Raw genomic sequence first — 53,461 nt, 5'->3', positions numbered from 1 at the left:
GATCTTGCAGGATCTGCCTCCCGGCGGCGCCGGCCTTGCCATCAGGCATGCCGCGCTCGAATCGTGCCAAGCCGTCGGTCACGCCGCTTGCCCGGTGCTCGCCCTCGCCGGCGACCAGACGCTTGAAGGCTGTGTTCCGGCGCGGCGGAGGCGCCAATTGCGCCGCGCCCACAGGGCCGCGTCGAGACGCGGCAGTGTCTCCATCGAACCCGTGTCCGATCCGCAGACATTCCTCGACCACCTGATCCGCCTTCACCGCGCGCGCTGGGCCGGACACGGCGACGGCGTGCTGTCCGATTCCCGCGTGGAAGAATTCCACCGTCAGGCGCTGCCGCAAATGGCTGCCCAAGCGCTTGCCCGATGCTGGCTTATCACGATCGGTAACGCGATCGTGGGCGCCTATTACGGGTTCCATCATCGTGGCCGCGCTTGCGCTTATCTCGGTGGCTTCGATCCGGCCTATGCCGAGGAAAGTCCCGGCGCGCTGCTCATCGGCCAAGCGATAAGGCAGGCGATCTGCGAAGGCGCGGAAGAGTTCGATTTTCTGCGCGGGCAAGAGGCCTACAAGTACAGCTGGGGCGCCGTAGACCGGTGGACGATGCGCAAGATCTGGACGCGGAGCAAAGGGCGATGAGCGCGACGCAGCCAGGATCTCGGCGGTCGACATCAGCAAGGCGGGTGCTGGAGGACTGCATGGCAGACGGTGCCGGCGTCGAAGCCGTCATCGCCAGGCTGGCTCTCCGTTTCGAGACAGGAATCGAAGCCGCAGAACTGGCGAAGATTGCACAAAACACACATTCGGCCGATGCGCGAAAGACGGCAAAACTACGACGGATTGCCGACCTGCTTCAGCGCAGGCCCGAGATCTTCGCCACGCTGCGCAAAATAGGTGCTGCCGTTCGGCACGAGCGTGGCGAGGGCGAGACCGACGATGCGGTCGTCAAGCGGCTGGCGGCCGGGTTTGACGCGGCGGCGGCGATCTCCCCGGCGGCGAGCATCCAGCTGTCATCGCTGGGCAATGAGGAAAAGCTCTCTGCCGCTACGGCTGAGATCGTTGCATGGCTGGAGAGGCGAGGCTTTACCGGCACTGACCGCGACATACTGGATATCGGCTGTGGTATCGGTCGGTTCGAACAGGCGCTCTCCGCTCTGTCGCACCGGATCGTCGGCAGCGATATATCCCCAGCGATGATCTCGATCGCCCGCCGGCGATGCGCCGGGCTCGGCAATGTAGAATTCCGCCCTACGCGCGGTTTCGATCTTGCCGATTTTTGCGATGCCAGCTTCGACCGCGTGCTGGCCGTCGACAGCTTTCCCTATCTGGTGCTGGCCGGCCTTGCGGAGCGACATTTCGTGGAAATCGCGCGCGTGCTGAAGAGGCCGGGCATGGCCGCGCTTTTGAATTATTCATATCGCGGATCGCCGGCGCTGGATCGCGCCGATGTCCATAACTTCGCCAACGCAAATGGCATGCAAGTCCTCGTCGACGGCGAAAAGCCGTTCCGGCACTGGGACGGCGATGCCTTCCTGCTTACGATTTCCGGCGGAACATTGCGGCCCAACGATGGTTCGGATGCCGAACGGGAAAAGCCGCTATTCGACAGTATGAAGGAGGACAAGATGGCGTCCGGCAGCAAGAAGCACATCGGTCGCGGCAGTCACGGCAAAGGCGCTGGCGCTGGCGCGATGACCGATCTTCCCAAGGACAAGATCGGAGAGAACGCCGTTCTGTCCAACAGAGACAAGAAGCAGCACACCAAGGAGCGTGGGCTCGACGGCAATCGGGTCAAGTCCGAGCAGTACCAGGATCATTCAGCGGATCGGCGGCCTGAAGACTGATCGTTGCGGCAGCATGTGGCTTGCAGCCGGTGAGCAATTGAAAGGCGGCGAGAGCCCAACCGCTGACGAAGCTGTGCAAGGACCGATGCCGGTCGCATGGACGCCCTGCAAATTCTTGCAAACTCGCACTGTTGCCACCAGAGTGAGGTGAAGGAACCAACATTTGCCAAGAGAACGCGATGTCTCGCTCAAGGGAAGATTCCGGCAGCAGGCGTGCCGATCTGACGATAGATCGGGAAATCGCTTCCTTGCTTGCGGCCATCGAGCAGGAAAGGGTTCCTGACCGGCTGACCAAACTTGCGATCGAATTGCAGCATGCGCTTATCGAAAGGCGCTTGCGCGAAGCCAGTAACTAACGTGACGTGTATTAGCGGCGCCTCTCGGCTTCGAAGTCCAGTTGTCCTTCGGACAGATAGCTGCGCCTTTCCATCAGGGTTTGCGAGGAACTTTCGCCAAGGTATTCCAGCACGCCGGCGCGTGCCCTGTTGAGCCGGCTCTTCACGGTTCCCACCGCGCAACCGCATATTTCGGCCGTTTCCTCATAGCTGATGCCCAGAACGCCTATCAACATCAGAACCTCGCGCTGGTGCTCAGGAAGACTCTGGATGGCCTGGTGGACCTCCTTGCCCTGTACGGACCATTCCTGCGTCGCTTCCGAGATCGGCCGCAGCGAAGCGCAGTCGAGCAGGCCGGGCGCTTCCCTCACCGCGGCCCTGACACGCGTGTAGTAGGTGTTGCGCATGATCGTGAAGAGCCATGACTTCATGCGCGTTCCAGCTTCGAACTTGTCAATGTTGGCCAAGCCCTTGGTCAGCGTCTCCTGGACCAGGTCGTCGGCATCATCGGGAGTGCGGCAGAAGGTGCGGGCGAAAGCCCTCAAAGCGGGTATGAGGTCGACGATGGAAACTTCTTCGGTTTCGCGAGTCGCCAAGGCGTAGGCTGTAGGTGGCAATGGTCCAGCTCCCGTCCAGAATGAGTTCGTGAGCGCAGACCAGTTAAATGCATTGGGCGAAAGATCGTTCCGGCTGGCGAAAATCACCCGGATCGGGAACCGGAGCGGCTTGGCTGGGCAACCCAGCCGGCGGTGATATTTTTGACGGAACAACCACCGGTATCGCGGAGTTGGAATCCAGGCCGTCCGAAAATCCGGGGCGCCGCCATTGGCGTGTCGAAACGCGATTTTCGCAGCGAGCCTGGGCCGCCACCTTAAGGACAGTCCGCCACCTCAAAACAGGAGGAACCCATGACAGGAAACAAGCACGCCAAAGGCAAAACGCCGGCTGATAGCGACCTTGCCAACGATCCCGGCATCGGCAGTTCCAAGGGCACGATCAAGGAGGGCGACCGGCTCGATCAGGGCGACAACACGTTCGAAGGCGATGTCGAGAACGACACCACGCCTCAAGGCGGTATCAATCCCCGGCAAAAGATGCGGACCAACAAATGACGCCAGCATCGGCCGGCGCACGATCGAACAAACCCGCTGCAACCCGTGCAGCAATCCCGCGTTAAAGAGCATGGGCCTCGCGTCCGCCCAGCGTTGATGCGACAGGCTCTTTCGCGGAGACACAGATGACAAAAAAATCGTTTGGCCGCCCCGTTCCAATTCTCGTCGGCCTTGGTTTCCCTCGCCATGTCGAAAATATCTGGCAGGCCTATGACGTCTTGAACGAATGGCCGAGTCGCGGCCCGGCGCACAAGGCGGCGTTCGACGCCTGTCGCGCCGGGCTGGCTGACGAGGTCGATGCCGAGACCGTGCGCGCGGCGTTCGAAGCATTCGCCCGCAAGGCGGGCATTCTGGCGCACGATGTCGCCGCCGAAATACCAGCAGGCACCAATCCCACTGCGGTTCGCGACGTCGGCTAAAATGCCCAGCAGGCCATGTGACCCGCTGAGGCTAATTTATATCAAGGGTGGTTAAATCGGGAGGACCGCCATGCTGGAGATAAAGTTCGATGCTCCGGTTTGCATCTACTTCGGCAAACCGGGACGATCGCGAATGGTCAGCTCCGTTTTCGAGGCTTCTTACTGCCTCAAAAGCGAGAAATGGCCTGCCCGCAATGCCCCGTTGTCGCTGATGGCGGGAGATGCATTGGATGGCGCCCAGATCGGCCAGATTACGGCAGCGGAAGCCCGCGAAGCATTTATCGACGCGGCTTTGGAAGCGAAGATTCTTGTCGAAGGCGAGCCGCATGACACACATGCCCGGACAGCCTTCATGCCGGACGGCGGGTGAACCGGCAGGCTGCTTCCCCGCAGAGCCGTTTATCGCGAATGGCTGGCTTCCTCGGCCTTTTTCTCCTGCTGCTGTCTGAGGACCTCGTCGGTTCCGACCAGCTTCTTCGATCCGCCGGGGATCGCGGTGGAAACAACAGCCGGCGGGTCGCTTGCGGGGAAAGAATCCTCCAGACCCGCCTGCAGCTGGTCTTCCAGCGTCTGCGGCTCTTCCGAGCGGCCAGCGGTCCTTCGGGTGTCTACATTCTCCAGCGGCTGTGTCATGTCCGGTGAAGACCTGACTTCTCGAATCCAGCCATAGAGCTGTTCGATGGCAAATTCCTTCATTGTGTCGAAATCGGCCTTTTCGTCACGCGATGCCTCGATTTGGTCAACCATGGTCTTCTCGAACCGTTCGAGGCTCTCGCTTCCACACGCTCGGCAGAGACGCACCAGCGCCTCGCGCAGTATGAGCGGCGCAAAGTGCGCTGTCGCCTCGAGCCTGAGCTGCTGCAAACGCTCCGGAGTAGCGGCTTGGAACTTCGACATGTTCGACCTCTCGCCTTGTGGAGCATGTCAACGAAAATTGTCGGCGGATGTTCCATCGGTGGTGGCCGGTGCATCGCTTGATCCTCAGCGGTGCGCGCCACCACCGACTGCAATGCGGATACCGAGACCGACGACGAAGCAGCTGTGCCGGATGACCGTCCCGGCCGCCCGCTATGTAGAATCCATGCGGCTACTTCGGCCCGGATTCGCCAGATGCCTTGGTGCCATCGTTGGACCTGCCGGCATTTTGCATCATCTTGAGTGCTTCGTCCCTGGTCAGACCGCACCTGCGGGCAAAACAATCGATCTCATAGGCAACTCGGCCGACAGGTCGTGTTTGGCATGCATTTTTCGCTGGTGTTTGCGTGCGCCCATTCAGGCTCGGTCCCGGATCAGCCGGTTCCCAGCGCCTGGCCAATCCGTTTCGGCAAGTTTTCTCACGCGCCGTCTGGCCGGCCCACCCTGTCCTCGAGTTCGTTAAGGAACGCGAGCAGCGCGTCCTCAGGATCGTCTGCCTCTTCGGTCAGCATATCGATGCCCCAGTGGCCGAGGACAGCCTCCTGGACGATGCTCGGCTGCGACATGAAGATGAAGGATTTCGGGCGATTCTTGTCATAGCCGGAGCGGCGCCAGGTCTGCCAAAGCCGGTGCAGCAGCAGACGGATGTTCATGTCGGACATGCTGTAGCCGATGAACAGGATGGTGCGCCCGAGCGCGTCGGCCCGAAATTTCACGTCGAGCGGCGAATCGAACGACAGCCGGTCGAAATAGTCGGTCTCCGCCAGGACCAAAGATTTATCGTCGTCGAAATCGCCGTGGAATTTGATGATCTGCGTCACCTCGCCAGTGGCCTTGGGCAAATCCTTCGCATTGGCCACTTTCACAAAGGGCCGGCTATGGATCTCGAAGGCAACTTCGAGATTTCGGTCGTAGTTTGTCGTGTAGATGATCGGAAAATCGAGCGACACGATGAGCTTGTGGATCGCCGAGCCCTGCACTTTCTCCCGCGAGACGCTCCATTCACGATCCATCCAGCTGCGCAAGGGGCCGAGGCTCCCCTGCTTCAGCCGGTAGTATTCGGCAAGCGCCTGATAGCTGGCCTCCGGCGCACCGATCGTATCCTCGTCCAGACCGAGTTCTTTTTGCATGTGTTCGATGAGCTTTTGCCAGGACGGCAAGCCGACGCTCATCGACACCCCGGCTCCAACGAACAAGATCGCTCGCCGCTCTTTTACCGATTGAGCCAGTTGCTCGACTGCAGACAGCATTCGACACAACTGCGAAAAGCGCCGCTCCGTTCCAGCCGAACCCGGACCACCGGGAATAGATTTACTTCCGACTTGAGTGCTAACATTCGGATCGGCTGGCCCGAGCGCCCGGCCGCCGACTTTGGCCAACCGAATCCGACATTTATTTCGTTGCATTTGGCACTTCTGCGCCGCTCACGCGTTGGAGAGTGTTCAACAAACACGGCGCAGCTGCAGCTAATGGAGCTCTGCGCCAATGTCGGCAAACTCGACAGCCAATGAGGCAAGCGCGACTGGTGGCGGCGAAAAATAGGGTGCCTGGCAAAAGGGGAAAGAGGCCATTGGCTGCGATGCTGGGATGGACGCTGCTGGCAGGCTTCGCGCTGACTACCGCGGCGGTTGCTCAGTCAACGTCAAGCTTTGCGATAAATCCGCCTGCCGCAGCTGCTCCGCCCGACGACGGCCAATGGGCGATGCCGGCAAAGAACTACGCCTCGACCCGCTACAGCGAACTTGCGGAGATCACCAAAGACAACGTCAAAAACCTGCAAGTGGCCTTCACCTTCTCGACCGGCGTCAACAAGGGTCAGGAGGCTGCGCCCCTGGTCGTCGGCAACACGATGTACATCGTGACGCCCTTCCCCAACATCCTCTATGCGCTTGACCTTACCAAGCCCGGCGCGCCGATGAAGTGGAAATTCGAGCCCAACCCCGAGCCCGCCGCGCAGGGAGTTGCCTGTTGCGACGTGGTCAACCGCGGTGCAGCCTTCTTCGAAGGGCGCATCTATTTCAACACGCTCGATGGCCATGCCATCGCCGTCGATGCGGCCACCGGCAAACCGGTCTGGAACACCCATATCGGCAACATCAATATCGGCGAGACCATCACCATGGCGCCGCTGGTGGTGAAGGGCAAAGTGCTGGTCGGCAATTCCGGCGGCGAAATGGGCGTACGCGGCTGGATCAAGGCGCTCGACGCCGGCGACGGGCATGTCGTCTGGACGGCCTACAATACCGGCCCTGACGCCGAGGTGCTGATCGGCCCCGATTTCAAGCCGCATTACGACATGGACAAGGGCAAGGATCTCGGCGTGACGTCGTGGCCGCCCGACGCCTGGAAGATCGGCGGCGGCAATGTGTGGGGCTGGATCTCCTATGACCCGGACCTAAACCTGATCTTCCATGGCACCGGAAATCCCGGTCCGTGGAATCCGGATCTGCGGCCCGGCGACAACAAATGGACCGCCGGAATCTTTGCCCGCGATCCCGACACCGGCGCAGCCAAATGGTTCTATCAATGGACCCCGCACGATTTGCACGACTACGACGGCATCAACGAACAGGTGCTGCTCGACATGACCTGGCAGGGCAAGCCCCGCAAGGTGCTGGTCCGACCGGAACGCAACGGCTACGTCTATCTGTTGGATCGCACCACAGGCGAGGTCCTGTCGGCAGTCCCGTTCGGGCCAGTCAATTCCAGCACGGGCGTCGACCTCAAGACCGGCCGGCTGATTGTAAATCCGGACAAGAAGACCGGCACCGGCAAGGTCGTGCGCGACATCTGCCCGACCGCGTCCGGCCTCAAGGACTGGCAGCCTTCGGCGTTCTCGCCCAAGACCGGCCTGCTCTACATCCCGCACAACAATCTCTGCATGGACGAAGAGGGCGTCGAGGTAAATTACATCGCCGGCACGCCCTATGTCGGCATGAACGTGCGCATGATCCCCGGACCAGGCGGCAATCGCGGTGCTTTTACCGCCTGGGATGTCGCCGCCGCCAAGCCGGCGTGGAGCCTGAAGGAGAACTTTCCGGTGTGGAGCGGCGCCGTCGCCACCGCCGGCAACGTCGTGTTCTATGGCACTATGGAAGGCTGGTTCAAGGCGGTCAGCGCCAGGACCGGCGAACTGCTGTGGCAGTTCAAGACGTCGTCCGGCATCATCGGCCAGCCGATCACCTATCGCGGCCCGGACGGGCACCAATATGTCGCGATTCTTTCGGGCGTCGGCGGCTGGGCCGGCGCGATCGTATCCGGCGATCTCGATCCGCGCGACGCCACCGCCGCGCTCGGCTTCGTCAACGTCATGAAGGATCTGAAGGATGTAACCACGCCGGGAGGTACGCTGTATGTGTTCCGGCTCCCTTGAGACGACCGGCCGAGTTGCGCGCGCACGGAGAAAATCTTCCCGGCGGTTTGGCGCCGCGGTCGGCGCACTGGCGCTCTCGCTCGTCGCCGCCGTTGCCGATGCGCGCGAATTGAGGATCTGCGCCGATCCCAACAACATGCCGTTCTCCAATGCCGCCAGGCAGGGCTTTGAAAACAAGATCGCCGAACTCGTCGCGACGGAGCTTGGCGCAACGGTTTCCTACACATGGTGGGCACAGCGCCGTGGCTTCGTCCGCAACACGCTGAAGGCCGGCCTGTGCGATCTTGTGCCCGGCACGCCCGCCAATCTCGAGATGCTGCGCACCACCGCGCCCTACTACCGGTCTTCCTATGTCTTCGTGACACGCAGGGATGCGCCGGAAATCGCGTCCTTCAACGATCCTCGCCTGCGCGATCTGCACATCGGCGTCCAGCTGATCGGCGACGACGGCGCCAACTCGCCACCCGTCCTGGCGCTTGGCAGTCGCGGCATCGTCGGCCATCTCGTCGGTTTCCCCGTCTATGGCGACTATTCGGCGCCGAACCCGCCAGCGCGCATCATTGAGGCGGTCGCGAATGGCGACATCGATATGGCCGTCGTCTGGGGGCCGTTGGCCGGCTACTTCGGTGCCAGGCAAAAAGTACCGTTGCGGATTACGCCGGTTGCGCCGCGCATGGACGGTCCGCTGCTGCCGATGATCTACGACATCTCGATGGGCGTGCGCCACGACGACGATGCGCTGCGCAGCGAGGTAGACGCAGCGCTCGCCAAACACCGCGCCGAGATCGATGCAACCCTGGCGGCATATGACGTGCCTCGCCTCGACGTCGCCGGGGCGGCAGCGCGATGAACCGCGGCCTTCCATGCGTGCTGTCGGCGATGCTCGTTCTTGCCGCTTGCCAGCGTGAGGAACGCGACACGCGTCCACAGTCGGCGCTCGGCTCGGGCGATCAACCGGCAGCCGTCACGGCCCTCGAGCCGGGCGGCCAGCGGCCAACCTCGTCCAACAACAAGGCCGGAGTGTTCGAGGCCAACGCCTTCCACCTCAGCGAGGGCAAGCGTCTGTTCAACTGGTTCAACTGTTCCGGCTGCCATGCCAACGGCGGTGGCGGCATGGGCCCGGCGCTCATGGACCAGAAGTGGCTCTATGGCAGCTCGATCGAAAGCATCCACGCCACGATCAGGGACGGTCGGCCAAACGGCATGCCGAGCTTCCGCGACAAGATCCCGGACGACCAGATCTGGGAGCTTGCTGCCTTCGTCCGGGCACTGAGCGGCAACGCACCGTCCTCCGCCGCGCCGGGCCGCGACGACGACATGATGCCCCATCCATCCGAGAATCGCCTGCCGGACGCCGCGACGCTGGGGAAGTCGCCGTGAGCCGCGGTGTCTGGACGGTGTGCGGGTGCACGGCCTGCATCCTGCTCCTTGCAGGATGCAGCGGCTGGCAATCCGCGCTCGACCCAAAGGGCCCGGCCGCGGGCGAACTCGCATGGCTGATCTGGTTGTTCACCGCGCTGTGCACGGTGGTCTGGCTTCTGGTGATGGCCGTGCTGATCGTGCCATTGGCCCGGCGCGCGGCGCCGCTCGGCGACCCGCTTGTCCTCGACGCTGCGGCCGAGCGCAGCAAGATGCGAATTGTCGTCGCCGCACTCGCCGCTACCGCCCTGATCCTGGTCGGCCTGACGCTGCTGAGCTACTTCGCTAACCGGACGCTCGCCGCCATCGGCTCGGATGCGGCGCTGACGATCCGGGTGACCGGGCATCAATGGTGGTGGGAGGTGCGCTACGAAAACGACCAGCCGAACCGCATCCTGACGACCGCCAATGAAATCCACATCCCGGCGGGCGAGCCGGTGCGGCTTGTGGTGACCTCGACCGACGTTATCCATTCCTTCTGGGTGCCGAACCTCTCGGGCAAGTTGGACGTCATTCCAGGCCACGAGAACGTTCTCGATCTGAAGGCGGACAAGCCCGGCGTCTATCGCGGGCAATGCGCCGAGTTCTGTGGCGCGCAGCATGCCAATATGAGCACCTTCATCATCGCCGAACCTCGGCCCGTCTTCGATGCCTGGCTGAACGATCAGCTGCGGCCGGCGGCCGCCCCCGTGTCGGCCGAGGCCAAAACCGGCCACGACCTGTTCCTCAAACGGCCATGCGTGATGTGCCACAAGATCGGCGGCACCATCGCCGGCGGCACGGTCGCCCCAAACCTCACCCATATCGCAAGCCGGCAAACGCTCGCTGCCGGCACGCTGACAATGAGCCGCGGCAATCTCGCAGCCTGGATAGCCAATCCGCAGGGGATCAAGCCAGGCGCCCACATGCCCGTGGTGCGACTGGACGGGGACGAACTGAATGCGATCGTCGCCTATCTCGAGGGCCTGAAATGAGCAGCGCCGACGTGGCCCGTGAGCGTCGGCTCGCCGGCGAGCGAGCAGCGGCCGGCAAAGGAGACCTGGCCCCCGAGCGCGACGGTCCTCGCGATACCAGCCTCGACGACTCTAGCCTTGACCGCTGGCTGGCGCGGACATGGCAGACGGCGCCGGGCATCATCGGTGCGCTCTCGAGCGTCGACCACAAGATTGTCGCGCGGCGCTACCTGATCACCGCTTTCGCCTTCCTGTGCCTCGGTGGCCTCAGCGCCGTTGCCATGCGCATCCAACTGTCGGGGCCGGAGCGCGGGCTGATCGGGCCCGACCGCTACAACCAGCTGTTCACCATGCATGGCGTGACGATGATGTTCCTGTTTGCGGTGCCGATCGTCCAGGCGACCGGCATCTACCTCGTGCCGCTGATGGTCGGCACCCGCAACATCGCCTTTCCGCGCCTCAATGCATTCAGCTTCTGGATTTATCTCTCCGGTGGCCTCTTCGCCTGGGTGTCGTTTGCTCTCGACATGGCGCCCGACGTCGGCTGGTTCTCCTACGTGCCGCTGTCCGGTCCTGAATTCGGGCCAGGCAAGCGTTCCGACGTGTGGGCGCAGATGATCACCTATACCGAAGTGTCATCGTTGGCGGTCGCGGTTGCCACCATCGTCACCGTGCTGAAGCAGCGTGCGCCGGGCATGTCGCTGGACAAGATTCCGCTCTATGTCTGGGCGATGCTGGTCACCTCCTTCGTGATCGTGTTCGCCATGCCGGCGGTCATGATCACGTCGACGTTCCTGATTCTCGACCGGCTGGTCGGCACCCATATCTTCAATCCCGCCGAGGGCGGCGACGTATTGCTGTTCCAGCACCTGTTCTGGTTCTTCGGCCACCCCGAAGTCTACATCATATTCCTGCCGGCTACCGGCATGGTGTCCTCGATCATCGCCGCTTTCGCCCGGCGTCCGGTATTCGGCTATCTGGGCATGGTACTGGCCTTGATCGCAGTCGGCTTTCTGTCGTTCGGCCTGTGGGTTCACCACATGTTCGCAACCGGTCTGCCCAAGCTCGGCGCGAGCTTCTTCACCGCCTCGAGCATGCTGATCGCGATTCCGAACGGGTTGCAGATCTTCTGCTGGCTGGCGACATTGTGGGACGGACGCCCGATAATCAGAACGCCGCTGCTGTTCGTGTTCGGCTTCTTCTTCACGTTCGTCGCGGGCGGCCTGACTGGGGTGATGCTGGCGTCGGTGCCATTGGACCTGCAAGTGCACGACACCTATTTCGTGGTCGCCCATTTCCATTACGTGCTGATCGGCGGGTCGGTGTTCCCGCTGCTCGGCGCGACCTATTTCTGGTTCCCCAAGATCACCGGCCGGATGATGAGCGAACGTCTCGGACGCTGGCATTTCTGGCTTGCCTTCCTAGGCTTCAATGCGGCGTTCTTTCCGATGCACATTGTCGGCCTGTGGGGCATGCCGCGGCGGGTCTACACCTATCCGGTGGAACTCGGCTGGGGCAACATCAACCTGTTCATCACAGCCGGCGCGGTCATCCTGTTCCTAAGCTTCGTTCTGTTCACTATAAACCTGGTGTACAGCGCCTCGAGGGGCGCCCCGGCCGGGGACAATCCCTGGAATGCCGGCACGCTGGAATGGGCGACGAGCTCTCCACCGCCGAGCTATAATTTCGCTCGGATCCCGGTGGTTACCCACGCCGAGCCGCTCTGGGCCGAACGTGACACGCTGCCTGTCGCGACCGGGCTTCGCGTCGACGCGCGCGAACTTGTCATTTCGACCGTGGCAGAGGCGCATCCAGATGTGCGCGAGAAGTCGGCGACGCCGTCGATCTGGCCATTGTTCGCCGCGCTCGCCGTCGGCGCCACCTTTCTCTATTCGATCTTCAGCCCGTGGGCGGTGGTCTGGGGAGCCGGGCCGATCGCCATCACTTTGATCGGTTGGTTCTGGCCGAAAGGCGATCCGGAGGATGAGGAATGAAACAGCGTCCTGCCGCCGATCTTTCCAAACTCCCGACCTTCGGGATCGGACCGCGCAGCCCGACCTGGTGGGGCACTCTCGCCTTCATGGCGCTGGAGGGCACCGGCTTCGCGCTCGCCGCAGGCACCTATCTTTACCTCGCCTATCTGTCGCCCAAATGGCCATTGGGCGTGCCGCCGCCCAACCATTGGCCGGGCACCATCGTCACGCTGTTGCTGCTCGCCAGCGTGGTGCCCAATCACATACTGAACCGCTACACCGAAGCCTGTGCCATGGTGCCCGTGCGCATCGGCCTGATCGTCATGTCGCTGCTCGGTATCGCACCGCTTGTCGTGCGGTGGTTCGAATTTCCGGCCCTCAACATTTATTGGGATACCAATGCGTACGGCTCGATGCTGTGGGTCCTGCTCGGCCTTCACACAACGCACCTGATTACCGACGTCGGCGACACGCTGGTGCTGACGGTCCTGATGTTCACGCGCCATGGCTATAGCGGCCGGCGTTTCGGGGACGTTGGCGACAACGTCTTCTACTGGGATTTCGTGGTCGCGACCTGGATCCCGATCTATCTGTTGATCTACTGGATGCCGAGGCTTGACTGAGATGCGTGCGCTTCGCTTGGGCACATCATGGGGCGGGCTGTTGTCCGGGCCTTTGGCTTGGGCGGTGTCGACGCAGCTGAATTATGCGTTCGTGGAGTGGCAGTGCGCCCACGGTATTCCCGTCATACCGGTCATTGCGCTGGTGCTGACAGTGCTGGCGTTGCTCGGCGGCGGGCTTTCGTGGCGGGCGCGACAGCAAGGTGGCGCCGCCTTTAAACCGGATCGTACGCGCGGCACCGAGCATTTCGTCGCCAAGATCGGCATTCTCAGCGCGGTGCTGTTTGCGCTGGTAATCGTCATGCAAGGCGCGGCTTCGCTCATTGTTGACGGCTGCCTACGATGAGCTTCGACGCGCTCTTCTCGACCTCGATCTGCTACGGTGCCGGCGCCCCGCAGGCCGGCTGGACGCTGGCGTTGCCGATCACGCTGCCGCTAACCATGGTCGCACTGCTTTACGCGGCAGGCGCCTTTCGGCTGTGGCGGCGGAGTGCCCGCAGCCGCCCGTTGCGGTTGCGGCAAGCCCTGCTGTTTGCGACCGGCTGGGCCATTTTGGCGGCAGCACTGGTCAGTCCGCTCCATGCATTGGGTGAGCGCGTTTTCACCGCCCACATGATCGAGCACGAGCTGTTGATGGCGGTGGCGGCACCCCTGCTGGTCGCCTCCCGTCCGGCGGCGGCGATGATGTGGGCATTGCCGACCAAGCTGCGGCTGGCATTTGGCGCAGCCGGGCAGGCGAAGGTGCTTCGAACCGTTTGGGCCGCCGTCAGCCGCCCTCTAGCCGCGACCTTCCTGCACGGCGTCGCGATTTGGGCGTGGCACGTTCCGGCGCTGTTCGAGGCGGCGCTTGCACAGGGTGTCCTGCATTATGCGCAACATGCCAGCTTCTTTGGTACGGGGCTGCTGTTCTGGTGGGTGCTGCTGCCGCGTTCAGGCCGCGAACAAGCCTACGGCAGCGCAGTCATGCACCTCTTTTTCACCTCGCTGCACACCGGCCTGCTCGGGGTGCTGCTGCTGGTCTCGCCAAGGCTGTGGTACCCGGTAAACGCAGCCGGCGCGGAATTGTGGAGCCTTAGCCCGCTCGAGGACCAGCAGCTCGCCGGCTTGGTGATGTGGGTTCCGGCCGGCCTGATTTATGGCGGAGCCGCGTTGCTGCTGGCCGGTCTGTGGATTCGCTCAAGTGGACAGAGAAGATGGGAGGCGTCGCATGCGCTCCAGGCTGTCTAAGCTGGTCATTGGTACCGGGACGGCAATTGCCGTGCTGGCCGCAGCTTGGGCGGCGCTGACGTTGTGGCCGGAGCGCCTCGTCAGGGTCGCGCATAAGACGGACAATGCCCCTGGCAGCATCGGCGTGCGCGCAACATCGCGCTTCACTCCGTCCGGACCCATCCTCGGCGCCGCGGCAATTGTCGTGCTTGTTGCAGCCCTGGCCGGGATCGCGTTGTACTTTGAGCAAAGCCGTCGAGTGGAGCAGAAGGCCGACAATGCAACCGGCGGTGTTGGCGCCCGCGCCATACCAATCATCATGGCCAATGGCTGTGCCGGATGCCACACGATCACCGGCGTGCCCGGCGCGCAGGGACTGGTCGGTCCACGCCTCGACGCCAGCTTGGCCACCCGGGTCTATATCGGCGGCGTATTGTCCAACAACCCGCGAAACATGGTCCGTTGGATACGCGCCGCAAGAGAGATCAATCCGCACACGGCAATGCCTTCGACCAGAATTTCCGAGCAGGAGGCGCGGGATATCGCGGCCTATCTCTATTCGCTGAAATGAAAGTCATCGCTCATCCCGGCAGCTGCACGCGGCCTGTCTTCACCAGTCGATCGCAGGCCGAGTGATCATCAGCCAGAAAATCCCGAGTACCGCAGCGAAGGCGGGGAAGCCGAAGGCGAACCACAGCCAGAAGAGCCGATGATAGCGCGGCGGCAACGGCGCGCCTGCAGCGGCGGCTTGCGATGCCAGCTTGCGCATCTGCATTTGCATCCAGACGACCGGGAGCCAGAACATTCCGGTGAAGATATAGAGCGCGATCGAAAGTACGATCCAGCCCTCCGACAGCGAGTAGCCTGCCTGCCAGGCGAGCGCGGCTCCGGTCAAAGGCTGCGCGACCACGGCCGTCGCGGTGAAAAGGAAGTCGGCGACGACGACGATACGCGCCACGGCCGCAACCGTCGCGGCATTGCCGGTCCTGTGGGCGAGCAGCATGAAGAAAGCGATACCGGCGCCGGTACCAAGCAGCACGGATGCGCCGATGACATGCAGAAATTTCAGCAGGAAATAGAGCATCAACGCTCCTCCAGCACTGCCAAGGCCACAAAGTGCAGCACCAGGATCGGCAACACCTTGAGGAACGGCCCAAGCGGGTCGTTCCACAGATCGGGGCTCAGGAAGCTTCCGACGACAAGGTAGAAGAGCGAGAGCGCGATGCCGCCATAGAGGCCTTTTCGCGTCGCTGGCCGCCAGGCTAGGAGCGCGCCGACGGCGATGTCGGCAAGAGCACCGGCTATCACGGTCGGCGCCGACAAGATGCCAGCCCCCGTGCTTTGCATCAGCTCGATGCCACCGTTATAGCCGGTGGTCAGCGACACAATACCCGTCACGATCCAGAAGAAGGGCAGGACGACGAAGATCGCAGGCTTGATGAAATACAGCCGGGCAAACCATTTTTCCTGCACCGTTGCCGGATTGAGCGCGAGGAAGCCCGCCAGGGTTTGCGGGCGTATGCCGGTCGCGGCGGTCCAGTCCGAGGGATCTCCAACCGCTCCTCGGGCGATCTCTCTGGCCGCGTTGGTGCGCATCGGTGGACGCCAGCCGAACATCGCGGCAAGGTCGCCGAGGCGGTAGAGAAGCCTTGCAACAGCCGCCGGCAAGACAAACCTGGCTGCAGGAGCCCAGCCGAGCCATCGGCGATAGCTGCCGACGACCTCGTCCATGCTCAGCTGTTCGGGACCGACAAGTTCCAACACGACGCGAGACGGACTGTCGGGATCGAGAAGGAAGACGACTGTTGAGACCACATCGTCGAGTAGTACCACCTGGAGCCGGCCGGTGCCGGGCATGGACGGTAGCACCGGCAGCGAGGCGAGACCCCTAAACAATGCGCTGGCCCCAAACACCGGCCGGCCGAGCACCACGGACGGGCGCAGGATCACCCAATCCAGATCAAGCGCCATAAGCGCTTGGTCGCCGGCCAGTTTCGTCGCCGAGAATGCCGAAGGCTGCGCCCGATCGACGCCTATCGCCGAGAAGTGGATTACCCGGGCAACCCCTGCCCGCGCACAGGCGAGGAAGAGTGCTGCCGCCGCATCGCGATGGACTTCGCGCGTCTTTTCGCGAGGGCTGTCCTGCAGGACGCCGGCACAATTCACGACGGCGTCGACACCCCTGAGATGCGGTAGCCAGTCTTCGGGCTGCAGCGCCGCCGCCATGTCCAGCACCAGCAATTGATAATTGCCGGCCCGGTTTGCGCCGGGGCTGCGGACCAATCCGATCACCTCATGCCTTTCGGAAAGAAGGCGTGCCACGACGGAGGCACCGATCAGGCCGGTGGCGCCGGTAACCAGGACTTTCACTGGACCCCATTCTCCGACGGCGGGAAAGTATCGTTCATTCCGGTTTATCGCCCTCGATACTCCCCTTCATACCGGAAAGTTCTTCCGTCGTGCATAACAACCGCGGCCGCGCCGGGTCGGAGATGTCGAGCTTGTCCCAGGGAATGCGGTACACGCTGTCGCGACTGCGCAATCGAAAGACGTCGAGGACCGCAATGCCGATAGCCGAAGCGGACAGACGCTCGAAGGCCGCGTAGATGCCGACATGGTACTCGGTAACCACCAGGTCGTCGCCATCCGGTTCGGCGCGTATCTCCTCGATACGGCCGATGCTTTTGCCGTGCGAAAGCACATTCCTGCCAGCCAATTGCTCAAGATTGACGGTGGCCATCATCCAGCTCCCGGAATACGCCCAATGACATGATCGCGCAGCCAGTCCTGCCAGTCGAAAATCGCCGTTTCGCGGACGTCGATATCGAACTCGATGTCGACGCCGATGTCGCGCACCTTGTTCCAGGCGATGCGGTGCGGCTCGGCATGGCGCTTGCCGCCGAGCCTTGCCGCAACCCGCGCCATCCAGCGCCCGGGTCGCTCGCCAAACCGACGCCCCAGCGTGATCGAGCCGAGCTCGACCGCAACGATTTTAGGCGGCTCGCCTGGCCTGAGCTCGGCCACCAGCCCGTCGACCTTGCCGATCTTGACCTGCTCGCGGTCGACTACTTGCTTGTCCAGGATGTCGCGCAGCAACTTCATCACGTGCCTCCGAATATCTGCAAAGGAATGGTCACGATCGCGAGCACGAAACCGAGCGCGATGATGAAGATGACCGCGGCATTCGCTATCATGCCATTGCGGTGCTCGCCGACATAACGCTCGTCATTCAGCAGGAAGAGGAACGGCACCACGGTCAGCGGCAGGCTGGCGGCCGTCAGCGCCATGGAAAAGATGGTGAGCTTCAGCGGATCGAGGCCCAGTGCGATCGGAATGGCGGCGAGAACCAACAAGATCGTATAGACGGTGCTGAAACCCGGGTCGTCGCGCGGTTTCAGGTTCTCGCCCCAAGTCCAGCCGAAACCCTGCGCCACAAGGTAGGCTTGCTGCAGGCCGATTTCGAGCGCGGCACCGAAGCAGGCAATGCCTAGTGAAGCAACGAACAGGACAAATCCCCAGAAACCGAAGATCGGAATCAGCATCAGTGGCAGTTGGTGGTAGTCATCGACCTGCTCTATGCCGTGCGCGGCCAGCACGAGCGCCGCCACAATCAGCACACCGATAGCGATTGTGCCGCCAAAACTCATGCCCAGGCCGGCAATGGCCCGATTGGCTCCGAGATAGCTCTTGTCCCACTCGTCCTCGATCGCTCCCGACGAATAGAACATGAACAGATAGGGCGAGATCGACGCACCAAGAATGCTGACCGCCATGAACCAGTAGTTGGCCGCGTCGTGATCCGGCAGTGTGGGCACGGCCCCGGCCGCGACCTGCTCCCAATCGGGCTTCAGCATGACTGCGCCAACCACGAAGCACAGCGTGACCAGCCCGAGGATCGCGACGCCTTTTTCGATGAATCCGAACGTGCCTTTCCAAAGGAACAGCCATGCCAGAAAAGCGACCGGCAGCGCCCACCACTGAAAGCCGATGCCGGTGGCGAGCTCGAGCGCAATGGCAACACCGCCGATTTCGGCTGCCATGACCAGGAAGTTGACCAGCAAGGTCGCAAGCAACGGCCACAGAAAGGCGTTGAAGCCAAACCGTTCCCGGATCCCGTCGGCGATGGTGTGATGGCTAACTGCGGCGAAGCGTCCGGCCATTTCGACCAGGAAGATGATGCAGAACGTGCCCAGGACGACGGCCCATATCAGCTGAAACCTGAACGCCGCGCCGGCCTGAGCGGCGGTCGCCACTGATCCGACCTCAAGAAAGCCGCCAACGCTGGTGACGACGCCGAGCGATATTTCGAGCAGCTTCTTCATGATTTCGGCGCGAAATATTTCGCGTAGGACGTGCTCAGATCGGCGGCGGCGGCCCGCAGATCCTGCTGCGCGTGTTCCACTTCCGAGCGGTTGCCGTTCTGCACGGCCGTCGCCGCGCGAATTACCGCTGCCGAAAGCCGTCCAACCGCCATCGTCAGACCGGCTTGCCCGCTGGGCTCAGGCGACTTGGCGGACTGGATTTGCGCACCGGCATCGGCGAGCGCCTTGCCGGCCGATTGCAAAGTGCGCGACGTGTATTCCGACGGGGCTCCCCCAGCGATCCAGCTCTCCAGGACCAGCGATGCAGTCTGTGTGGCGGAAGCCGCGGTTTTCGACTGCTGCTCGACCTGGTCGGAAGGCGAGCATGCCGTCAATACAAATATTATCAGCAGCAAGCACGGGCGGTCTGGTCGAAGACCGACGGCTGTAACGGCATTTACAATACGTGCTTGTAGCGTTGCTGCCACACGATTGTTCTCCCCGCACCAAGCGACTTCGGCGCGAAGTTTGATCTAGAGCGCTGGGTGATCAGGTCAACTGAACCGCGATGAACGGCGCTGGCACCGCGGAACAAACCAGCGATCGCCGGATTAGGGGCTGAGGAGGCAAAGGCCATGGATAGGGAAGAGCGTATCAGGCAGCGAGCCCATGAGATCTGGGAGCGCGAAGGCCGTCCGCAAGGACGCGAGCGCGAGCACTGGGATCAGGCCGTGCAGGAGATCGAAGCTGAGGGTTCCGAGGCCGAACGCGGCCCGGTCGTGCCCGATCCAACGGTCGAGGCCGGCTCCGATCCGGAGGCACGCGGCAGCAAGCGGCGGCGAGGGACATGAGGCCGATGCCTCGTTTCGTCGCCTGGATCGTGGTCGTACTGGTCGTGCTGTTCGCCGCCTGGCTGATGATCGGGCGCGACAGAACCGGCGGCGGAGGTCAGCCCACGCCGCACGCAATTGATCAAAATGGATAGGAGCCGACATGACGGGAACCGATACTCATCCTGAACAAGACCCGGCGGAAGGATCGCGATCGGTAGTGGAAAATCAGCTCCGCAAGGAGCAAGGCGGCGAGGGTCAAGATCGCAAAGCCGAGCCAGCTTCCGACAAATCCGGCAGCAAGACCAAGACGCCTTCGGAAGCGCGCAAGAAAGGCTCAGGCTTGGATTGAGCCGGCCGAAAGCAGGCTCACACTGCCGTTTGCCGCGAAATAATAGGGATAGCGCTCCTGGACGATTTCGAGCACCTCGAAGATGCGGCGAAGATGCGTTCGCATCGCCTCTTCCGCCGCAAACGCGTCGGCCTGCTCAAGCGCATCGACAATCCGCCGATGCTGGCCGAGGACCACCGACATGCTGTCGAGGCGCGGAAAAGACAGGAAGCGGAAGCGGTCCATGTGCAGCTTCGCCGCGCTGATGTCGGCCCAGATTCCGGGAAACCCGGCATGACTGGCGATATGCTGGTGGAACAGCTCGTCCGACTTGAAGAAGCGCCTGTCGTCCGCGATGGAGGCGAACGTCTCCTGGACGGCCAGTTCGCCTTTTAGCACGGCAAGCAGGTCAGCACGGCGCGGGCTCTCGACCGCGCGCTTGATCAGGCCGACTTCGAGCGCTTCGCGCAGGAACTGCGATTTCTCGAGATCGGCAATCCGGAGCGGCGCCACCATGCTGCCGCGCTGCGGATAAATGTCGATCAAGCCAAGACCGGCCAGCCGGGCGAGCGCCTCCCTGACCGGCGTGCGGCTCACGCCGAGGGCTTCCGACATCGCCTTTTCAGAAATCAGCTCGTGCGGCTTCAGGCGGAAGGTCAGGATCTGGTCGAGCAGAACCTCGAACGTCCTCGCCGCGACCGATACGCCGGGGCCGGTTTCGCCCAACCGCCCCTCGGTGATGGTCCGCATTCCCAAAAGCCCTGCCATCGGCGACCCCTTATTGGCTCTGCAGCTTCAAGCCGTTCATGAAATGCCTGCGCAAGCAGCAGCGCCGACGTTATTCCTTGCGCGGAGAACCGCCGATGCGCGCCAGCAGGCCGCCATCGACGCGTACGACCTCGCCGGTGACGAAGGAGGCATCGTCGGACAGCAGGAAGGCGACGACTGCGGCAATCTCTTGCGGCCGGGCGGTACGGCCGAGCGGATGCATATTGTCGAGGATGCGCAGGATCTCGTCGGGCTTATCGTTGAGTTTCACCGCATCCCGCAGCATCGGCGTGTCGACCGCACCCGGAGCGACGGCATTGACGCGCACGCCGAGCGGCGCATAGTCGACGGCCATCGATTTGACCAGGCCGATCAGGCCGTGCTTGGCCGTGCTGTAGGCCAGAACCCCTTCCTGGCTGGCCAGACCCTGCACCGAGCTCATATGGACGATGGCGCCGCGGCTTTGCCGCAGCAGCGGCATCGCCGCGCGGGAGAGCAGGTAGGCAGCCTTGAGGTTGACGTTCATCACCTCGTCCCAAAGCGCCTCGTCCGTGGTCTCCACCGTTCCGTAACGCTGGATGCCGGCATTGTGGGAGAGCATGTCGAGCCCGCCGAACGCGGACCGGGCAAGCTCGACGGCGCGGCCACAGGCCTCAGTGTCGGCGGTCGAGCCAAGCACGGTGTGCACGGTCACGCCGCGCGCCGAAAGCTGCGCCGCTACCTCATCCAACTGATCGCCCGCCCGGTCGAACAGGATCAGGTCGACGCCTTGCTCGGCCAGTCTTTCGGCGACAGCACGGCCAATGCCCATGGCCGCCCCGGTGACCAGTGCGCGTTTTTTGAACTCAGCCATTTATCCTCCCTCGAACAGTTGCGCAGCGACTGCCATGGTAGTCGACGGGCGCCACTTGACGTGCTCTTTCCACCGAGCCGGCCCAAGCGTGTTCGGCATCATGTCGATCCTTGCATGAAAGCCAGCGTTTCCGCGCGCGTCGGTGCGCCAAGACGTCCGCCAAAGCGCAGGCATTTCAGGGCGGCGGCGGCGCTGGCCACTGCTATCGCCCGCTCTTCGTCCCAACCTTCGGCCAGGCCGAGAGCGAAGGTGCCGTGGAACACGTCGCCTGCCGCCAGAGTGTCGACGGCTTCGACCCGCGGCGACGGCAGATGACGGACGTCATTGCTGCCCGAGTAGCGGAACACGGTGCCGTTCGCCCCATCGGTGACCGCCACGAAGGCGCCGGTCCGTTCGCCGAGAATGGCGACGGCAGAACCGGCGGATATCTCCGGACCGCAAAGGATGCGTGCCGCCGGCAGCGAAGCAACGACATGCGAGGCGAGCGGCAGCAGCCGGTCGAGCACCGGTCGCGACGCGACATCGGCGTCAAGGATCGCCGGGATGCCGCACTCGCGAGCCTTCGCCAGCGCCAGGGCCGCGGCTCCGGGCCAGCGGACATCAACCAGCACGGCGTCGAAGCGGGAAAAATCCGCGGGCGGAAGACGGTCAGGATCGGCTTGCGTGACTGCATCGTAGAAGGGCACAATCATACGCTCGCCGGCGGCATCGACCAGGATGGTGGCAATGGCCGAGCGGCCACCTTCAACCCTGCGCACCAGCGAACAGTCGACCCGCTCCGCCTCCATCTGGCCGATGACATCGCGGCCGACAGCATCGTCGCCGACGCTTGCCCATAGCCAGACCTGCCCGCCCTGGCGGCTGGCCGACGCGGCCGCGCTTGCTGCCATGCCGGCCGCGATCTGCACGGCCTCGCTTGGCAGGAACTTGCCGGCGCCGGAGGGCAGGACATCGAGGCGCAAGATCGTGTCGTAGGTGAGCGCGCCGACGCAGAGCAGGCGGGGCGCCGTCATTGCAGCCGGTAGCCGCGCTGATGGGCAATCGCCGTCATCACGCCTCTCAATTCGGCAAGGCCGCGAAGACGGCCGATCACGGGGTAGCCGGGATGGGTGTGCCGCGCGGCGTCATCGATCAGCTCGTGGCCATGATCCGGGCGAAAGGGCAGCAGCGCCGCCGGTTCCCCGGCGTCGCGGCGGCGTTGCTGCTCGTCGAGCAAGATCGAAACCACCGACACCATGTCCACATCGCCGCTCAGATGCTCGGATTCCATGAACGAGCCGTCCGGGTCCTTGCTGACGTTGCGCAGATGCACGAAGTTGATCTTGTGCGCAAAGCGGCTGGCGATGGCGGGCACGTCATTGGCCGGGTTGGCGCCCAGCGACCCCGTGCACAAGGTAAGGCCGCTATGGGCCGATGGCACTGCGTCCAGGATAAAGGCGATGTCGTCCGCGTTCTTGACGATCCGGCACAGGCCGACGAGATCGCGCGGCGGATCGTCCGGGTGGATCGCCAACGTGACGCCCGCCTCTTCGGCCGCCGGCAGCACGTTTTCGAGAAAACGGACGACGTTCTCGCGCAGCCGGTCGTGCGACAGGCCCGATTGCTCGGCCACCACTTCGCGCAATTCCGCTATGTTATAGCGCTTGAAGGCGCCCGGCAGGCCGGCCATGATGTTGGCAAGCAGACGCTCTTTTGACGCATCCGGCGTCGCCTCGAACCATTCGCTTGCCCGCTGGAGAACATCGGACGCATAGTCGCGCTCAGATCCCTTGCGCTGCAGCATGTAGCAATCGAACGCGGCAAGCTCGTGCATGTTCATGCGGAGCGCCCGTCCGCCGCCCGGCAGCGGCGCAGCCAGGTCGGTCCGGGTCCAGTCGAGGATCAGCATGAAGTTATAGCAGACCGTGCGCACACCGCAGGCGCCGAGATTGCGTAAGGTCTGCCCGAAATTGTCGTAGAGCCGGTCGAGATCGCCGCGGCCGAGCTTGATGTCCTCGTGCACGGGCACACTCTCGACGACGCTCCATTTGAGGCCCATCGCCGGATCCGCCTCGATAAGCGCCTGGCGCTGCCTGATAGCGTGGATCGGCCAGACTTCGCCGTAAGGGATGTCGTGCAGTGCCGTCACGATACCGGTCGCGCCGGCCTGCCTGGCATGGGCAAGCGTTGCTGCGTCGCTCGGCCCAAACCATCGCCACGTCTGCTCCATTCGACCTCCAGCGACGGAATTTTCGATGAGCCCCCGGTGTATTGGATGCTACCATGGCAGTCAATTGCCGCAGTCCAGTGCCTGTGTCCGCGTTCGGGCGGCCGCCCCATGAGAGATTACAACGATACGTGGCGTTCAGATTGAACGGCTATCCAAGGTCCGAGTTTCGGCTGGCCCAAATCGCGCCGCGTTCGAACATCGTGCGCATTTGCGGCACGGCGAACTCGTCGGCGGTGTGCCCGAGCGCGCTGTAGAAGACGCGGCCCTTGCCGTAGCGGCGCTTCCAGACAACCGGCATGACGACGCCGGCGATGAAATCGAGATGCTCGCCGGTGAAAGTAGTCGTCGCCAGCACCTCGTTGGTCGGATCGACATGCATGTAATACTGCTCTGAACGGTAGGCGAAGTCGTCGATGCCCTGCATGACCGGATCGCCTGGCCTGGTGATGTCGACGTGATAGTCGATGATGTTGCCGGGATGGGCGACCCACTGGCCGCCGGTCATGAACTGGTATTCCGGCTCGTTGCGGAAGCTGTCGCACATCGTGCCGTGAAAGCCCGCAAGGCCGGTGCCGGCCCCGACGGCGCTGGTCAGGTTTTGCAGCTCCGGCTTTTCGATCGTCGACATGGTGATCACCGGGACAATGAGATCGAGCATGCCCAGCTGCGGATCGGCAAGCGCCGAAGTCCCCTGCTCCAGCTGCACGTCGAAGCCGTTGCCGGCCAGCATCTCCTTGACGATTTCGGCGCTCCGGGCCGGGGTGTGACCTTCCCAGCCGCCCCAGAAAATCAGTGCCGTCTTGCTCATCGCATTATTCCCTATTCCAGAATTCCGAAAGGCAGGTCGGCCTGCATCGGCGCCGGCCGGGCGCAGCCATATCTCAGGTCGATACGCTGGCCTATCTCTGCTGAAGAGATGATCGATTCCATGATTTCCAGGACATGGAGGGAAAGATCGAGGCTGGCGCGGTGTTGCCTGCCCGAGACGACCGCCTGCGCCATGTCGGCAAGGCCGAGGCCCCGGTAATTGCCGTCGCCATACGAATGGATCTGATCGGCCACCGTCCAGTCGCCCTTGCGCTGGCTGGTCCTGATGTCGCCCTGAAACTGGTTGGGATCGGAGACGATCATCGAGCCCTTGGTTCCGTAAAGTTCGATGTGATTGTGTTCATGCTTCCAGACGTCGAAGCTGGTGGTGATCGAGACCGCGGCGCCATTCTCGAATGCGAGCAGGCCGGAAATATGGGTCGGCACCTCGACCCGGATGGTTTCGCCCTGGCGCGGTCCAGAACCGATGGTGCGGGTGGCGTAGGAAGACTTCGCCTGCCCGGTCACGGATTTTACCGGACCCAGGAGATTGACCAGGCAGGTCAGATAGTACGGTCCCATGTCGAGCATTGGCCCACCGCCGGGCTGATAGTAGAAATCCGGATTGGGATGCCAGAGCTCGTGGCCGGGCACCTGCATGAAGGCAGAGCCGGCGACAATGGTCCCAGCCGTATCCTCATCGACCAGCCGCCGCGCCGTCTGGTGGGAGCCGCCAAGAAAGGTGTCGGGTGCGCAGCCGACGCGCACGCCCTGTTCGCGCGCCGCCGCGACCAGCCGCTCGGCGTCGCTGAGCGTCGTTGCCAGCGGCTTCTCGGAATAGACGTGCTTGCCTTGCCCGACAGCCTGCAGGCCGACCGGCACATGATGCTGCGGCGTCGTCAGATTGAGCACGATCTCGACGCGCGGATCGGCCAACAGCGCGTCGACCGGCATGGCAGCCAGGCCGTAGGCCGCTGCCTTCGCCTCGGCTGCCGCCCGGTTGATGTCGGCGACGCCGACAATGTCGAGCACCGGGAATTGTGGCGATGCCTTCAGATAGGCATCCGAAATGTTGCCGCAGCCGATAATGCCGACACCGATCCTCCGCATGGGCTTCTCCTCAAAAGGCGGCATTGATGAAACAGCAGAACTCGTTTGTCACCCCCCTTTCGGCCAGACGACGTTATCCCGTGACAAGGATATACCTCGAGAGCCTCAGAACCGCCGCCCGATCACAATCGCGCGCCTATGCGCGAGCCGCTTGCTTTCGAGGTCGAACGGCCGGTACTCAGCAACATTGCTTCATGTAGCTTGCTCGACATTTTTGATGCCGGCTTTAGAAGGACGCAAATGATCCGCCCACAAGGAACCATCGCACCGATCCTGACGCCGTTCGAAAACGACGGCCGGATCGCCCGCGATCTCTGGATATCCCACGCCAAATGGGTGCTGGATCAGGGAGCGCATTTCCTGTCGCCGTTCGGTACCACGGGCGAGGCCTTGTCCGTCTCGTTGCGCGAGCGCATGCAAGCGCTGGAGTGGCTGGTCGAGGCCGGCATTTCGCCAAGCCATCTGATGCCCGGCACCGGTGTCACAGCACTTGCCGAGACCGTCGAGCTGACGGCGCATGCCGTCGGGCTCGGCTGTGCCGGGGTGATGGTGCTGCCGTCGTTCTTCTATACGGCCGCCGGCGACAACGGACAGGCCCGCTACTATGGCGAGCTGATCGAACGGGTGGCGAACCCGGCGATGAGGATGATCCTCTACCACATCCCGCAGAATTCCGGCGTACCGGTGAGCCCGCCGCTGACCGCCCGCTTGAGCCAAGCGTTTCCGGATGTCGTGGTGGCTTACAAGGACAGCGCCGGCGATTGGAACAACACCGCGGCGGTCATTGCGGCAGCCCCAAGGGTCGCGGTGTTCCCGAGCTCGGAAGCACAGCTGACGAAAGGCCTCGCCAACGGTGCTGCGGGATGCATCTCGGCGACGGTCAATCTAAATGCCGCAGCGATCCGGGCCCTCTACGACGCAGCACTGGCGGGAGAGGACATTACTGACGCGGATGCCGCCATCAAGGCGTTCCGCAAAATCATCCAGGACGCCGGCCTCATCTCCGCGATGAAGGCAGTGCTGGCGGTACGGTCCGGCGACAGACGCTGGCTGAACCTGCGCGCGCCGCATGAGAACGCGACGCAAGCCACCGGCGAAGCTTTGCTCGCCGCTCTCGGCCCGCTAGCCGACCATATCGGCCGGAGCTGACTATCGGGCCGTGTTCAGGGCGGCAGCAGCGCGTATCAGCGCCTTGAACGCATTCTCATCTATATCTTCGCCCTCACGGATATCGATGGCGCGCCTGGTGTTGCCTTCGAGACTGGAGTTGAACAGGCCTGAAGGATCCGGCAGGGAGGCGCCCTTTGCGAAGGTCACCTTCACGACGTTCTTGTAGGTCTCGCCGGTGCAGATTATTCCGGCGTGCGACCACACCGGAACGCCTCGCCACTTCCACTCCTCGACCACTTCCGGGTCAGCCTGCTTGACGAGAGCGCGGATATGGGAAAGCGTCTTGCCTCGCCAATCGCCCAGCTCACTGATCCTCGCATCTATCAGCTGAGAGGGAGAGCTTTCTGCATTTCCTTCCATAGAGCCACTCTTCATCATCATTGTCGCTTTTCCTAGGGTTGTTGCCGCTCGCCCGTCACATGAATACCGCTAGTCGGCACCGGGTTTGCGGGAATGACTGGCATTCCACTCACATTCGCTCGCCAGGCAACTGGCTGGCTTGCTTTACCCAGTCGGTGAGTTGAGCTTCGTCGAGCTGGTCGTCCTCGCGGATGTCGAGGTAGCGCACGTCCTTGTGCTTGGACTCGCCTGGAGGGACAGGATGCAGCGACGTGCCGCGGAAGAAAGCCAGCTTGATGTACGTTGTGAAGCAATGGAAGTTGAGGAACCAGCCTTGACCCTCTACGCCATAGAAGGGCGAGTTCCATTTGACGGCCTTGCGCAGGTTGGGAACGTTGCGCTCGATGAGTGCGTCGAGGCGGCGGCCGACGTCGCGTTTCCAGCCCGGCATGGCCGCGATGTAGGCCTGCACAGGAGCGTCACCATCACCCTTCGGGATCTGCGGGTTGCCGCCTGCGAGGAGGACCGGCTTGGCGGCTGCAGGCTTGGCGGCGGGCTTCTTCGCGACCGCCGCTGACTTGATGGACGTCTTGTTGGCCATGCGTTCACTCCAATGCGCCGGTGCCCCCTGCGTTGCGCCACTTGGGCGCGTAAGGCAGCACGAACATGTACAGACCGGTAAGCAGGAGCAAGCCGAGTGGAAACAGCGGCAAGAGGTATACCCAGTAGGCGGGTTCCTTGCCTGCTCCCAGGCTGATGAAGATGGCGGCGACGACCGCCGCAAAGATAATCGACAGCCAGCGGTGGATCTGCCGAACCCATTTGTTCCAATCCATTGAGACCTCCTCTGAAGACGAACCGAAGCGGATCGGGCGGCCCGTTTGGCGACTCCCGCCGGGCAGCCACGCCACTGAACGCATGCTTTACCAGCGCGCCAGTTGGGTGATTTGAACGAGATTGCCGCAGTTGTCGTTCAGCTGGGCGATGGTCGAGCCGGTTACTTCGGTCGGCGGCATCGTGAACTCGGCGCCGCGCGCTTTTATGCGCTCGTAGTCGCCCTTGACGTTATCGGTGAAGAACATGACCGCGGGCTGGCCCTGCTGGAAAATGGCTTGCTGGTAGGTCTTTGCCGCGGGGTTGTCATTGAGCGCGAGTTGCAGCTCGGCACCGTCCGGCTCGTCGGGTGATCCAACGGTCAGCCAGCGAAACGGCCCATTGCTGAAATCGGCCTTCTTGGTAAAGCCGAGCGTTTCGGTGTAAAAGCCCAGTGCCTTTTCCTGGTCGTCCACGTATACTTTGGCCAACTTGATCTTCATTGGCTTGCCTCCATTATCGCCTCGTGATGTCGCTCTGTAACAGAGCCCTTGCTTGGACAGCCCAGCGGATCTCAGTCCGTCCGCGCCAGAACCTGCTCCAGATCGTCAAAGAACCTCGGCCAGCCGACTTTGGCACCCCGGAAGTAAGGCTGCTGATCCGGCCGGAAGCCCGACTGTTCCATGCGCAAGCGGGCTCCGGTGCTCGTGGGGGTGAGGGTCCAGGAGACGACACTCTTGAGATCCTTGGTATCCCACGTGTAAGTCAGTGTTCTGTTCGGCTCGACCGTCTGCACCTGACATTCGACAGAGCCCCAGTCTGCGTGAAGATTGAAACGGTGGTCCGCGACAGGTTTGAAGTCATTTTTCATGAGCCACTCCTCGATCAAGTGTGGTTGCGTGAGCGCGCGCCAGATCTTCTCGGGCGGATAAGCGATTTCCCGTTCGACAATGACGGAGAGCGTTTCGGTCGCCATTTCGTTCACTGGTCCATCCTTTTGAGCAGGTCTTCGAGGTCGTCGAACCGGCTCTGCCAGAACCCGGTCATCTGGCTTGTCCAGTCAATCAGGGGGGCAAGCGCAGCAAGCTGCGCGCTATAATGGGTCTGTCGCCCTGCATGGCGGTCGCGCACGAGCCCGGCCTGCCTCAAAACGCCGAGATGTTTTGACACGGCCGGTTGCGAGATCCCGGCCTGAGCCGTCAGAGCCCCGACCGTCTGCTCTCCTTCGCGACACAGCCGCTCAAAAATAGCGCGCCGAGTCGGATCGGCAAGCGTTCTGAAGAGTACATCGTGAGCGTTTGGCATTGGGATCGATAACCCTTCGGCTATTGATCGATGTATAACCACCGGGATATGTGTGAGTCAAGCGGGAAGCGGATAATTCTCGTTGCAGGAGCGATCACCTGCTTCGCTCACACAGCGGTCTGCTTCAAGAAGTGGAACGAGAAAATGGTCGCGCGCCGCGACAGTCGCTGACCTGGGGGCAGCCTGGTGTGCCAAAGTACTCTGCGCTGGAATCGTCAAGTGTGATGCGCTATATGACTATCTACATGGTCAGGAGCGTGACATGGACGCGGTCAATCTGGCGGACGCCAAGGCACATCTGAGTGAGCTCGTCGACCGGGTTGAAGCTGGAGACTCGATCGACATAACCCGGCGTGGCAAGCCGGTCGCCAGGCTCACGGCCGTGGCCCGCCCTCGCAAACGGATCGACGCCGTCCTGCTCCAATCCCTGACCGCAACCATGCCTCTGCAGGCTCAGGCTGCCGCCGATCTGGTGCGATCGATGCGAGATGGCGATCGCTATTGACGTCCTATCTCGATACTTCGCTGATGATCGCGGCGCTATCCAACGAAGCCACGACCGCGCGCGTTCAGGGCTGGCTGGCGGAGCAGGACCCAGCGCAACTTGTGATCAGCGACTGGACCATCACCGAGATGTCCTCCGCCATGGCGATCAAGCTTCGGACCGGACAGATCGACCTGGAGCAACGCGCGGCAGCGCTCGCGATGTTCAATAAGCTTGTCGCTGAGAGCTTCACCGTGCTGCCGGTGACGGGCGGGCATTTTCGGGTCGCCGCGAAATTCGCCGATCAGCATATGCTCGGGCTTCGTGCTGGCGACGCCCTGCACCTCGCGACGGCATCGGAGCATGGCGCCACGGTGTGGACCCTCGACCAGCGGCTCGCCGAGGCAGGACCGATTCTCGGCGTGCCGACGCGTTGCTGGCATGATCGAGGCCCTCTCCTCCAAAATGAATAAACCGATTGGCTGCAATTCTTGACCTTGACGACTTGTGGATATACATTTCTTCCAGCGTATATCTAAGAGAGGAAGTGGCATGCAGGTCGCCAAATGGGGAAACAGTCTTGCGGTCCGCCTTCCCGCCGCTGTGGTCGAAGCGCTTGAACTCAGGGAAGGCGATGAGATCGAAATCCATGTCGCTGACGCCCGCCAGCTTGGCGTCGCGCGGAAGCCCGGGCGTGAGGAGTTGCTGAAGCGTCTCCGCGCCTTCCGCGGTCGGCTTCCCGCTGACTTCAAATTCGATCGGGACGAGGCAAATGCCCGTTAGTTTTTTCGATACCAATGTCCTTCTTTATATCGCGTCAGGCGACACGGCGAAGGCGGATCGGGCCGAGGCGGTCATCGCCGATGGCGGGGCGATCAGCGTGCAGGTTCTCAATGAACTCACCAATGTCGCGCGTCGGAAGATGCAAATGTCATGGGACGACACGCATGCGCTGCTGACCACGCTGCGCGGCCTGTTGACGGTTCATCCGCTCACGCTCGAGACCTACGAAACAGGATTGAGGCTCGCCGAGCGGTACGGCCTTTCCACCTATGACGCGATGATCGCCTCCGCGGCGGTTCACGCTGGCTGCGATACACTCTGGTCAGAGGACATGCAGCACGGAATCGCGCTCGACGAAGGCTTGCGCATCGTTAATCCCTTTCGCGTTGCGAGCTGATCGCGCTCATTGAAGGGAGCTGGCCGAGAGCGAACTGGCGGCTTTAGATGTTGCCGAGCGGCGCGTCCGGCACGGAGAGCGATGCTGTCAACCACAAGCGTCTGCGCGGGCGAGGAGAAAGGCCGCCTCGCGCACGTTGCGGGTGAGCTTGGCCGCAGCCTCGAATTCGGCGCGGGCCTCGGTCAGCCGGCCGGCCCGAAACAGAAAATCGCCCCTCGCCGCCGGCAATGGCGCATAATTGCGCAAGGCGGCGGCGTCGGCAATCTCGTCTACCAGCCGCAGGCCCGCTTCGGGCCCGAAGGCCATGCTGTGGGCGACCGCGCGATTGAGATCGACCACCGGCGAGGGCATCACTGCACGCAGCCGGTCGTAGAGCGCTGCGATACGGGGCCAATCGGTATCGGCCGGACTGCGCGCCCGCGCGTGACAGGCTGCAAGCGCGGCCTGCAACCCATAGGGGCCATCGCCCCCGAGGGCTTCGGCACGGGCCAGCGCGTCAAGGCCTCGGCGGATCAGCAGCTGGTCCCAGCGCGCGCGGTTTTGCTCGGTCAGGGTCAAGAGGGCGCCGTCCGGCCCGATGCGTGCCGGCAGGCGCGATGCCTGGATTTCCATTAGAGCCAGCAGGCCGAACACCTCGGCATCCTCGGCCATCAGACCCGCCAGCATGCGGCCCAGCCGTTGTGCCTCCAGGCACAGGCTCGGCCGGACAAGGTCGTCGCCTGCCGTGGCAGCATAGCCTTCATTGAAGATGAGATAGATGACCTCCAGCACCGAGGACAGACGCGCCGCACGCTCGGCGCCGCGCGGCACCTCGAAGCTGAGCCCGGCCTTTCCGATCGTCCTCTTTGCGCGGACGATGCGCTGGGCGATCGTCACCTCGCTCGACAGGAAAGCACGGGCGATCTCGTCTGTCGTCAGGCCGCCGATGACACGCAGCGTGAGCGCCGCGCGGGCGTCGGCCGAAAGTATGGGGTGGCAGGCTGTGAAGATGAGGCCCAGCAGCTCGTCGCCAAGATCGTCGTTCATGGCCATTTCGTTTCCCTCGGCCGTACCATCGCACTCGCCGTCCAGCTCCCGCGCGATCTCCTCATGCTTGCGCTCGCGCATCTTGTCGTGACGGATCGCGTCGATGGCGCGGCGTTTGGCGACCGTCATCAGCCAAGCGCCGGGATTGGCCGGAACGCCGGTCCTGGACCATTCGGATAAGGCTATGACCAGGGCGTCCTGCACCAGTTCCTCTGCAAGATCGACATTGCGCACGATGCGGGCCAGGCCCGCGATGAGCCGGGCTCGTTCAATGCGAAAAATCGCCTCGATCGCCTGCTGCGTCTCGCCTGCCGTCATGCTGCCTTATCGGCCAAAGCCATAACGAAGGCAAAGCAGGTTGCGGCCGACAGGTTCAGTTGCCGCTAAGCTTCTCACGCGCCCGGTCATGGATTTCCGCGACCTCCGGCGTCAGATTCCCATTGCCAATCAGCCATCTCGTACAGCGGCCGGATTTCAATCTCGCTCGGTCCCGGCATGGGATTGGGGCAGCGCTTCACCCAGGCGACCGCCTCGTCCATGTCCTTGACTTCCCAGAGCCAAAAGCCGGCGACCAGTTCGCGGGTCTCGGCGAAAGGCCCGTCGATGACCGTCCGGCGGGGACCATCGAACGCAACGCGCTTGCCCTGCGAGGAGGGCTTGAGGCCATCGGCGTCGAGCAAGATGCCGGCATTGCGCAGCTCGTCGTTAAACCTGCCCATCGCCTCCATCGCCTCCTTCGCCTCGGGCGTGGGGACAAAGCCCTTTTCGCTGTCCTCGGTAGCCTTCACGAGCACCATCACACGCATCGTCTGTCTCCTTGTTGAGCCGGACTCACCGGCCGGCATCGAAACGACGAACGGAGTTTAGGAAATCGACATTGTCCTGCAAATTTTTTTCGAGGTTGAGGAGAAAGCCGCCGATCGCGGCTCGTCTGGTCAGGAATCGCGATGGCGCGATATCGAGATTGGGCGCAACGCTGGTCGCCGATTGTAAGTAATTGAGTGGCTCGCCTAAACCATTTCGGGACGTTTTGAGGCCTCGCGGATCGCCTTGTGCACGCTGCGCTGCAAATCCATGAAGGCCGGGGTTTCCATGACCTCTTCCCGGCGCGGGCGCTCGATGTCGACATTGAAGGTCTGCATGATGCGTCCCGGGCCGATCCCCATCACGACGATGCGGTCCGACAGGTAGACGGCTTCTTCCACATCATGGGTGACGAAGAGCACGGTGAGCCTGTGCTCCTCCCAGATCTGCGTCAGGAGTTCCTGCATCTGATGCCTGGTCAAGGCATCGAGCGCGCCAAAGGGCTCGTCCATCAGAAGCATTTTGGGTCGATAGGAAAGGGCACGCGCTATGGCCACCCGTTGCTTCATGCCGCCAGAAAGCTCAGACGGATAGCGATTGGCGCTGTGCGGGAGCTTGACCAGATCGAGATGCTCGCGTGCTATCCTGCGGCAGGTCGCGCGATCATGACCCGCGGCCTTGAGCGCGAACTCGATGTTCTGCTGCGCCGTCAGCCAGGGAAGCAGGGTGTAGGACTGGAAGACGACGCCGCGGTCGAGGCCCGGCTGCAGGATCGGCGCGCCATCGATGGCAAGATCTCCCGCGTCGAAATCCTGCAGTCCGGCAACGATCGACAGCAGCGTGCTCTTGCCGCAACCCGACGTGCCCACCAGCGAGACGAACTCGTTGTCGGCAAGATCGAGATTGATATCGCGCAGCACTTCCGTGCGCCGCGCGCCCGTGCCGAAGCTCTTGTGGAGACCTTTGATCCCCAATTTGGGCAAACTCATCGGCCCGGCCTCATTGCACGTGGCCCTCCTGCCGGAACAGCACTTTTCCCAGTGCCTTCATGACCTGGTCGGTAATGAGGCCAAGCACGCCCAGCAGCAGGATGTAGCCGATGATAGTGTTTGTCTGGAAATAACGCTGGGACACGGTGATGCGGTAGCCGAGCCCTGATGTCGCCGCGACAAGTTCCGCCAACACCAGCCAGGTCCATGCCCAGCCGAGACTGATGCGCAACGTGTCCCAGATGCCTGGCAAGGCGCTGGGAACCACGATGCGGGTCAAGATCCTGCGATCCGGCAGCCCGAGCGTCCTGCCAAGGCCAATGAAATCAGCGGGAACCCGCTTCACATTGTCCATGATCATCAGCACCTGCTGAAAGAAGGTGCCGATGAAGATGATCAGGAACTTCTGGGCATCGCCCGTCCCCGACCACAGGATGGAGAGGGGCACGAAAGCGACCACCGGCATGTAGCGGATAAAATCCACAAGCGGCTCGATCGCCGCTTCCCAGGTCCTGAAGCTGCCGATCAGCACGCCAATCGGAATCGCCAATGCCGAGGCGATGAGGAAGCCAACAGAAATACGGTATATCGAGGCTCTGACATCCAGCCACAGCGTGCCGTCACCCGAGAGCTTGCCGAGCTGGGTCACCACGCTCCCCGGCGAGGGCAGGAAAATCGGCTTTACCAGCCCCAGCCCCGTTGCCGCCCACCAGGCGAGACCGAGGCCGGCAAAAACCGCCACTGCTATCATCAGGAAGCGCGAGCGTGCGATGGGCGCGCCGATCCCGGAGTATCGGCGACGGCGCATCGGCTGTTTGATCACCGGCCCCGGCGCTGCGTGAGACGGGCTTGGCTTGGTCGCACGCTGCTCGGACATTTGCGTCACCACCGCGAGCCGGCCCTCGTCATTTCGCGGCCTTGACGAATGACGGGTCGATCATCTGCTCCGGCGTCACGTCCGCCTGAAGCAGCCCGGCGTTCTTGGCGGCTGCCTCGACATCGGCGAATGTCTTGGTGGAAAATTCGCCCGTCAGCGCATCCTTGTTTTCGGCGAGAGTATAGTAACGCACGCCATCAAAGGCGGTGTTGAGGTCTTCGACGCTCGAACCGACTGCCTTGGAGATGATCGCCCGGCCGTCGGGCGTGTCGGCATTGTAAGCCTTCAGGGCCGCATCCCAGGTCTTGATCATGGCAAGCACCTGGCCGGGACGCGACTTGATCACCTCATCGCGCACCACGAACACGTCGCTGATCAGGCCGGGATCTTCGCCTGCGGTGAAGAGCAGCTTGACGTCCTTGTTCTGTGCCCTGGCCGCGGTGAGATAGGGCTCATAGGTCACCGCCACCGGGACCTGGCCGGCGATCAACGCACTGCCGGCATCCGCCGCCGGCATTGGAACCGGCTGGACATCGGCGATGGACATGCCATTCTTGGCGAGCGCGTATTTGAGCAGGATGTCGCTCGTCGTGCCTTCCTCAAAAGCCACCTGTTTGCCCTTGAGGTCGGCGACGGAGGCGATGTCCTTGCCGGCGATCATGGCGTCCGCCGTCATGCTGACGTCGAGCAGAAGCACGATCTTCACCGGCAGGCCGGCCGCTACCATGCCCATAGCCGTGTGGGTCGCGATGTTGGCGGCATCGAGCTGGCCGCTCGCCAGGGCGGCGTTGATGTCCTTGTCCTCGGCGAAGTTCACGATCTGTACGTCGGACAGCCCGCTTGCCTTGAACAGACCCTTGGCTTCGGCGACGTGCCACTGGCCGTAGCCAAGCCATGGCTCGATGCCGATCTTGAATGTTCCTGCCTCAGGCGTCGCCGGAATTGTCGTGTCGGCCGCGTAGACCGCCGGGGCAAACCCGACGGCAGCAGCCATAACGAGTGCCCGAAATTGTCCTGCTAGGTTACGCATCATCTTGTTCCCCTTGATGATCAGGCCGCTTTTTTGAACCAAACATCCGGCCTGGTGAGAATGCGGGCTTCTGCCCTTGCGGCACCGTGCCTCGGCATCTTAGCTGTTCGTTCAACGAAAGTGCGACGACACTTCAACGTCAGCAACAGCGGATGTCAAGGCTAAATACATACATGCATATACAAGTTAGCCCCCTCCTTCCGACTCTGATTCGCTTCACTGCGATCAGGTTTTTTTGGATGGAGAATATCGACTGCCAAGCGAGTAGCGGCTGCCAACGTAAGTCAGCTTGCTGATCGTGGCAACGACGGCGCCCGTCCATGTCCGGCGATGCAGAAACAGGCAGCAGCTGCCGACGTCGATGCCCAGATACCGCGCCGTCTCGGCATCGGCAGGGGTCGCCGAGATGATGTGCTCGACCTCCGTCACCGGGGTTTTCTGCATGAGATAGTCGTAGGTCGCTGTCCTGGAAAAATCCTGCTTGTCATAGTCGGGTATCAGGCCCGGGTTGACGAAGCGCTCTTCCAGTTGCACAGGCAGGTCGTTCTCGAAGTTAACGACGATGGAATGATAGACCGACACGCGCTTTGCAAACTCGAACGAAAGCGCGAGCTCCTTTGTCGGCATGATCTTTTCGAGGACGATAACCTCGGAGCGATGCCTGTTTCCCCGCGCGACAATTTCCGCCGCGATGTTGTTGATCTCGATCAGTGCGGATTGCGGTCGAGGTGGCGCGATGAATGTGCCGACGCCCTGGAGCCGGATCAGAAAACCCGCAGAGGTCAACTCCCGCAAGGCACGATGGACCGTCATCCGAGACACGCCGAGTGTCGCCACGAATTCATTTTCGGAAGGCAGCTTGCGGTCCTTGCTCCATCGCCCCGTTCCGATGTTCGTCAGGATGTAGTCCTTGACCTTCTCGTAAAGAGGGCTGGCGGTGTCGGGCAAAGTTATCATTTCAAAAATCCTTTCCGGCAAGGTTCGGAAATCACACGCGCCCGGCACACCGCATCCGGATGATCGTTTTCAAGCCGTCACCCTGCCCCGCCAACAGCCGCTCATAGGCTGCGGGAACATCATCCAGGCCGATCTCGCGGTCGATCAGTTCGACCATGGGCTCGGTCAATTCGCCGAGCATCCGAATGGCGTCGGGAAGCTCATCGGCAAAGGCGTGGCATCCCAGCAATGCTATTTCGCGTTCAACCAGGATGTTGGGATCGATATCGAGGCGGCCATGGAATATGCCGACCATCGCAACGGTGCCGCCGGCATCGAGAACGCCGAGCAACTGGCCGAGTGCTGCGACGCTGCCGGTTGCTTCGACGGCAGCGAGCAAGGGGGCATCCGCGGTGGCGGCGGCAATGGCGTCCCGGTTCAAATCGACGATGCTGGCGCCGGTCACACGCGCCACGCGGGCGCAGCGGCCAGGGTTGCGATCGGCGACGAGCACGGTACCTGCGAATGTCCGGGAAAGCAGCAGTGCGGCAAGCCCGCCGATAGTCCCGCAGCCGACGACAAGAACGGAGCCGGCCGTTTTCGGCAGACGCCGCACTGCGTGCAACGCTACAGCCAGCGGCTCGGCCATCGCCGCGACCCGTTCGTCAAGCGCGGCATCGACGACGTGCAGCAGGCGTGCGGGCAGGACCGCCTGTTCGGCAAATCCGCCGTCGCATATCTCGCCGACGAAGCCCAGCGACGTGCAAAGATGCCGCCTGCCTGCATGGCATTGCGCGCATTCTCCACACCAGAAACGGGAATCGGCGACCACGCGGTCGCCAACAGCGACGGTGTCCACGCCCTCGCCGATGGCGATCACCGTGCCTGTCAGCTCATGGCCAGCCGTCGAAGGCGATCGGCTTATCCATTGGCCCGTGCGGAAGTTGTGGAGATCGGAACCGCAAATGCCTGCGGCATCGACCCTCAGCTTCACCCAGCCCGGCTCGGGAGCGCCTGGCGCGGCGATATCCTCGACGCGCAAGTCGCCGGGTCCATGGAGTCGCGCCGCCCTCATCGTCATCGTTTCCGCTCAGCCGGCGAGATAGCGATCGCGGATCTCCGAAACCGCGTTCTCATGCGAGCTGAATCCTTCGTAGCGGGCGAGCCTGCGGGCATGCAGGGCGAGTTCCGGATAGGCCGCCGAGGTCACATAGCCGACCGACGATCTCTTGACGAAATCCGTCACGGAAAGCGGTCCAAAGGTTCGCGCCCACCGGCTGGTCGGCAGCACCGCATTGGGTCCCAGGACGAAGTTGGCGAGGGTCACCGGCGTATGCGGACCCATGAGGATCTCGGCAGCTTCCGTGATACGTCCGAGATGCGCAAATGGCTCCGTTGACAGAATCTCGAGGTGCTCCGGCGCATAGTCGTTGATGAAGCGGTAGCTGTCCTCCAGCGACTCGGTCAGCACGATGCCGCCGCGCTTCCCAGTCAGCACCGCGCGTGAGAACTCCACACGCTGTTCGCTCATCCGGGACCAGTGTTCCGGTATCGCAATCAACGCGGCTTCGGCGACCTTGCGGCTGTGCGTCACCAGGTAGGCCGAGGAATCCGGCCCGTGCTCGGCCTCGATCAACAGGTCAAGAGCAGCCAGGCCGCCGTCGACGCTGTGATCGGCAAAAATGATCGCTTCGGACGGACCAGCAGGGAGGCCTGTGTTGATGATCGGGGACAACACGCTCTTTGCCGCCACCACCCACGGGCTCCCCGGCCCGACGATCTTGACGGCAGGCTTCACGGTCTCGGTTCCATAGGCGACGGCGGCGACCGCATGGGCGCCGCCGCACTTGTACACGGTCTCCACGCCGGCGAGGCGGGCAGCAACCAGCGTCGCGGCGTCGACGGAACCATCCGAAGTCGCAGGCGTCACGATCGCGATCTGGGGAACCCCGGCAATCACCGCCGGAACCGAGGTCATCATCGTCACCGAGGGAAAGGCGCCTTTGCCGCGCGGAACATAAAGCGCAACGGAAGCAATCGGTGTGTATCGGTCGCCCGCATAGGCGCCTGGCCGAACTTCCTTGAGCCACATCGTTTCCGGGCGCTGCTCCTCGTGGAAATGCATTATGTTCTCGATGCCGAACCGGATACTCTCCACGACATCCTTCTCGACCTTGTCGAATGCCGCGTCGAACTCCGCTTCCGAAACTTTCAGTCCACCGTCGGCAACATCGGCTTTGTCGAGTTCGCGTGCAAACCGGAGCAATGCCGCGTCACCTTCATCCTTGACGGCCTGGATGATTGGACGGACCTTTTCGATGAAGGAAGACAGATCTCCTTCGGCGCGTTTCAGTAAACTGGCCCGCTGATCGACACTGAGGGATGACAGGCGGTGGAAGCTGACGTCAGACATGGCGGCTCCTTTTCTTAGAACGCAATTACGATTAGCGCTTGTCGATCACTTCTGGGACACGTCTCCGGCCCCTGAAGCCTTCAAATCGATGCGAGAAAGCCTCCATCCACGGGAATGGACTGGCCGGTTATGTAGGCTGCCGCATCCGAAGCGAGGAACACCGCGATTCCGTGCAGGTCCGAGAGATCACCAAAACGGCGCTGCGGAATCTTGGCGAGCATCGATTGCTGCCATGCCTCGTTGCTGTAGAACACGTCTGTCATCGCTGTCCTGAAATAGCCAGGCGCAATGGCGTTGACCCGGATCCCGAGATCGGCCCACTCCGCTGCAAGCGCCCGCGTCATGCCGAGGAGGCCTGATTTCGACGAGCCGTACGGCACCGCCGTGGGAACCCCAACCTCGGAGGTCAGCGAGCAGAGATTGATAATGACGCCGGGCCGTCCGGCGTCTCTCATCTGCCGCGCGGCGGCTTGGGCGCAGAAGAAGGCGCCTTTGAGATTCGTATCGACAATCCTGTCCCACAAGACCTCGTCGACATCGAGTGAAGGCCGGACCTCTTCCGTACCTGCATTGTTGACGAGAATATCGAGACCTCCGAGCAGGCTGCCGGCCTCGGCTGTCGCCGCCAGGCAGCGGTCGACATCGGTGACGTCCAGGGCGATGGCGTGCGCGACCCCGCCGGCGGTGCGGATGGCGGCCATCGTCTTCTCGAGCGAGGCCACGCTGCGCGCCGTGACCGCGACGTCGGCGCCGGCCGCGCTGAGCGCCTCGGCGATGCTGCGCCCGATGCCACGGCTTGCGCCGGTTACAAGCGCCTTCCTGCCTGACAGATCGAAGAGAGATGCGTTGCGCATGTCATCCTCCTTGGTAATGTCGCGCTTGGACCGATCGCGTCGAGACTATCCGAATGCAGCTTATCTATACAAGCATGTACATCATGGCTGTAGTGCGCCATGCGGAACTTTGCTTGTCAGAGCGGCAGCGCATTGGCCGACATCGGACCGGACTACGCGGTTCGCCCCAGCCCATCTGGAGTTCATCGGGAGGGATAGATGAAGCGCGCAGTAGACCACGACGCGATGAGCGTGGTTGGCTACACCACCCCCTGGAGGGCCAAAGCAGGCCAGCGGATCAAGCTCAGCCTGTCATGCGATCGGCCGATAAAGGCCACACGAATTTGCCGGCTCGACAAGCCGGCTCCGGAATTTCTCGCCTGGCCCATCGAAACGGTAGGTGAAGCACGGCGTCGGCATTTCGACCAAGGGTCGTTCCTGTTCGTGCGAGCCGGCGAACTGGCCAAAGTACAAGCCGTCCACGGCATACGTTTTGAGCTGTTCCTCACGCGCAACGAAGGTGCGCGCACGATCCTGGAGGCAGGCGCCCTCGGGCTGCGCCTCCGCGACGGCGCATTTGTCGTGGAAATCGGCGGCGAAACCCCTGTCGAGAAGAAGGCGCCAACTGGTGTGTGGCTCACTGTCGAGTTGGACCTGCGGCAGGAACAATCGCGTCTGCGCATCAAATCCCATGATCTTCTCGCGCCTTACGAACTCCATGAAGGTTTTGGCGGCCCGGCGCGGAACCTCCAGGCGCACGGCATCCATTTCGGCGCAAGTGCCACCAACCACGAACCTACCCTCAACGCGAAATTTGCTGCGATGCGGCTCGACACCCCACACGGGACTGTTGCGTGGAATTTCCCGACGCTGTTACCAACGCAACCGATCCTGTCGTCGGGCGGAGCAGATCCGCTGCTCCTAGATGTGATCAATCAGCCAGCCTTCTGCGTGACTTCGGCACGCTGGGACGGATCGAGCTTCGAGCCTCGCTTGGTGCCGTCGCACTACGACGCTATCCATTGCCACGACGACGACATCGGCCCGCTTGAGTGGCCGGCATCGCACCGCGCGACGATCCCTGAAAACGCACACCCAGGCGTCTACGCGTTCCAGGTCGAATGGGAGGGTGGCTACGAACGCGTGGTGTTCTTCGTCACCTCTTCACAGGTTTCGTCGCCGCTGTTGTATCTCGTGCCGACGGCCACCTATCTCGCTTATGCGGACGAATATCTCCCGGATCATCTTTATGAATGGAAAGGCGACGACCGGGGACATCGCTTCGCGATCGCCAACAATCTGAAATCTCTTTACGACTACCATTCCGACCTTAGCGGTGTTTCCATCTGTTCCTACAAAAAGCCGAAAGTGACGCTCAGGGACGATTACGATTATCCGCTCTGCGGCTGCCCACACAATTTGCCGGTCGATCTGCACTTCCTCCGATTCTGCCACCACAATGGAATCGTGTTTGACATCCTGACCGATCACGATTTGCACGAATGCGGCATAGACGGTCTGCGTCGACATCAAGCCGTCGTCACCGGCAGTCACCCCGAATATATGTCGATCGAGATGGAGCAGGCGCTGCGGCAGTTTGTGGCCGAAGGCGGCAGCATCGCCTATCTCGGCGGAAACGGCTTCGCTGCCACTGTGGCTTTCAAGGACGACCTGATGGAGCTGCGGCGCTCGCCGCTGGAGGCTGGCCGCACCTGGGACGGCCCGGTCGCCGAACAGGCGCTGTCGATCACCAACGAACCAGGCGGCTATCTCCGCTGCCGCGGCCGAGGCGAATTCTCGCTGATCGGTGGCGCGATCTCACTGATGGGGTTCGATGGCGCACGCCCCTTCACGCGCACTGAGGAAAGCCATGAAGCAGGATGCGCATGGCTGTTCGAAGGCGTTGAAAATGCGACCTTCGGCACCGACGGCATCGTGCTGGGCGGTGCCGCGGGCTACGAAGTGGATGCGACGGATCCAGCCCTCGGCACTTCCGCTGACACCGTCGTGATCGCGCGGGCGACGGGATTTCCCGACAGCTTCTTTCAGGATCCGACGCGCTGGTACGAGGGCGGGGATAGGCAACGCATCGCCCGCCGCTGCGCCGAAATGACCCTGCGAAAGCTCGCAGCAGGCGGCTTGATATTTTCCGCAAGCTCGGTTGCCTGGTGCGGCGCGCTGCCAGCCGCAGGCGCCATGAACGATGTCGGCAGGATCACGCTCAATCTGCTTACCCGCCTCGGCGCCACGAAAGGAGAACCCGGCCGAGAAAAATCGATAAGCTGATTGGCGCCGTTACGGAAAGACCCGTATCCGGTTTTGGGAATTAAATCAGTCGGCGTGCACCAGCTTCGTCTCACATGCCTCTCGCCACCTGGCGGACGGCAGTTGCCTCAGCCGCAACCTTCAGGTGCGCTGCTTTGACAAACGGCGCTGAACCAGAATTTGGCGCGGCATCAACGACACCCTCGCCGACTAGGCAAGGAAGCTCGGTATCCCTTCTTCGGCGGCGCGCAAGCGTCGTCGGACTATCCCGCAACGAATTGTCGGAACTGACCGATCTGGCCCGTCCTTGGGTCTCACCAGCGCAAGGAAGAAGCGATGAGAGACCTGATCTTGAAGATGTCCATATCGATCGACGGCTTCGTGAGTGCCCTGGATGGCCGAAACACATGGATGTTCGGCGCCGATCAAGAGGCGAAGGCCTGGGGCGTAGAGTTCATATGGAACTCGAGCCTGCACATCATGGGCAGCCGCAGCTTCCGTGACATGGCCGCCTGGTGGCCGATCTCCTGCGACCAGTTCGCGGCGCCGATGAACCAGATCCCCAAGGCCGTCTTCTCACGACGGGGACCGGAGATCCTGAGGGAGGTGAGCAAGTCGGCGGCGCTCGATGAGGCTCGCGCCGTCAACGCGGGAACCGGTCAGCCGGCAAAGTTGCAGCCCGGTGGTGAAAGTTGGGCGGAGGCCTATGTGGCGAGCGGTGACTTGGCGGAGGAAGTCGCGAAGTTGAAAGCCCAAGAGGGCAAGCCGATCATCGCCCACGGCGGAGTGAGCTTCGCCCGGAGTCTCGTCGCCCAAGGACTGGTCGACCAGCTCGCCCTGACGGTGGCCCCCGTGGCGCTGGGCAAAGGCCTGCCGCTGTTCTCCGAACTGGTCGCGCCGATGTCTCTCAAGCTGGTGAGCTCGAAAGCCTTCCCGGGGGGCGCGGTGGCGCAGATTTACCGGCCAACGTGAACACGTCAGAGAATGTGTGCAGCCAACGAACCGACGAAGTGAGGGCGAGGTATAAATGAATACGATCCCTTCGGATCGTCGTCGATCGATAGGAGCCTGTGCATGGCGAAGCTTGTGTTCGGAATGATGCAGTCGCTCGACGGCTATGTCGCTGGCGCCGAGGGCAGGCCCGGGCTGCCGATGCCGGGCGAGGCGCTCCATCGCCACTTCAACGCCCATGTGCGCGGGATCGCCGGCAGCCTCTACGGCCGGCGCATGTACGAGGTGATGCGCTATTGGGACGAGGATCAGCCGGGACAGGACCAGGTCGGGCGCGACTTTGCGGCAGCCTGGCGGGCGCAGCCGAAATGGGTCGTCTCTCGCACCCTGAAGTCGGTCGGGCCGAACGCCACGCTGGTGGACGACGATCTCAAAGGGTTCGTTAGGGCGCTTAAAGCCGAACACGAGGGCGAGATCGAAGTCGCCGGACCGGAGCTTGCGGGTAGTCTGACCGAGCTTGGCCTTATCGATGAGTACCGGCTCTACTTCCGTCCCATCGTGCTTGGTCGCGGCAAGGCATTCTTCGCCGGCCCGCGGCCACCGCTGCGTCTCGTGGCCAGCGACCGGGTTGGCGAGGACGCCATCAGGTTGACGTACGTTCCCGCCTGATCACAACCCACCCGACACCCTAACGTCCGTCGGACCGAATTTGAGCTCATTCCCACTCTGGTGCCTTGGCGGTTTGCTCGTCACGTCATAGACGACGCGGTTGATGCCGCGCACCTCGTTGATGATGCCGGTGGCGGCGGCGCCCAGGAATGCCATGTCGTGACGGTAGATATCCGCGGTGCTGCCATCTACCGATGGTGACGCTTTCGGCGCGTATGCGCGTACATACCGATAAGGGCAGCGGTCACGAGCCGCGCTGTCCCCACGGGCATTGCTCTACCTGCGCCCTTCAAAGAAAAGGAGCATTGTGACGGGGCTTAGCTATAGATGCTGTAGCATTGATCTAATGCGATTTATCGCAGCATCGACACCTTGCCTAGGCAGACTTTCAACCTTGTAAAATGAAAGGAACGTAAGCGAGGCTTGAGGAGCACAGGTATTCAGAATAGCTGTCTTGAGAACACGCCGCACTGGCCGCCTGAGGATCAGCCAATCGACCCACCAAGGTGAGCCCAAAGTGGTTATTGCAACCACCTTCCTTAACTGGCGAAGTCGCGGTTGTATGGCACCAAGATCGGCTGCGTGATCGTATGCAATACCAGGCACCCATACCGTGTCGAACCAGCCCTTCAATATAGCTGGAGGTCCGAACCACCACGTGGGAAAAATCAAGACGATAGTCTCGGCCCAGAGAAGATCCTCAATCTCTTTAGCTACCTCCGTAGTCTCGAATCCGGAATAGTAGCTCGCGCGCTCCGCCGGTGTAAGAGCCGGGAAGAAGCCAGATCGATACAGATCAACATGTCGGCACTGGTGCTTCGCATCCATCAGGGTGTCGATAGCTGCGTTCGAAAGCGTTTGGCAAAGGCTTAGATTGAGTGGATGAGCCGTGACAATCAAACATCGCATACCAATATTTTGAATCCTCCCCAATTTGGTTGCGCTGCGCGTCATCATTCGTGCGGCGCGGTGCTCGGGCAAAGCTTCTCATGCCAATCATGGATTTCGAAATAGCTGTACGCGCCACAGTCTTCAAAGAGCAATTGTTTTTCAACGCCGAGAATGGCCCTTCTACAGCGGTACGCTCGAGACAGCGCCATCGGCGACCTGCCAGGCGTCAGTCGCGCGATATGGACAGCCCCGCGAGAAGCGGCGCGTACACGGCGAGCCTGCGGGATACGAACTCCGTGAAGAGCCGCACGCGCTTCGTCTTGCGTGTCTCCCCCTGTGTGAGAAGCCAGAGCGTTCCGTACATGTGCAGGTCGGTGCCCGGCACCCTCACCAGTAGGGGGTCGGCATCGCCGACGAAGCAGGGCAGTGTCGTGATCCCGAGCCCTTGCCGTACAGCAACGATCTGCGCCTCGGCGTCCGTGGTCCTGAAGGGAACCCCCGTGGTGCGAACCTCACCCTCGCTGGCCCATTTCGGAATTCCATGAATGCTTATGACGATCCACCGGATGGGATCAGGCGCGCCCGCACGCCACGCGGCTAGTCGATCGCAGGACATGTAGATGCCGCCGAACAGTTCCGGTCCCTTCAGGCCGTGAAGATTGAGCGGCAGGGTTTTGCGGTCGTAGACGACGCGGATCGCGACGTCGGCCTCTCGGTTGGTCAGATTTGCCAGCTCGCCGGACGACAAGATTTCCATCTCGATGTCCGGATGCAGACGCGCGAAATCGGCGAAGTCCGGCATGAGCAGGTGTGTCGCGAGGGGCGGTGCCAGCGTCACCCGCAGAAGCCCGCGCACGCTCTGGTCGCGCCCGAAGACGCGCGTCTCCAGCAGGTGCGACGACACTTCCATCTGGTCCGCGAACTCGAGGACCTCCTCGCCCGCAGCCGTCAGGCGGTAGCCCGAAGGCAGCTTTTCGAACATGCGCACCCCGAGGCGTTCCTCGAGCTGGGCGACACGTCGCAGCACGGTCGAGTGGTTCACACCGAGGCGCTCGGCGGCGGCCCGCACCGAGCCTCCGCGCGCGACGGCAAGAAAGTAGCGAACGTCATCCCAGTCGATCATGGTGCAATCCGGCACCGCGCGGTGCGCCTTCCAAAGCCCGTATCTAACACATCGAACAGCAGTACGGGCGGTCATCATAGCCTATGTCGACGAGCGCGGCTCAATTCCGAACGACGGACGCCGATCGTCGCGGCTGGCGTCAGTCGTCCAGCCGGATCGATCTCGCACCACCGATGTGCGCGCTTCCGCACTCAACAACTGACGCCGGCGGACCCATTTCGAGGTTCTCGGAGGCAGATGCTGTCCCGACACCACGAAAGGAGAAGTCATGGGAAAGCTTGAGGGTAAGGTTGCAGTCATCACGGGTGGATCGAGCGGCATGGCGCTGGCGAGCGCCAAGCGGTTCGTTGAAGAAGGCGCCTATGTTTTCATCACGGGCCGGAGACAGGAGGCGCTGGACGAGGCCGTCAAGCTGATCGGCCGGAACGTGACCGGCGTGCGCGGCGACGCGGCCAATCTCGACGACCTCGACCGCCTGTTCGATACAGTCAAGCGGGAAAAGGGCAGGATCGACGTCCTGTACGCGAGCGCCGGCACGGGCGAAGCCGTCCCACTGGGCGAGATTACCGAGCAGCACTTCGATGCGGCCTTCGGCCTGAATACGCGCGGCACGCTGTTTACGGTTCAGAAGGCGTTGCCGCTGTTCAACGATGGCGGATCGATCTTCATGACCGGGTCTGTTGCTTCGGTGAAAGGTTTTCCTGGTTACAGCGTGTATGCGGCGAGCAAGGCGGCGCTGCACGCATTCGCACGCGGGTGGCTCAACGAACTCAAGGACAGGAATATCCGGGTGAACGTGCTGCACCCGGGGCCGATCGCCACACCGATGCAGGACCAAGTTCTCACCGAGGAGGCGAAGCAGATGTTCGAATCCCTGATCCCGCGGGGAAAGATGGGGCGTCCTGAGGAAATTGCGACGGCCGCGCTGTTTCTTGCTTCCGACGATTCGAGCTTCGTGAATGGGGTGGAGTTGTCTGTCGATGGCGGCTTCTCGGCCATCTGAAATCGCGCCGGATCGCGGGAAGCGGCTGACCGGCGGGAACTAGCGTGTCCATGGTGGAACGACCACGCAAAGGTCGCCACACAGCGGAACGAATAACCCAGCGCCGTTGAAGGCCGGGGAATCAATACCAACACGGATCGGAGAAGATCATGAGCTACGCAATTGTAGGATTCGGTAAGATAGGCCAGGCCCTCGCCCACGCCTTCGCCCGTAAAAACATCGACGTGGCCGTCGCGAGCCGCCGGCCGCCCGAGGCGTTGGCGCCGCAGGCTCGGGCGATTGGACCCACGGTCGTCGCCAAGTCGCTGCGGGATGCACTCGAGGCCGACACAATCATCTTGGCAGTCCCGTTCGGAGAGCACCGCGAAGTTGCGAAGGCTCTGCCGAGCTGGGAAGGCAAGACAGTCATCGACGCGACGAACGCGTTTCCAGTGCCTGAAGAGCTGGACGGTCTCCCGTCCTCCGCCTTCGTCGCGAAGGCGTTCACCGGCGCCAAGTTCGTGAAAGGTTTCAATCACCTGGTTGCGGCCACCCTGGCTGCCGATCCGATCGTCGAGGGCGGGCACCGTGTCGTCTTTCTGTCGAGCGACGACGAGGACGCGACCGCTCCCGTGGCGGCCTTGGCCAAACAACTCGGGTTCGCACCCGTCAAGCTGGGAAAGCTCAACGAGGGTGGCGCGCTGGTGCAGGCACGCGGCCGCACTTGGGGCCAGCTCATCTTCCAGGATTTGTTCAAGAAGGAGCAGTAATCGATGTACGACCATGTGACCTGGCCCGAGCGATATGATCCGAAAACGTCGGCCATCTACGCACTCAACGACATTGACGTGAAGGCGCCGCCTGAAGCGGTCTGGAAGCTGCTCGTCGAAGCCGAGAATTGGTCGAGCTACTTTCCCGCCGAGGATCAGGTCAAGATTCTGACGGGGGAGCCGGAACTGGCGCTCGGAACGCGATACAGCCGTGTGACGGTTGGATTTCCGATGAGTCTGGTCGTGACGGAATGCGAGCCCCTTCGCAGGCTCGCATGGGCGACGACAGTTGATGGCGACGAGACCGGCTCAAGCGCATACCATGGCTGGGTCATCACGCCTACAGACCATGGCTGCCATGTGCTGACCGAGGAAACGCAGCAGGGCCCCTTCTTCCTCGATGAGCTCGGGCGCAAACATCCCGGCGCACTCTACCGGTATCACCAAGACTGGGTCGAAAGCCTCGCCCACGCAGCGGAGGCGGAAACAGCGAAGACGACAGTGGATTGATTGCGCTTCCTATTTAATTTTGGAGATGAATGAGATGAATATCGAACTCAAAGGCCGCAAGGCCATTGTTACCGGATCCACCGCCGGTATCGGCCGCGCGACGGCGGAGGGGTTGGCACGTGCCGGTGCATCGGTCGTCGTCAACGGCCGTGGAAACGCTCGGGTCGATGAGGCGGTGCGGCAGATGCGGCAGGCCTTCCCCGGCAGCGACATCTCGGGTATCGCCGCTGATCTTGCGACAGCGGAGGGGGCAAAGGCCTTGATCGCGCATGCGCCTGACGCCGATATCCTTGTGAACAACGTCGGTACAGCACACATCCGGAGCTACAACGGCGTCGAGGATATCGCAAATATCCCCGATGAGGACTGGCTTGACCTCTTCCAGTTGAACGTAATGAGTGGCGTGCGCGCGAGCCGTCATTACCTGCCGCGGATGGTGGCGAAAGGCTGGGGCCGCGTCGTGTTCATAAGTAGCGAATCCGCAGTCAACATTCCTAAGGAAATGCTCGACTATGGCATGACCAAGACCGCTCAACTCGCGGTCTCACGCGGGCTTGCCGAGGCGGTCGCGGGCACGGGCGTCACCGTCAACGCCGTCCTGCCGGGACCTACCCGCTCTGAGATCCTGGGCAACTTCATGGCGAAACAGGCTGACGCAAATGGAATCACGCAGCACGAAGCCGAGCAGGGCTTCCTGCAGGCGATGCGTCCGACGAGCCTCATCCACCGCTTCGCGACCACCGATGAGGTGGCCAACATGATCATCTACACATGCTCGGAGCAGGCTTCGGCGACCACCGGCGCGGCTTTGCGGGTGGATGGTGGCGTGGTCCGCTTCGTCGCGTAGCAGGACGACCAAATTGTTCCGTTCGCCAACTCGGGTCCGCTGTCGGCCAAGCTGCTGAAGCATGGCACGCTTAAGTCTACAGGGATCTGGCGCACGGCATGCGCACGATCCACGCATTGCGGGAGCACTCTGAAACTATGCGAGGCACGAGAACGTATTCAGCTACGGCGCCGTCCCCGCTGTGCTCGGCGGCCGTGCGCTCGTCTCGTTGGTCCCGCCCCGGGGCTTAGACCATGATACGAATCCACGGAACATGATGTCTATTGTCCGAGGAATTGGATCGGCGCTCCAACCCCAATCCAAAGCATGTGCTGTGGACGGCGCGGTGTATCGATCCCTTTGAGCCTCTCTACACATAATCGAAGGTCTATCGCCGACCTGCAAAACGGCTGCTTGTTCTTGCAGAATCGCCCGCGAACTATCGCTTCCTATCGTTGACCAACAATTTCCGAATATATCCGACAGTACTCCAACCTACTCTACCGTACGCCCCATCATTCCCACTCGATTGTTTTAAGTGATCGTAACGCATTGAATTCCCTGCACAAATTCTTTCTGCACGCAATGAAGAACCGTCTCCCCGATCCGTCAGAAATTTGCGCTCTTGAATTCAAAGGAGAATTTCGGCGATTCAAAATCTGCTCGGTTTCAGCGACTATCGGCATCGATTGGTCGATTTTCGACATTCTTTAGCTGTGCCTTCACGATCCCGTCGGCAAAAAGACCGTCACGGCTCGCAAGAGCCTGAACGACACGCAGTTCCTCTCATGCCTTGATCCGTCCCGGACTTACGCCTTGGCGGCGTTCTGTGCAGCCTCGAATACATCGCGTGCGGACGTCGTACCCGCTACGTGCTCCGTAAGCACGTGCACCAACGTTTTCGAGTGTCGTGCAAACGCTGTACCCCGCCATCAAAGCCTCTAGCTCGCTAATGGCGGCTTCCAAGCCAGAAGGGACATCAATCTGACCGGCCAAAGACGCCCCGCTCCACCGAGCGGGGGCGTCCCCCTGTTAATCCCTGTCAGCTTGCCGGATTGCGTGCCATGACGATCCACGCCGCGCCGTCGATCATCACCGACCGCTCGCCGGGGAGGCCCGCGAAGGCGGCACGAACCGCGGCCGAGGCGCGGGCGCGGATGTCGTCGGGCTGATCAGCGAGAGCGCGCGACAGCGGGCCGACCTCGAGTGTCATCTCCACCGCGTCGTCGATCGCCGCGTCCCGCGTCCCCCCTCGCCGAACGGGATGGAGGCATCGAATGGCGCGATAGCGACATCGGTGAAGCCAGCCGCCGTTAAAATACGCGCCACCCGCCCCTGGTCGCCAAACGAGAACGGGCCGGGCGCTTCGGGATCGGGCGGCGCCGTCGGCGGGACGATGCCCTTGATCGCACCCATCGGCAAGCGCACCCAATCGTTCTCGGCCATGCCGCGCCAGCAGACGAAAGCGACCCGCGCGCCCGGCTTGAGCGCACGGCGCATATGAGCGAACGCCGCCGTAGGATCGTCAAAGAACATCACTCCGAAGCGCGAGAACAGGATGTCGAACGCGCCCTCGGGCAACGCGGTGCTGCTGGCGTCGGCCACCTGGAACAGGGCCGGCGTATCCTGCGGCGCTAGCGCGCGCGCTCTGCCGATCAGCGGTTCGGATATGTCCACGCCTAGCACATGGCCCCCCGCGCCGACGCGGGCGGCCAGATCCAGACTAGACGCCCCCGCGCCGCAGCCGACGTCCAGCACGCGTTCGCCCGTGGCGGGCGCGGCGGCTTCGATCGCGGCCTGGCCGAACACCGCCATCATGGCATCGAGCCGGGCCTGGTAAGCGACCCAGCGCTCCCCGCTTTGGCCATTCCAGTCGGCTACCTGATAAACATTTTTCTCTGCCATGCCATATCCTTGTTCTGATTCTTTCTTTGCTAGGCTCTCCCCTCAGGGGAGAGGGGGCCCGCGTTCCGTGACACCGGCCCGCAACCTTCAGAATATGATCGCCCGCGGCAACCGGAGAAGGGAATCTGTGCTCTCAAACCAGCATCGACTGCTGGGAGAAGATGCCCGCCATCGCGCCGTGCGATAATGCCGTGGTGACCGAGGGCATGAGGGGGTTGGCGAGGTCGCCGGCGGCGTAGATGCCGGGCATGCTGGTTTCGCGGCGCTCGTCGACCTTGAGGGCGATGCCGAGGGGCGTATCGACCGTGGCGAGGCCCAGTGATTCATGCAGGCTTGCGGACGGCTTGTTGCGCGGATGCGCGAACAGGATGTCGACCGCGACATTGGGGCCGGTATCGAGATTGACGGTGGCGATATGGTCCCCGTGATGGGCGATCTCGGTGATCCGGCCATCGACGACAGGTATGTTACGACGCGCGAGATCGGCCCGGATATCGGGCGGAATGTCGTGACCATCGGCGAAGAGCGTCAACCTGTCGGTCCAATCGTGGAACAGCCTGACAGACTGGTGCGACTGCGGGCCGGACCAGACGAGGCCCCAATGCTGGCCGGCGACTTCAAAGCCGTCGCAATAGGGGCAGGGCACGATGGACGTGCCCCAGCCTTCGGCAAAGCCCGGAACATCAGGCATCTGGTCGGCGACGCCATAGCTCAGGATCAGGCGGCGCGCCCCAAGGCTTTCGCCATCGCCAGTGAGGACGGAGAAATCGTCGACGGCGCCGGAGACGCTGTCGGCCCGGGCATTGACCAGCCTGATCGTGGGATAACGCGCCAGCTGCTGCCGCGCCTCGGCCAGGATGTCCAGCGGTGGCTTGTGATCGTGGCCGAGCAGACCATGCGAGTGGCCGGCGAAGCGGTTGCGCGGCAGGCCGGTATCGAGAACGGTGACCTTGCGGCGGGCACGGCCGAGCTGCAGGGCGCCGGCTAGACCGGCAAAGCTGCCGCCGATGATGATGACGTCATCCATGGTGATAAGCTCCGTGTTGTGGATGGAGGGGTTGGGCTGGGCCTGGCGCGAAATATCGTCCACCGATACGCGCTCGAGACGGTCAGCGAGCAGGGCTTCGGCATCGACGAGAATGTCGCCCATCACTGTGTTGACCGGCCGGACAATGCCGCATTCGATATCGCCGGGCGGCCCGGGGAAACTTGATTTGGAGGACAGGTTGAAACCTACCCGTTGGCTTGCACATTTCAGATACTGCATGGTATCGTAATGCAAGAATTATAATACTGTCAAGTACTGGAATTGTCGTGACCGAAAACAGCCAGGGCCGGCGCGGCCGGCCCGCCAACGAGGCGCTTGGCCAAACGATAGTCGACGCCGCGTGCGAACTCTTTGTGGAATTGGGTTTTCAAGCGACGACATTGGACAAGGTCGCCCAGCGGGCGAAGATATCCAAGCTCAGCATCTATCGGCACTTCGAGAACAAGGAGGCGCTGTTCAGCGCGGCCATCGCGGCCCGCTGCCATCAGTTTGCACCACAGGCCCTTTTTGAAGGCGTCGACGGTTCGGCCGAAGATCAGCTCATGACGGTGGGATCATCCCTGCTTCGCACGCTGTTGAGCCCGGACGTCCGCAGTGTCGAAGCCATGGTCATGGCCGACAAGACGAATCAAAAGTCGTTAAGCAAGCTCCATTACGAAGCTGGCCCCGCCCATGTCATCGCCCAAATCGAGGCCCTGTTGCGCCAGTTGCACGCGAAGGCGGTTCTGAATGTGCCCGATCCTCTCCGGTCTGCCCGCTTGTTTGCCGCGCTTTTCAAAGGATCCGATCTCCTGATTATCGCACGCTTCGATCAGGCGAGAGCAGAGGACGACAACGAAATCGAATCCTATTGCCGGTCGGCCGTCGCCATGTTCATCGCCGCGCACGGTGGCAACGACCAGGCGGGCGGATAAGCATTTGATTGCTCCGGGCAGCTGGCCGGGACCGTGGTCCAGGCGCTTCGTCATATTGGGCCGGCGCGCGCGGCCGAGCTTGCACAGATCGCGGCACCTCATCTTTCTCCCAACGATATAAAAAGACGCTCGCATCTACCGCGGTCCAAGCTCCCGCCTGGATGCGGTCGACGCTTCTCTCCATCGCAGATCCGGCAGCAGTCGGGACAACATTTGATAGGTGATGCGACGGTGCCATCCGACGATATGCGATCGGGTCCGGAACATCGATCGGTACCGCAGCCAAAGCTGAAACTATGTATGTCGATAACTAAAGTACCGTCAGCGCGGAAATGTCATGCTACGGGGCATTTTCGTTATATATTTCAAAGCGTTGACACACAGAAAAGTACCGTCAAACCCTAAAAACGAATGACGGTACTTTTTAGAATGCTCTGTCGGATACGAAAAAAACCGTCAAAAGTACCGTCAGAGTGATCTGCTACAAGCTGCGAGCCGCGCCAGGCGCTCCGATAAACTTAACGATTTCAATGACTTGATAGATTTGTCAATTCCATTGATAATGTACCCTGGCTAGCAGTCTGCCCTGCCCGCAAATCATTGTATTTTCTGCGAAATACTACGCTAGAGCCGCCTATCATCGCCGTTTCCCTCACTCCCACTCGATGGTGCCTGGCGGCTTGCTCGTCACGTCGTAGACCACGCGGTTGATGCCGCGTACCTCGTTGATGATGCGGGTGGCGGCTGCTCCCAGGAATGCCATGTCGTAATGGTAGAAGTCGGCCGTCATGCCGTCGACCGAGGTGACGGCGCGCAGCGCGCAGACGAACTCGTAGGTGCGGCCGTCGCCCATCACGCCGACGGTCTGCACCGGCAGCAGCACGGCGAAGGCCTGCCAGATGGCGTCGTAGAGTCCGGCCTTGCGGATCTCGTCGAGATAGATGGCGTCGGCCTCGCGCAGGATCTCCAGCTTTTCGCGGGTGATGCCGCCCGGACAGCGGATGGCGAGACCGGGACCGGGGAACGGATGCCGGC

At 62.3% G+C, this 53,461-nt stretch carries 65 protein-coding genes and 4 pseudogenes (1 of these 69 cut by a window edge); 32 read left to right on the top strand and 37 right to left on the bottom strand.

The genetic code is table 11. From position 1 onward, the window contains the following. The 3 genes and pseudogenes from NKI17_RS29400 to NKI17_RS29390 all read left to right on the top strand — a co-directional run. Positions 1–634, top strand: the 3' portion of a protein-coding gene (locus NKI17_RS29400) for a GNAT family N-acetyltransferase (protein WP_352569238.1). 353 nt of this gene lie to the left of the window's left edge; 634 of the gene's 987 nt are visible here — the last part of the coding sequence; the start codon falls outside the window, past its left edge; the stop codon is at positions 632–634. Beyond that, positions 631–1,395 (top strand): annotated as a pseudogene (locus tag NKI17_RS29395) (class I SAM-dependent methyltransferase); the annotation flags it as partial. The gene NKI17_RS29400 and the pseudogene NKI17_RS29395, both read left to right, overlap by 4 nt. Positions 1,396–1,620: 225 nt before the next feature. Then, positions 1,621–1,839, top strand: coding sequence for a hypothetical protein (locus NKI17_RS29390; protein ID WP_023676213.1), 219 nt, complete (start codon positions 1,621–1,623; stop codon positions 1,837–1,839). A gap of 188 nt (positions 1,840–2,027) precedes the next feature. Here NKI17_RS29390 and NKI17_RS29385 read toward each other — a convergent pair whose 3' ends face one another. Continuing rightward, positions 2,028–2,156 (bottom strand): hypothetical protein, encoded by a 129-nt coding sequence (locus NKI17_RS29385; protein WP_352569237.1) that lies wholly within the window; start codon positions 2,154–2,156, stop codon positions 2,028–2,030. A gap of 50 nt (positions 2,157–2,206) precedes the next feature. Next, entirely contained in the window at positions 2,207–2,770 is a 564-nt protein-coding gene (locus tag NKI17_RS29380) for a sigma-70 family RNA polymerase sigma factor (protein WP_023676143.1), read from the bottom strand. A 312-nt stretch (positions 2,771–3,082) separates the two neighbouring features. On the opposite strand from NKI17_RS29380, the gene NKI17_RS29375 reads away from it, so the two are divergent. The 3 genes from NKI17_RS29375 to NKI17_RS29365 all read left to right on the top strand — a co-directional run bounded on the left by NKI17_RS29375 (position 3,083) and on the right by NKI17_RS29365 (position 4,075). Beyond that, positions 3,083–3,286, top strand: a complete 204-nt coding sequence (locus NKI17_RS29375) for a hypothetical protein (RefSeq protein ID WP_023676144.1) — start codon at positions 3,083–3,085, stop codon at positions 3,284–3,286. Between the two features lie 125 nt (positions 3,287–3,411). Beyond that, complete coding sequence (locus NKI17_RS29370; RefSeq protein WP_023676145.1) at positions 3,412–3,705, top strand: DUF982 domain-containing protein; 294 nt, start codon at positions 3,412–3,414, stop codon at positions 3,703–3,705. 70 nt (positions 3,706–3,775) lie between these two features. Then, positions 3,776–4,075: a DUF982 domain-containing protein gene (locus NKI17_RS29365; RefSeq protein WP_023676146.1), complete on the top strand. Its 300-nt coding sequence runs from the start codon at positions 3,776–3,778 to the stop codon at positions 4,073–4,075. A gap of 29 nt (positions 4,076–4,104) precedes the next feature. Here the strand turns inward: NKI17_RS29365 and NKI17_RS29360 are convergent, their stop codons facing one another. Then, positions 4,105–4,602, bottom strand: a complete 498-nt coding sequence (locus tag NKI17_RS29360) for a hypothetical protein (protein WP_352569236.1) — start codon at positions 4,600–4,602, stop codon at positions 4,105–4,107. Positions 4,603–5,039: 437 nt separating this feature from the next. After that, on the bottom strand, positions 5,040–5,870 hold the full coding sequence (locus NKI17_RS29355) for an SIR2 family NAD-dependent protein deacylase (RefSeq protein WP_352796248.1): 831 nt from the start codon (positions 5,868–5,870) through the stop codon (positions 5,040–5,042). A 329-nt stretch (positions 5,871–6,199) separates the two neighbouring features. On the opposite strand from NKI17_RS29355, the gene NKI17_RS29350 reads away from it, so the two are divergent. The 9 genes from NKI17_RS29350 to NKI17_RS29310 are packed head-to-tail and all read left to right on the top strand — an operon-like array spanning position 6,200 to position 14,735. Then, the gene (locus NKI17_RS29350; RefSeq protein ID WP_352907148.1) at positions 6,200–7,993 is read left to right on the top strand and encodes a methanol/ethanol family PQQ-dependent dehydrogenase; all 1,794 of its coding nucleotides are present in this window, start codon (positions 6,200–6,202) and stop codon (positions 7,991–7,993) included. Next, the gene (locus NKI17_RS29345; RefSeq protein WP_352569234.1) at positions 7,974–8,843 is read left to right on the top strand and encodes a substrate-binding domain-containing protein; all 870 of its coding nucleotides are present in this window, start codon (positions 7,974–7,976) and stop codon (positions 8,841–8,843) included. The genes NKI17_RS29350 and NKI17_RS29345 overlap by 20 nt, the downstream gene beginning before the upstream one ends. Beyond that, entirely contained in the window at positions 8,840–9,373 is a 534-nt protein-coding gene (locus NKI17_RS29340) for a c-type cytochrome (RefSeq protein ID WP_352907141.1), read from the top strand. The genes NKI17_RS29345 and NKI17_RS29340 overlap by 4 nt, the downstream gene beginning before the upstream one ends. Continuing rightward, a complete protein-coding gene (gene coxB / locus NKI17_RS29335; protein ID WP_352907140.1) occupies positions 9,370–10,386 on the top strand; it encodes a cytochrome c oxidase subunit II in 1,017 nt (338 codons plus the stop codon). Before NKI17_RS29340 ends, coxB begins: the two co-directional genes overlap by 4 nt. After that, on the top strand, positions 10,383–12,359 hold the full coding sequence (ctaD, locus tag NKI17_RS29330) for a cytochrome c oxidase subunit I (protein WP_352907139.1): 1,977 nt from the start codon (positions 10,383–10,385) through the stop codon (positions 12,357–12,359). The genes coxB and ctaD overlap by 4 nt, the downstream gene beginning before the upstream one ends. After that, the gene (locus tag NKI17_RS29325) at positions 12,356–12,961 is read left to right on the top strand and encodes a cytochrome c oxidase subunit 3 (RefSeq protein WP_352691134.1); all 606 of its coding nucleotides are present in this window, start codon (positions 12,356–12,358) and stop codon (positions 12,959–12,961) included. Before ctaD ends, NKI17_RS29325 begins: the two co-directional genes overlap by 4 nt. Before the next feature lies 1 nt (position 12,962). Further along, the gene (locus tag NKI17_RS29320; protein ID WP_352569438.1) at positions 12,963–13,304 is read left to right on the top strand and encodes a hypothetical protein; all 342 of its coding nucleotides are present in this window, start codon (positions 12,963–12,965) and stop codon (positions 13,302–13,304) included. Continuing rightward, positions 13,301–14,185, top strand: coding sequence for a cytochrome c oxidase assembly protein (locus NKI17_RS29315; protein WP_023676157.1), 885 nt, complete (start codon positions 13,301–13,303; stop codon positions 14,183–14,185). The genes NKI17_RS29320 and NKI17_RS29315 overlap by 4 nt, the downstream gene beginning before the upstream one ends. Beyond that, on the top strand, positions 14,166–14,735 hold the full coding sequence (locus tag NKI17_RS29310) for a c-type cytochrome (protein WP_352691133.1): 570 nt from the start codon (positions 14,166–14,168) through the stop codon (positions 14,733–14,735). Before NKI17_RS29315 ends, NKI17_RS29310 begins: the two co-directional genes overlap by 20 nt. Positions 14,736–14,774: 39 nt before the next feature. On the opposite strand, the gene NKI17_RS29305 is transcribed toward NKI17_RS29310, so the two are convergent. From NKI17_RS29305 to NKI17_RS29280, 6 genes are read right to left on the bottom strand one after another with little or no spacing between them, the layout of a single operon-like run. Beyond that, on the bottom strand, positions 14,775–15,248 hold the full coding sequence (locus NKI17_RS29305; protein ID WP_023676159.1) for a DUF2269 family protein: 474 nt from the start codon (positions 15,246–15,248) through the stop codon (positions 14,775–14,777). Further along, positions 15,248–16,534 (bottom strand): SDR family oxidoreductase, encoded by a 1,287-nt coding sequence (locus tag NKI17_RS29300; protein ID WP_352691132.1) that lies wholly within the window; start codon positions 16,532–16,534, stop codon positions 15,248–15,250. The genes NKI17_RS29305 and NKI17_RS29300 overlap by 1 nt, the downstream gene beginning before the upstream one ends. Before the next feature lie 34 nt (positions 16,535–16,568). Continuing rightward, complete coding sequence (locus NKI17_RS29295; RefSeq protein WP_023676161.1) at positions 16,569–16,904, bottom strand: hypothetical protein; 336 nt, start codon at positions 16,902–16,904, stop codon at positions 16,569–16,571. Further along, a complete protein-coding gene (locus tag NKI17_RS29290; protein ID WP_352907138.1) occupies positions 16,904–17,266 on the bottom strand; it encodes a hypothetical protein in 363 nt (120 codons plus the stop codon). The genes NKI17_RS29295 and NKI17_RS29290 overlap by 1 nt, the downstream gene beginning before the upstream one ends. Further along, entirely contained in the window at positions 17,266–18,486 is a 1,221-nt protein-coding gene (locus tag NKI17_RS29285) for an NRAMP family divalent metal transporter (RefSeq protein WP_023676163.1), read from the bottom strand. The genes NKI17_RS29290 and NKI17_RS29285 overlap by 1 nt, the downstream gene beginning before the upstream one ends. Then, on the bottom strand, positions 18,483–18,881 hold the full coding sequence (locus NKI17_RS29280) for a hypothetical protein (RefSeq protein WP_245274675.1): 399 nt from the start codon (positions 18,879–18,881) through the stop codon (positions 18,483–18,485). Before NKI17_RS29280 ends, NKI17_RS29285 begins: the two co-directional genes overlap by 4 nt. Before the next feature lie 219 nt (positions 18,882–19,100). Here NKI17_RS29280 and NKI17_RS29275 point away from each other — a divergent pair, with 219 nt between their 5' ends. From NKI17_RS29275 to NKI17_RS29265, 3 genes are read left to right on the top strand one after another with little or no spacing between them, the layout of a single operon-like run. Then, entirely contained in the window at positions 19,101–19,316 is a 216-nt protein-coding gene (locus NKI17_RS29275) for a DUF2934 domain-containing protein (protein WP_023676165.1), read from the top strand. 5 nt (positions 19,317–19,321) lie between these two features. Next, a complete protein-coding gene (locus NKI17_RS29270; RefSeq protein WP_280952094.1) occupies positions 19,322–19,450 on the top strand; it encodes a hypothetical protein in 129 nt (42 codons plus the stop codon). An 8-nt stretch (positions 19,451–19,458) separates the two neighbouring features. Continuing rightward, positions 19,459–19,647, top strand: coding sequence for a hypothetical protein (locus NKI17_RS29265; protein WP_156937321.1), 189 nt, complete (start codon positions 19,459–19,461; stop codon positions 19,645–19,647). Here NKI17_RS29265 and NKI17_RS29260 read toward each other — a convergent pair. The 6 genes from NKI17_RS29260 to NKI17_RS29235 form a co-directional block, all read right to left on the bottom strand. Next, the gene (locus tag NKI17_RS29260) at positions 19,633–20,394 is read right to left on the bottom strand and encodes a GntR family transcriptional regulator (RefSeq protein ID WP_352569222.1); all 762 of its coding nucleotides are present in this window, start codon (positions 20,392–20,394) and stop codon (positions 19,633–19,635) included. The genes NKI17_RS29265 and NKI17_RS29260 overlap by 15 nt on opposite strands. A gap of 70 nt (positions 20,395–20,464) precedes the next feature. Next, a complete protein-coding gene (locus NKI17_RS29255) occupies positions 20,465–21,247 on the bottom strand; it encodes an SDR family NAD(P)-dependent oxidoreductase (RefSeq protein ID WP_023676169.1) in 783 nt (260 codons plus the stop codon). A gap of 98 nt (positions 21,248–21,345) precedes the next feature. Further along, on the bottom strand, positions 21,346–22,260 hold the full coding sequence (locus NKI17_RS29250) for a PfkB family carbohydrate kinase (protein ID WP_023676170.1): 915 nt from the start codon (positions 22,258–22,260) through the stop codon (positions 21,346–21,348). After that, on the bottom strand, positions 22,257–23,456 hold the full coding sequence (gene uxuA, locus NKI17_RS29245; RefSeq protein WP_352457403.1) for a mannonate dehydratase: 1,200 nt from the start codon (positions 23,454–23,456) through the stop codon (positions 22,257–22,259). The genes NKI17_RS29250 and uxuA overlap by 4 nt, the downstream gene beginning before the upstream one ends. A gap of 148 nt (positions 23,457–23,604) precedes the next feature. After that, the gene (locus NKI17_RS29240; protein WP_352457402.1) at positions 23,605–24,264 is read right to left on the bottom strand and encodes a ThuA domain-containing protein; all 660 of its coding nucleotides are present in this window, start codon (positions 24,262–24,264) and stop codon (positions 23,605–23,607) included. Positions 24,265–24,275: 11 nt separating this feature from the next. Further along, on the bottom strand, positions 24,276–25,373 hold the full coding sequence (locus NKI17_RS29235; protein ID WP_352457401.1) for a Gfo/Idh/MocA family protein: 1,098 nt from the start codon (positions 25,371–25,373) through the stop codon (positions 24,276–24,278). 240 nt (positions 25,374–25,613) lie between these two features. Between NKI17_RS29235 and NKI17_RS29230 the strand changes: the two genes are divergently transcribed. Beyond that, positions 25,614–26,522: a dihydrodipicolinate synthase family protein gene (locus tag NKI17_RS29230; protein WP_352907137.1), complete on the top strand. Its 909-nt coding sequence runs from the start codon at positions 25,614–25,616 to the stop codon at positions 26,520–26,522. Here the strand turns inward: NKI17_RS29230 and NKI17_RS29225 are convergent, their stop codons facing one another. The 6 genes from NKI17_RS29225 to NKI17_RS29200 form a co-directional block, all read right to left on the bottom strand. Next, positions 26,523–26,921: a DUF1801 domain-containing protein gene (locus NKI17_RS29225; RefSeq protein WP_352623196.1), complete on the bottom strand. Its 399-nt coding sequence runs from the start codon at positions 26,919–26,921 to the stop codon at positions 26,523–26,525. It lies immediately after the preceding gene. Between the two features lie 91 nt (positions 26,922–27,012). Next, positions 27,013–27,483: a DUF1801 domain-containing protein gene (locus NKI17_RS29220; protein ID WP_352623159.1), complete on the bottom strand. Its 471-nt coding sequence runs from the start codon at positions 27,481–27,483 to the stop codon at positions 27,013–27,015. Between the two features lie 4 nt (positions 27,484–27,487). After that, the gene (locus NKI17_RS29215; protein WP_023716563.1) at positions 27,488–27,718 is read right to left on the bottom strand and encodes a hypothetical protein; all 231 of its coding nucleotides are present in this window, start codon (positions 27,716–27,718) and stop codon (positions 27,488–27,490) included. Between the two features lie 87 nt (positions 27,719–27,805). Beyond that, the gene (locus NKI17_RS29210) at positions 27,806–28,198 is read right to left on the bottom strand and encodes a VOC family protein (protein WP_023676178.1); all 393 of its coding nucleotides are present in this window, start codon (positions 28,196–28,198) and stop codon (positions 27,806–27,808) included. Positions 28,199–28,269: 71 nt separating this feature from the next. Continuing rightward, positions 28,270–28,680, bottom strand: coding sequence for an SRPBCC family protein (locus tag NKI17_RS29205; protein WP_352623158.1), 411 nt, complete (start codon positions 28,678–28,680; stop codon positions 28,270–28,272). Next, the gene (locus NKI17_RS29200; protein WP_023716560.1) at positions 28,677–29,000 is read right to left on the bottom strand and encodes an ArsR/SmtB family transcription factor; all 324 of its coding nucleotides are present in this window, start codon (positions 28,998–29,000) and stop codon (positions 28,677–28,679) included. Before NKI17_RS29200 ends, NKI17_RS29205 begins: the two co-directional genes overlap by 4 nt. Positions 29,001–29,262: 262 nt before the next feature. Between NKI17_RS29200 and NKI17_RS29195 the strand changes: the two genes are divergently transcribed. From NKI17_RS29195 to NKI17_RS29180, 4 genes are all read left to right on the top strand, one after another. Further along, positions 29,263–29,505, top strand: a complete 243-nt coding sequence (locus tag NKI17_RS29195) for a type II toxin-antitoxin system Phd/YefM family antitoxin (protein ID WP_352468031.1) — start codon at positions 29,263–29,265, stop codon at positions 29,503–29,505. Beyond that, positions 29,502–29,957, top strand: a complete 456-nt coding sequence (locus tag NKI17_RS29190; RefSeq protein WP_352907136.1) for a type II toxin-antitoxin system VapC family toxin — start codon at positions 29,502–29,504, stop codon at positions 29,955–29,957. The genes NKI17_RS29195 and NKI17_RS29190 overlap by 4 nt, the downstream gene beginning before the upstream one ends. A gap of 79 nt (positions 29,958–30,036) precedes the next feature. After that, positions 30,037–30,267, top strand: a complete 231-nt coding sequence (locus NKI17_RS29185) for an AbrB/MazE/SpoVT family DNA-binding domain-containing protein (protein ID WP_023676182.1) — start codon at positions 30,037–30,039, stop codon at positions 30,265–30,267. Next, positions 30,257–30,664, top strand: coding sequence for a PIN domain-containing protein (locus NKI17_RS29180; protein ID WP_352907135.1), 408 nt, complete (start codon positions 30,257–30,259; stop codon positions 30,662–30,664). The genes NKI17_RS29185 and NKI17_RS29180 overlap by 11 nt, the downstream gene beginning before the upstream one ends. 87 nt (positions 30,665–30,751) lie before the next feature. Here NKI17_RS29180 and NKI17_RS29175 read toward each other — a convergent pair whose 3' ends face one another. The 9 genes from NKI17_RS29175 to NKI17_RS29135 all read right to left on the bottom strand — a co-directional run bounded on the left by NKI17_RS29175 (position 30,752) and on the right by NKI17_RS29135 (position 39,593). Further along, a complete protein-coding gene (locus NKI17_RS29175; protein ID WP_352828922.1) occupies positions 30,752–32,008 on the bottom strand; it encodes an RNA polymerase sigma factor in 1,257 nt (418 codons plus the stop codon). A gap of 86 nt (positions 32,009–32,094) precedes the next feature. Then, entirely contained in the window at positions 32,095–32,496 is a 402-nt protein-coding gene (locus NKI17_RS29170) for a YciI family protein (RefSeq protein WP_352451006.1), read from the bottom strand. 204 nt (positions 32,497–32,700) lie between these two features. After that, positions 32,701–33,483, bottom strand: a complete 783-nt coding sequence (locus NKI17_RS29165; RefSeq protein WP_023676185.1) for an ABC transporter ATP-binding protein — start codon at positions 33,481–33,483, stop codon at positions 32,701–32,703. Between the two features lie 10 nt (positions 33,484–33,493). Next, entirely contained in the window at positions 33,494–34,291 is a 798-nt protein-coding gene (locus tag NKI17_RS29160) for an ABC transporter permease (RefSeq protein ID WP_352907147.1), read from the bottom strand. A 97-nt stretch (positions 34,292–34,388) separates the two neighbouring features. Then, positions 34,389–35,390 (bottom strand): ABC transporter substrate-binding protein, encoded by a 1,002-nt coding sequence (locus NKI17_RS29155; protein ID WP_023676187.1) that lies wholly within the window; start codon positions 35,388–35,390, stop codon positions 34,389–34,391. 225 nt (positions 35,391–35,615) lie between these two features. Then, complete coding sequence (hutC, locus tag NKI17_RS29150; protein ID WP_023676188.1) at positions 35,616–36,347, bottom strand: histidine utilization transcriptional repressor HutC; 732 nt, start codon at positions 36,345–36,347, stop codon at positions 35,616–35,618. A gap of 31 nt (positions 36,348–36,378) precedes the next feature. Then, positions 36,379–37,401, bottom strand: a complete 1,023-nt coding sequence (locus NKI17_RS29145; protein ID WP_352691116.1) for a zinc-dependent alcohol dehydrogenase — start codon at positions 37,399–37,401, stop codon at positions 36,379–36,381. A 15-nt stretch (positions 37,402–37,416) separates the two neighbouring features. Further along, positions 37,417–38,739, bottom strand: a complete 1,323-nt coding sequence (hisD, locus tag NKI17_RS29140) for a histidinol dehydrogenase (RefSeq protein WP_023676190.1) — start codon at positions 38,737–38,739, stop codon at positions 37,417–37,419. Positions 38,740–38,819: 80 nt separating this feature from the next. Further along, entirely contained in the window at positions 38,820–39,593 is a 774-nt protein-coding gene (locus NKI17_RS29135; RefSeq protein WP_023676191.1) for an SDR family NAD(P)-dependent oxidoreductase, read from the bottom strand. A gap of 198 nt (positions 39,594–39,791) precedes the next feature. Between NKI17_RS29135 and NKI17_RS29130 the strand changes: the two genes are divergently transcribed. The 3 genes from NKI17_RS29130 (at position 39,792) to NKI17_RS29120 (ending at position 43,457) form a co-directional block, all read left to right on the top strand. Beyond that, positions 39,792–41,858 (top strand): N,N-dimethylformamidase beta subunit family domain-containing protein, encoded by a 2,067-nt coding sequence (locus NKI17_RS29130; RefSeq protein WP_352907134.1) that lies wholly within the window; start codon positions 39,792–39,794, stop codon positions 41,856–41,858. A gap of 315 nt (positions 41,859–42,173) precedes the next feature. After that, the gene (locus NKI17_RS29125; protein ID WP_352828916.1) at positions 42,174–42,809 is read left to right on the top strand and encodes a dihydrofolate reductase family protein; all 636 of its coding nucleotides are present in this window, start codon (positions 42,174–42,176) and stop codon (positions 42,807–42,809) included. 102 nt (positions 42,810–42,911) lie between these two features. Next, on the top strand, positions 42,912–43,457 hold the full coding sequence (locus tag NKI17_RS29120; RefSeq protein WP_352828914.1) for a dihydrofolate reductase family protein: 546 nt from the start codon (positions 42,912–42,914) through the stop codon (positions 43,455–43,457). On the opposite strand, the pseudogene NKI17_RS29115 reads toward NKI17_RS29120, so the two are convergent. The 3 genes and pseudogenes from NKI17_RS29115 to NKI17_RS29105 form a co-directional block, all read right to left on the bottom strand. After that, a pseudogene (locus NKI17_RS29115) lies at positions 43,458–43,670 on the bottom strand (GMP synthase (glutamine-hydrolyzing)); the annotation flags it as partial. 108 nt (positions 43,671–43,778) lie between these two features. Continuing rightward, on the bottom strand, positions 43,779–44,366 hold the full coding sequence (locus tag NKI17_RS29110; RefSeq protein WP_352907146.1) for an NAD(P)H-dependent oxidoreductase: 588 nt from the start codon (positions 44,364–44,366) through the stop codon (positions 43,779–43,781). Between the two features lie 208 nt (positions 44,367–44,574). Next, entirely contained in the window at positions 44,575–45,471 is an 897-nt protein-coding gene (locus NKI17_RS29105; RefSeq protein ID WP_352798607.1) for a LysR family transcriptional regulator, read from the bottom strand. Between the two features lie 268 nt (positions 45,472–45,739). Here NKI17_RS29105 and NKI17_RS29100 point away from each other — a divergent pair, with 268 nt between their 5' ends. The 5 genes and pseudogenes from NKI17_RS29100 to NKI17_RS29080 all read left to right on the top strand — a co-directional run. Then, positions 45,740–46,474: an SDR family NAD(P)-dependent oxidoreductase gene (locus NKI17_RS29100; RefSeq protein WP_352907133.1), complete on the top strand. Its 735-nt coding sequence runs from the start codon at positions 45,740–45,742 to the stop codon at positions 46,472–46,474. 149 nt (positions 46,475–46,623) lie between these two features. Then, complete coding sequence (locus tag NKI17_RS29095; RefSeq protein ID WP_352798611.1) at positions 46,624–47,223, top strand: NADPH-dependent F420 reductase; 600 nt, start codon at positions 46,624–46,626, stop codon at positions 47,221–47,223. A 3-nt stretch (positions 47,224–47,226) separates the two neighbouring features. Beyond that, on the top strand, positions 47,227–47,733 hold the full coding sequence (locus NKI17_RS29090; protein WP_352450990.1) for an SRPBCC domain-containing protein: 507 nt from the start codon (positions 47,227–47,229) through the stop codon (positions 47,731–47,733). Positions 47,734–47,767: 34 nt separating this feature from the next. Next, positions 47,768–48,580: an SDR family NAD(P)-dependent oxidoreductase gene (locus tag NKI17_RS29085; RefSeq protein WP_352569204.1), complete on the top strand. Its 813-nt coding sequence runs from the start codon at positions 47,768–47,770 to the stop codon at positions 48,578–48,580. Positions 48,581–48,583: 3 nt separating this feature from the next. After that, a pseudogene (locus NKI17_RS29080) lies at positions 48,584–48,696 on the top strand (alpha/beta fold hydrolase); the annotation flags it as partial. A gap of 905 nt (positions 48,697–49,601) precedes the next feature. On the opposite strand, the pseudogene NKI17_RS29075 reads toward NKI17_RS29080, so the two are convergent. Both NKI17_RS29075 and NKI17_RS29070 read right to left on the bottom strand, forming a co-directional pair. Then, a pseudogene (locus tag NKI17_RS29075) lies at positions 49,602–50,464 on the bottom strand (class I SAM-dependent methyltransferase). Between the two features lie 133 nt (positions 50,465–50,597). Beyond that, positions 50,598–51,491: an NAD(P)/FAD-dependent oxidoreductase gene (locus tag NKI17_RS29070; RefSeq protein WP_352907145.1), complete on the bottom strand. Its 894-nt coding sequence runs from the start codon at positions 51,489–51,491 to the stop codon at positions 50,598–50,600. A 287-nt stretch (positions 51,492–51,778) separates the two neighbouring features. On the opposite strand from NKI17_RS29070, the gene NKI17_RS29065 reads away from it, so the two are divergent. Then, positions 51,779–52,426, top strand: a complete 648-nt coding sequence (locus NKI17_RS29065; RefSeq protein WP_352578784.1) for a TetR/AcrR family transcriptional regulator — start codon at positions 51,779–51,781, stop codon at positions 52,424–52,426. Positions 52,427–53,078: 652 nt separating this feature from the next. Here NKI17_RS29065 and NKI17_RS29055 read toward each other — a convergent pair. Then, positions 53,079–53,461: GMP synthase (glutamine-hydrolyzing) (locus tag NKI17_RS29055; RefSeq protein ID WP_502894648.1), on the bottom strand; the 383-nt coding region annotated here is incomplete at its 5' end.

Origin of the sequence: Mesorhizobium sp. M0816 (assembly GCF_040320005.1) — a bacterium.
Taxonomy (GTDB): Bacteria; Pseudomonadota; Alphaproteobacteria; order Rhizobiales; family Rhizobiaceae; genus Mesorhizobium.
This window is presented reverse-complemented; position numbering and strand designations above follow the sequence as displayed.

Coding starts and splice junctions, on each gene's coding strand:
- NKI17_RS29320 (WP_352569438.1), top strand. CDS start 12,963: ATGCGTGCGCTTCGCTTGGGCACATCATGGGGCGGGCTGTTGTCCGGG.
- NKI17_RS29100 (WP_352907133.1), top strand. CDS start 45,740: ATGGGAAAGCTTGAGGGTAAGGTTGCAGTCATCACGGGTGGATCGAGC.
- NKI17_RS29365 (WP_023676146.1), top strand. CDS start 3,776: ATGCTGGAGATAAAGTTCGATGCTCCGGTTTGCATCTACTTCGGCAAA.
- NKI17_RS29095 (WP_352798611.1), top strand. CDS start 46,624: ATGAGCTACGCAATTGTAGGATTCGGTAAGATAGGCCAGGCCCTCGCC.
- NKI17_RS29285 (WP_023676163.1), bottom strand. CDS start 18,486: ATGAAGAAGCTGCTCGAAATATCGCTCGGCGTCGTCACCAGCGTTGGC.
- NKI17_RS29090 (WP_352450990.1), top strand. CDS start 47,227: ATGTACGACCATGTGACCTGGCCCGAGCGATATGATCCGAAAACGTCG.
- NKI17_RS29345 (WP_352569234.1), top strand. CDS start 7,974: ATGTGTTCCGGCTCCCTTGAGACGACCGGCCGAGTTGCGCGCGCACGG.
- NKI17_RS29385 (WP_352569237.1), bottom strand. CDS start 2,156: ATGCTGCAATTCGATCGCAAGTTTGGTCAGCCGGTCAGGAACCCTTTC.
- NKI17_RS29315 (WP_023676157.1), top strand. CDS start 13,301: ATGAGCTTCGACGCGCTCTTCTCGACCTCGATCTGCTACGGTGCCGGC.
- NKI17_RS29195 (WP_352468031.1), top strand. CDS start 29,263: ATGGACGCGGTCAATCTGGCGGACGCCAAGGCACATCTGAGTGAGCTC.
- NKI17_RS29255 (WP_023676169.1), bottom strand. CDS start 21,247: ATGGCTGAGTTCAAAAAACGCGCACTGGTCACCGGGGCGGCCATGGGC.
- NKI17_RS29130 (WP_352907134.1), top strand. CDS start 39,792: ATGAAGCGCGCAGTAGACCACGACGCGATGAGCGTGGTTGGCTACACC.
- NKI17_RS29265 (WP_156937321.1), top strand. CDS start 19,459: ATGACGGGAACCGATACTCATCCTGAACAAGACCCGGCGGAAGGATCG.
- NKI17_RS29085 (WP_352569204.1), top strand. CDS start 47,768: ATGAATATCGAACTCAAAGGCCGCAAGGCCATTGTTACCGGATCCACC.
- NKI17_RS29250 (WP_023676170.1), bottom strand. CDS start 22,260: ATGACGGCGCCCCGCCTGCTCTGCGTCGGCGCGCTCACCTACGACACG.
- NKI17_RS29390 (WP_023676213.1), top strand. CDS start 1,621: ATGGCGTCCGGCAGCAAGAAGCACATCGGTCGCGGCAGTCACGGCAAA.
- hisD (WP_023676190.1), bottom strand. CDS start 38,739: ATGTCTGACGTCAGCTTCCACCGCCTGTCATCCCTCAGTGTCGATCAG.
- NKI17_RS29160 (WP_352907147.1), bottom strand. CDS start 34,291: ATGCGCCGTCGCCGATACTCCGGGATCGGCGCGCCCATCGCACGCTCG.
- NKI17_RS29170 (WP_352451006.1), bottom strand. CDS start 32,496: ATGCGTGTGATGGTGCTCGTGAAGGCTACCGAGGACAGCGAAAAGGGC.
- NKI17_RS29230 (WP_352907137.1), top strand. CDS start 25,614: ATGATCCGCCCACAAGGAACCATCGCACCGATCCTGACGCCGTTCGAA.
- NKI17_RS29175 (WP_352828922.1), bottom strand. CDS start 32,008: ATGACGGCAGGCGAGACGCAGCAGGCGATCGAGGCGATTTTTCGCATT.
- NKI17_RS29070 (WP_352907145.1), bottom strand. CDS start 51,491: ATGGATGACGTCATCATCATCGGCGGCAGCTTTGCCGGTCTAGCCGGC.
- NKI17_RS29260 (WP_352569222.1), bottom strand. CDS start 20,394: ATGGCAGGGCTTTTGGGAATGCGGACCATCACCGAGGGGCGGTTGGGC.
- NKI17_RS29110 (WP_352907146.1), bottom strand. CDS start 44,366: ATGCGATGTTTGATTGTCACGGCTCATCCACTCAATCTAAGCCTTTGC.
- hutC (WP_023676188.1), bottom strand. CDS start 36,347: ATGATAACTTTGCCCGACACCGCCAGCCCTCTTTACGAGAAGGTCAAG.
- NKI17_RS29325 (WP_352691134.1), top strand. CDS start 12,356: ATGAAACAGCGTCCTGCCGCCGATCTTTCCAAACTCCCGACCTTCGGG.
- NKI17_RS29240 (WP_352457402.1), bottom strand. CDS start 24,264: ATGAGCAAGACGGCACTGATTTTCTGGGGCGGCTGGGAAGGTCACACC.
- NKI17_RS29290 (WP_352907138.1), bottom strand. CDS start 17,266: ATGAAGTTGCTGCGCGACATCCTGGACAAGCAAGTAGTCGACCGCGAG.
- NKI17_RS29210 (WP_023676178.1), bottom strand. CDS start 28,198: ATGAAGATCAAGTTGGCCAAAGTATACGTGGACGACCAGGAAAAGGCA.
- NKI17_RS29200 (WP_023716560.1), bottom strand. CDS start 29,000: ATGCCAAACGCTCACGATGTACTCTTCAGAACGCTTGCCGATCCGACT.
- NKI17_RS29155 (WP_023676187.1), bottom strand. CDS start 35,390: ATGCGTAACCTAGCAGGACAATTTCGGGCACTCGTTATGGCTGCTGCC.
- NKI17_RS29350 (WP_352907148.1), top strand. CDS start 6,200: ATGCTGGGATGGACGCTGCTGGCAGGCTTCGCGCTGACTACCGCGGCG.
- NKI17_RS29340 (WP_352907141.1), top strand. CDS start 8,840: ATGAACCGCGGCCTTCCATGCGTGCTGTCGGCGATGCTCGTTCTTGCC.
- NKI17_RS29215 (WP_023716563.1), bottom strand. CDS start 27,718: ATGGATTGGAACAAATGGGTTCGGCAGATCCACCGCTGGCTGTCGATT.
- NKI17_RS29135 (WP_023676191.1), bottom strand. CDS start 39,593: ATGCGCAACGCATCTCTCTTCGATCTGTCAGGCAGGAAGGCGCTTGTA.
- NKI17_RS29220 (WP_352623159.1), bottom strand. CDS start 27,483: ATGGCCAACAAGACGTCCATCAAGTCAGCGGCGGTCGCGAAGAAGCCC.
- NKI17_RS29145 (WP_352691116.1), bottom strand. CDS start 37,401: ATGAGGGCGGCGCGACTCCATGGACCCGGCGACTTGCGCGTCGAGGAT.
- NKI17_RS29370 (WP_023676145.1), top strand. CDS start 3,412: ATGACAAAAAAATCGTTTGGCCGCCCCGTTCCAATTCTCGTCGGCCTT.
- NKI17_RS29375 (WP_023676144.1), top strand. CDS start 3,083: ATGACAGGAAACAAGCACGCCAAAGGCAAAACGCCGGCTGATAGCGAC.
- NKI17_RS29270 (WP_280952094.1), top strand. CDS start 19,322: ATGCCTCGTTTCGTCGCCTGGATCGTGGTCGTACTGGTCGTGCTGTTC.
- ctaD (WP_352907139.1), top strand. CDS start 10,383: ATGAGCAGCGCCGACGTGGCCCGTGAGCGTCGGCTCGCCGGCGAGCGA.
- NKI17_RS29295 (WP_023676161.1), bottom strand. CDS start 16,904: ATGGCCACCGTCAATCTTGAGCAATTGGCTGGCAGGAATGTGCTTTCG.
- NKI17_RS29235 (WP_352457401.1), bottom strand. CDS start 25,373: ATGCGGAGGATCGGTGTCGGCATTATCGGCTGCGGCAACATTTCGGAT.
- NKI17_RS29165 (WP_023676185.1), bottom strand. CDS start 33,483: ATGAGTTTGCCCAAATTGGGGATCAAAGGTCTCCACAAGAGCTTCGGC.
- NKI17_RS29305 (WP_023676159.1), bottom strand. CDS start 15,248: ATGCTCTATTTCCTGCTGAAATTTCTGCATGTCATCGGCGCATCCGTG.
- NKI17_RS29120 (WP_352828914.1), top strand. CDS start 42,912: ATGGCGAAGCTTGTGTTCGGAATGATGCAGTCGCTCGACGGCTATGTC.
- NKI17_RS29355 (WP_352796248.1), bottom strand. CDS start 5,870: ATGCTGTCTGCAGTCGAGCAACTGGCTCAATCGGTAAAAGAGCGGCGA.
- NKI17_RS29185 (WP_023676182.1), top strand. CDS start 30,037: ATGCAGGTCGCCAAATGGGGAAACAGTCTTGCGGTCCGCCTTCCCGCC.
- uxuA (WP_352457403.1), bottom strand. CDS start 23,456: ATGGAGCAGACGTGGCGATGGTTTGGGCCGAGCGACGCAGCAACGCTT.
- NKI17_RS29275 (WP_023676165.1), top strand. CDS start 19,101: ATGGATAGGGAAGAGCGTATCAGGCAGCGAGCCCATGAGATCTGGGAG.
- NKI17_RS29310 (WP_352691133.1), top strand. CDS start 14,166: ATGCGCTCCAGGCTGTCTAAGCTGGTCATTGGTACCGGGACGGCAATT.
- NKI17_RS29360 (WP_352569236.1), bottom strand. CDS start 4,602: ATGTCGAAGTTCCAAGCCGCTACTCCGGAGCGTTTGCAGCAGCTCAGG.
- NKI17_RS29225 (WP_352623196.1), bottom strand. CDS start 26,921: ATGATGAAGAGTGGCTCTATGGAAGGAAATGCAGAAAGCTCTCCCTCT.
- NKI17_RS29180 (WP_352907135.1), top strand. CDS start 30,257: ATGCCCGTTAGTTTTTTCGATACCAATGTCCTTCTTTATATCGCGTCA.
- NKI17_RS29125 (WP_352828916.1), top strand. CDS start 42,174: ATGAGAGACCTGATCTTGAAGATGTCCATATCGATCGACGGCTTCGTG.
- NKI17_RS29105 (WP_352798607.1), bottom strand. CDS start 45,471: ATGATCGACTGGGATGACGTTCGCTACTTTCTTGCCGTCGCGCGCGGA.